At 31.7% G+C, this 57,671-nt stretch carries 55 protein-coding genes (2 of these 55 cut by a window edge); 38 read left to right on the plus strand and 17 right to left on the minus strand.

Annotation, left to right across the window (positions count from 1 at the left end):
• Together uvrC and C8N26_RS02940 are read left to right on the plus strand one after the other, a co-directional pair.
• A protein-coding gene (uvrC, locus tag C8N26_RS02935) for an excinuclease ABC subunit UvrC (protein WP_120185939.1) crosses the window boundary here: on the plus strand, positions 1 to 1,398 show its 3' portion. 399 nt of this gene lie to the left of the window's left edge; only the last 1,398 of its 1,797 coding nucleotides appear in the window; the start codon falls outside the window, past its left edge; it ends in the stop codon at positions 1,396 to 1,398.
• Positions 1,395 to 3,584 carry a patatin-like phospholipase family protein gene (locus C8N26_RS02940; RefSeq protein ID WP_120185940.1) on the plus strand — a complete coding sequence of 730 codons (2,190 nt, stop codon included), beginning with the start codon at positions 1,395 to 1,397 and terminating at the stop codon, positions 3,582 to 3,584. The genes uvrC and C8N26_RS02940 overlap by 4 nt, the downstream gene beginning before the upstream one ends.
• 55 nt (positions 3,585 to 3,639) lie before the next feature.
• On the opposite strand, the gene C8N26_RS02945 is transcribed toward C8N26_RS02940, so the two are convergent.
• Positions 3,640 to 5,184 (minus strand): Rne/Rng family ribonuclease, encoded by a 1,545-nt coding sequence (locus tag C8N26_RS02945; RefSeq protein WP_028891678.1) that lies wholly within the window; start codon positions 5,182 to 5,184, stop codon positions 3,640 to 3,642.
• Positions 5,185 to 5,479: 295 nt separating this feature from the next.
• Positions 5,480 to 5,770 carry an HU family DNA-binding protein gene (locus C8N26_RS02950; RefSeq protein ID WP_120185941.1) on the minus strand — a complete coding sequence of 97 codons (291 nt, stop codon included), beginning with the start codon at positions 5,768 to 5,770 and terminating at the stop codon, positions 5,480 to 5,482.
• A 132-nt stretch (positions 5,771 to 5,902) separates the two neighbouring features.
• Between C8N26_RS02950 and mutY the strand changes: the two genes are divergently transcribed.
• The 4 genes from mutY to gldD are packed head-to-tail and all read left to right on the plus strand — an operon-like array spanning position 5,903 to position 9,313.
• Positions 5,903 to 6,949, plus strand: coding sequence for an A/G-specific adenine glycosylase (mutY, locus tag C8N26_RS02955; protein ID WP_120185942.1), 1,047 nt, complete (start codon positions 5,903 to 5,905; stop codon positions 6,947 to 6,949).
• A gap of 37 nt (positions 6,950 to 6,986) precedes the next feature.
• Positions 6,987 to 7,418, plus strand: a complete 432-nt coding sequence (locus C8N26_RS02960) for a single-stranded DNA-binding protein (protein WP_120185943.1) — start codon at positions 6,987 to 6,989, stop codon at positions 7,416 to 7,418.
• Between the two features lie 19 nt (positions 7,419 to 7,437).
• Positions 7,438 to 8,766 (plus strand): gliding motility-associated protein GldE, encoded by a 1,329-nt coding sequence (gldE, locus tag C8N26_RS02965; RefSeq protein WP_170141622.1) that lies wholly within the window; start codon positions 7,438 to 7,440, stop codon positions 8,764 to 8,766.
• Positions 8,759 to 9,313, plus strand: a complete 555-nt coding sequence (gene gldD, locus C8N26_RS02970) for a gliding motility lipoprotein GldD (RefSeq protein ID WP_120185944.1) — start codon at positions 8,759 to 8,761, stop codon at positions 9,311 to 9,313. Before gldE ends, gldD begins: the two co-directional genes overlap by 8 nt.
• A 14-nt stretch (positions 9,314 to 9,327) precedes the next feature.
• Here gldD and C8N26_RS02975 read toward each other — a convergent pair whose 3' ends face one another.
• Positions 9,328 to 10,347 (minus strand): COX15/CtaA family protein, encoded by a 1,020-nt coding sequence (locus C8N26_RS02975; protein ID WP_120185945.1) that lies wholly within the window; start codon positions 10,345 to 10,347, stop codon positions 9,328 to 9,330.
• 85 nt (positions 10,348 to 10,432) lie between these two features.
• The gene (locus C8N26_RS02980) at positions 10,433 to 10,915 is read right to left on the minus strand and encodes a cation transporter (RefSeq protein ID WP_245962516.1); all 483 of its coding nucleotides are present in this window, start codon (positions 10,913 to 10,915) and stop codon (positions 10,433 to 10,435) included.
• A gap of 89 nt (positions 10,916 to 11,004) precedes the next feature.
• On the opposite strand from C8N26_RS02980, the gene C8N26_RS02985 reads away from it, so the two are divergent.
• The gene (locus tag C8N26_RS02985; protein WP_120185946.1) at positions 11,005 to 11,877 is read left to right on the plus strand and encodes a DMT family transporter; all 873 of its coding nucleotides are present in this window, start codon (positions 11,005 to 11,007) and stop codon (positions 11,875 to 11,877) included.
• Between the two features lie 70 nt (positions 11,878 to 11,947).
• Here the strand turns inward: C8N26_RS02985 and C8N26_RS02990 are convergent, their stop codons facing one another.
• Both C8N26_RS02990 and C8N26_RS02995 read right to left on the minus strand, forming a co-directional pair.
• Complete coding sequence (locus C8N26_RS02990; protein ID WP_120185947.1) at positions 11,948 to 14,002, minus strand: insulinase family protein; 2,055 nt, start codon at positions 14,000 to 14,002, stop codon at positions 11,948 to 11,950.
• Positions 14,003 to 14,023: 21 nt separating this feature from the next.
• Complete coding sequence (locus C8N26_RS02995) at positions 14,024 to 15,340, minus strand: M16 family metallopeptidase (RefSeq protein WP_120185948.1); 1,317 nt, start codon at positions 15,338 to 15,340, stop codon at positions 14,024 to 14,026.
• Positions 15,341 to 15,551: 211 nt separating this feature from the next.
• Between C8N26_RS02995 and rplU the strand changes: the two genes are divergently transcribed.
• From rplU to C8N26_RS03015, 4 genes are all read left to right on the plus strand, one after another.
• Positions 15,552 to 16,034: a 50S ribosomal protein L21 gene (gene rplU / locus C8N26_RS03000; RefSeq protein ID WP_028891689.1), complete on the plus strand. Its 483-nt coding sequence runs from the start codon at positions 15,552 to 15,554 to the stop codon at positions 16,032 to 16,034.
• Positions 16,035 to 16,056: 22 nt separating this feature from the next.
• A complete protein-coding gene (rpmA, locus tag C8N26_RS03005; RefSeq protein WP_028891690.1) occupies positions 16,057 to 16,317 on the plus strand; it encodes a 50S ribosomal protein L27 in 261 nt (86 codons plus the stop codon).
• 363 nt (positions 16,318 to 16,680) lie between these two features.
• On the plus strand, positions 16,681 to 17,415 hold the full coding sequence (locus tag C8N26_RS03010; RefSeq protein ID WP_120185949.1) for a LytR/AlgR family response regulator transcription factor: 735 nt from the start codon (positions 16,681 to 16,683) through the stop codon (positions 17,413 to 17,415).
• A gap of 6 nt (positions 17,416 to 17,421) precedes the next feature.
• Positions 17,422 to 19,344 carry a tetratricopeptide repeat-containing sensor histidine kinase gene (locus C8N26_RS03015; RefSeq protein WP_120185950.1) on the plus strand — a complete coding sequence of 641 codons (1,923 nt, stop codon included), beginning with the start codon at positions 17,422 to 17,424 and terminating at the stop codon, positions 19,342 to 19,344.
• Here C8N26_RS03015 and dinB read toward each other — a convergent pair.
• The 4 genes from dinB to trhO form a co-directional block, all read right to left on the minus strand.
• A complete protein-coding gene (gene dinB, locus C8N26_RS03020; protein ID WP_120185951.1) occupies positions 19,341 to 20,423 on the minus strand; it encodes a DNA polymerase IV in 1,083 nt (360 codons plus the stop codon). The genes C8N26_RS03015 and dinB overlap by 4 nt on opposite strands.
• A gap of 87 nt (positions 20,424 to 20,510) precedes the next feature.
• Positions 20,511 to 20,741: a ferredoxin gene (locus tag C8N26_RS03025; RefSeq protein ID WP_047787972.1), complete on the minus strand. Its 231-nt coding sequence runs from the start codon at positions 20,739 to 20,741 to the stop codon at positions 20,511 to 20,513.
• Complete coding sequence (locus tag C8N26_RS03030) at positions 20,741 to 21,988, minus strand: peptidase U32 family protein (RefSeq protein ID WP_120185952.1); 1,248 nt, start codon at positions 21,986 to 21,988, stop codon at positions 20,741 to 20,743. Before C8N26_RS03030 ends, C8N26_RS03025 begins: the two co-directional genes overlap by 1 nt.
• Positions 21,988 to 23,019, minus strand: a complete 1,032-nt coding sequence (gene trhO / locus C8N26_RS03035; RefSeq protein WP_028891695.1) for an oxygen-dependent tRNA uridine(34) hydroxylase TrhO — start codon at positions 23,017 to 23,019, stop codon at positions 21,988 to 21,990. Before trhO ends, C8N26_RS03030 begins: the two co-directional genes overlap by 1 nt.
• 225 nt (positions 23,020 to 23,244) lie before the next feature.
• Here trhO and C8N26_RS03040 point away from each other — a divergent pair, with 225 nt between their 5' ends.
• Together C8N26_RS03040 and C8N26_RS03045 are read left to right on the plus strand one after the other, a co-directional pair.
• Positions 23,245 to 24,252, plus strand: a complete 1,008-nt coding sequence (locus C8N26_RS03040) for an aspartate-semialdehyde dehydrogenase (protein WP_120185953.1) — start codon at positions 23,245 to 23,247, stop codon at positions 24,250 to 24,252.
• Positions 24,253 to 24,316: 64 nt separating this feature from the next.
• The gene (locus C8N26_RS03045; RefSeq protein WP_120185954.1) at positions 24,317 to 24,970 is read left to right on the plus strand and encodes an HD domain-containing protein; all 654 of its coding nucleotides are present in this window, start codon (positions 24,317 to 24,319) and stop codon (positions 24,968 to 24,970) included.
• Between the two features lie 192 nt (positions 24,971 to 25,162).
• Here the strand turns inward: C8N26_RS03045 and C8N26_RS03050 are convergent, their stop codons facing one another.
• The 4 genes from C8N26_RS03050 to C8N26_RS03065 are packed head-to-tail and all read right to left on the minus strand — an operon-like array spanning position 25,163 to position 29,080.
• Positions 25,163 to 25,945, minus strand: a complete 783-nt coding sequence (locus C8N26_RS03050; protein WP_120185955.1) for an enoyl-CoA hydratase/isomerase family protein — start codon at positions 25,943 to 25,945, stop codon at positions 25,163 to 25,165.
• Between the two features lie 8 nt (positions 25,946 to 25,953).
• Positions 25,954 to 27,366 (minus strand): ATP-binding protein, encoded by a 1,413-nt coding sequence (locus C8N26_RS03055; RefSeq protein WP_120185956.1) that lies wholly within the window; start codon positions 27,364 to 27,366, stop codon positions 25,954 to 25,956.
• A gap of 50 nt (positions 27,367 to 27,416) precedes the next feature.
• The gene (locus tag C8N26_RS03060) at positions 27,417 to 27,923 is read right to left on the minus strand and encodes a hypothetical protein (RefSeq protein ID WP_120185957.1); all 507 of its coding nucleotides are present in this window, start codon (positions 27,921 to 27,923) and stop codon (positions 27,417 to 27,419) included.
• A gap of 5 nt (positions 27,924 to 27,928) precedes the next feature.
• The gene (locus tag C8N26_RS03065; RefSeq protein WP_028891701.1) at positions 27,929 to 29,080 is read right to left on the minus strand and encodes a DNA polymerase III subunit; all 1,152 of its coding nucleotides are present in this window, start codon (positions 29,078 to 29,080) and stop codon (positions 27,929 to 27,931) included.
• 113 nt (positions 29,081 to 29,193) lie between these two features.
• Between C8N26_RS03065 and C8N26_RS03070 the strand changes: the two genes are divergently transcribed.
• The 3 genes from C8N26_RS03070 to C8N26_RS03085 all read left to right on the plus strand — a co-directional run bounded on the left by C8N26_RS03070 (position 29,194) and on the right by C8N26_RS03085 (position 32,255).
• Positions 29,194 to 29,427 (plus strand): FeoA family protein, encoded by a 234-nt coding sequence (locus C8N26_RS03070; RefSeq protein WP_038005584.1) that lies wholly within the window; start codon positions 29,194 to 29,196, stop codon positions 29,425 to 29,427.
• 3 nt (positions 29,428 to 29,430) lie between these two features.
• Positions 29,431 to 31,536 (plus strand): ferrous iron transport protein B, encoded by a 2,106-nt coding sequence (gene feoB / locus C8N26_RS03075; protein ID WP_120185958.1) that lies wholly within the window; start codon positions 29,431 to 29,433, stop codon positions 31,534 to 31,536.
• 215 nt (positions 31,537 to 31,751) lie between these two features.
• Positions 31,752 to 32,255 (plus strand): DUF3575 domain-containing protein, encoded by a 504-nt coding sequence (locus C8N26_RS03085; RefSeq protein WP_028891704.1) that lies wholly within the window; start codon positions 31,752 to 31,754, stop codon positions 32,253 to 32,255.
• A gap of 88 nt (positions 32,256 to 32,343) precedes the next feature.
• On the opposite strand, the gene brnQ is transcribed toward C8N26_RS03085, so the two are convergent.
• Entirely contained in the window at positions 32,344 to 33,618 is a 1,275-nt protein-coding gene (gene brnQ / locus C8N26_RS03090) for a branched-chain amino acid transport system II carrier protein (protein ID WP_120185960.1), read from the minus strand.
• Positions 33,619 to 33,657: 39 nt separating this feature from the next.
• On the opposite strand from brnQ, the gene C8N26_RS03095 reads away from it, so the two are divergent.
• Together C8N26_RS03095 and upp are read left to right on the plus strand one after the other, a co-directional pair.
• A complete protein-coding gene (locus C8N26_RS03095) occupies positions 33,658 to 34,431 on the plus strand; it encodes an alpha/beta fold hydrolase (RefSeq protein ID WP_120185961.1) in 774 nt (257 codons plus the stop codon).
• Between the two features lie 42 nt (positions 34,432 to 34,473).
• The gene (gene upp / locus C8N26_RS03100) at positions 34,474 to 35,127 is read left to right on the plus strand and encodes a uracil phosphoribosyltransferase (protein ID WP_120185962.1); all 654 of its coding nucleotides are present in this window, start codon (positions 34,474 to 34,476) and stop codon (positions 35,125 to 35,127) included.
• Between the two features lies 1 nt (position 35,128).
• Here the strand turns inward: upp and C8N26_RS03105 are convergent, their stop codons facing one another.
• Complete coding sequence (locus tag C8N26_RS03105; RefSeq protein ID WP_028891708.1) at positions 35,129 to 36,034, minus strand: DUF6427 family protein; 906 nt, start codon at positions 36,032 to 36,034, stop codon at positions 35,129 to 35,131.
• 42 nt (positions 36,035 to 36,076) lie between these two features.
• Between C8N26_RS03105 and C8N26_RS03110 the strand changes: the two genes are divergently transcribed.
• From C8N26_RS03110 to C8N26_RS03200, 19 genes are all read left to right on the plus strand, one after another.
• Positions 36,077 to 36,298: a DUF6341 family protein gene (locus C8N26_RS03110; protein ID WP_028891709.1), complete on the plus strand. Its 222-nt coding sequence runs from the start codon at positions 36,077 to 36,079 to the stop codon at positions 36,296 to 36,298.
• A 12-nt stretch (positions 36,299 to 36,310) separates the two neighbouring features.
• Positions 36,311 to 36,982 (plus strand): tRNA (guanosine(46)-N7)-methyltransferase TrmB, encoded by a 672-nt coding sequence (trmB, locus tag C8N26_RS03115; protein WP_028891710.1) that lies wholly within the window; start codon positions 36,311 to 36,313, stop codon positions 36,980 to 36,982.
• Positions 36,983 to 37,166: 184 nt separating this feature from the next.
• Positions 37,167 to 37,490, plus strand: a complete 324-nt coding sequence (locus tag C8N26_RS03120) for an MGMT family protein (protein WP_120185963.1) — start codon at positions 37,167 to 37,169, stop codon at positions 37,488 to 37,490.
• Complete coding sequence (locus tag C8N26_RS03125; protein WP_120185964.1) at positions 37,487 to 38,032, plus strand: DUF4269 domain-containing protein; 546 nt, start codon at positions 37,487 to 37,489, stop codon at positions 38,030 to 38,032. Before C8N26_RS03120 ends, C8N26_RS03125 begins: the two co-directional genes overlap by 4 nt.
• A 160-nt stretch (positions 38,033 to 38,192) precedes the next feature.
• Positions 38,193 to 39,323, plus strand: coding sequence for an Mrp/NBP35 family ATP-binding protein (locus C8N26_RS03130; protein ID WP_120185965.1), 1,131 nt, complete (start codon positions 38,193 to 38,195; stop codon positions 39,321 to 39,323).
• Positions 39,324 to 39,328: 5 nt separating this feature from the next.
• Positions 39,329 to 39,565, plus strand: coding sequence for a NifU family protein (locus C8N26_RS03135; RefSeq protein ID WP_028891714.1), 237 nt, complete (start codon positions 39,329 to 39,331; stop codon positions 39,563 to 39,565).
• Positions 39,566 to 39,758: 193 nt separating this feature from the next.
• Positions 39,759 to 40,814: an NAD(P)/FAD-dependent oxidoreductase gene (locus C8N26_RS03140; RefSeq protein ID WP_120185966.1), complete on the plus strand. Its 1,056-nt coding sequence runs from the start codon at positions 39,759 to 39,761 to the stop codon at positions 40,812 to 40,814.
• A gap of 2 nt (positions 40,815 to 40,816) precedes the next feature.
• Positions 40,817 to 41,713 carry a sterol desaturase family protein gene (locus tag C8N26_RS03145; RefSeq protein WP_051435861.1) on the plus strand — a complete coding sequence of 299 codons (897 nt, stop codon included), beginning with the start codon at positions 40,817 to 40,819 and terminating at the stop codon, positions 41,711 to 41,713.
• Position 41,714: 1 nt separating this feature from the next.
• Positions 41,715 to 42,047, plus strand: a complete 333-nt coding sequence (locus tag C8N26_RS03150; RefSeq protein WP_120185967.1) for a 2Fe-2S iron-sulfur cluster-binding family protein — start codon at positions 41,715 to 41,717, stop codon at positions 42,045 to 42,047.
• Between the two features lie 204 nt (positions 42,048 to 42,251).
• On the plus strand, positions 42,252 to 43,409 hold the full coding sequence (locus C8N26_RS03155; protein WP_120185968.1) for a homogentisate 1,2-dioxygenase: 1,158 nt from the start codon (positions 42,252 to 42,254) through the stop codon (positions 43,407 to 43,409).
• 84 nt (positions 43,410 to 43,493) lie between these two features.
• Positions 43,494 to 44,654, plus strand: coding sequence for a 4-hydroxyphenylpyruvate dioxygenase (gene hppD / locus C8N26_RS03160; protein ID WP_028891719.1), 1,161 nt, complete (start codon positions 43,494 to 43,496; stop codon positions 44,652 to 44,654).
• 170 nt (positions 44,655 to 44,824) lie between these two features.
• Complete coding sequence (locus tag C8N26_RS03165) at positions 44,825 to 45,742, plus strand: tryptophan 2,3-dioxygenase family protein (RefSeq protein ID WP_028891720.1); 918 nt, start codon at positions 44,825 to 44,827, stop codon at positions 45,740 to 45,742.
• 101 nt (positions 45,743 to 45,843) lie between these two features.
• Positions 45,844 to 46,620 carry a DUF3108 domain-containing protein gene (locus C8N26_RS03170; protein ID WP_120185969.1) on the plus strand — a complete coding sequence of 259 codons (777 nt, stop codon included), beginning with the start codon at positions 45,844 to 45,846 and terminating at the stop codon, positions 46,618 to 46,620.
• A 97-nt stretch (positions 46,621 to 46,717) separates the two neighbouring features.
• Complete coding sequence (locus C8N26_RS03175; protein WP_211327780.1) at positions 46,718 to 47,998, plus strand: peptidoglycan DD-metalloendopeptidase family protein; 1,281 nt, start codon at positions 46,718 to 46,720, stop codon at positions 47,996 to 47,998.
• A gap of 2 nt (positions 47,999 to 48,000) precedes the next feature.
• The gene (gene pgi / locus C8N26_RS03180) at positions 48,001 to 49,572 is read left to right on the plus strand and encodes a glucose-6-phosphate isomerase (RefSeq protein ID WP_120185970.1); all 1,572 of its coding nucleotides are present in this window, start codon (positions 48,001 to 48,003) and stop codon (positions 49,570 to 49,572) included.
• 217 nt (positions 49,573 to 49,789) lie between these two features.
• A complete protein-coding gene (locus tag C8N26_RS03185) occupies positions 49,790 to 52,564 on the plus strand; it encodes a TonB-dependent receptor (protein WP_120185971.1) in 2,775 nt (924 codons plus the stop codon).
• A gap of 100 nt (positions 52,565 to 52,664) precedes the next feature.
• Positions 52,665 to 53,087, plus strand: a complete 423-nt coding sequence (locus C8N26_RS03190) for a hypothetical protein (protein WP_120186089.1) — start codon at positions 52,665 to 52,667, stop codon at positions 53,085 to 53,087.
• Positions 53,088 to 53,227: 140 nt separating this feature from the next.
• Positions 53,228 to 53,956 carry a lysophospholipid acyltransferase family protein gene (locus C8N26_RS03195; RefSeq protein WP_120185972.1) on the plus strand — a complete coding sequence of 243 codons (729 nt, stop codon included), beginning with the start codon at positions 53,228 to 53,230 and terminating at the stop codon, positions 53,954 to 53,956.
• A gap of 36 nt (positions 53,957 to 53,992) precedes the next feature.
• Positions 53,993 to 54,973: an acyl-ACP desaturase gene (locus C8N26_RS03200; protein ID WP_120185973.1), complete on the plus strand. Its 981-nt coding sequence runs from the start codon at positions 53,993 to 53,995 to the stop codon at positions 54,971 to 54,973.
• Positions 54,974 to 55,004: 31 nt separating this feature from the next.
• Here C8N26_RS03200 and C8N26_RS03205 read toward each other — a convergent pair whose 3' ends face one another.
• On the minus strand, positions 55,005 to 55,790 hold the full coding sequence (locus tag C8N26_RS03205; RefSeq protein ID WP_120185974.1) for an amidohydrolase: 786 nt from the start codon (positions 55,788 to 55,790) through the stop codon (positions 55,005 to 55,007).
• Between the two features lie 68 nt (positions 55,791 to 55,858).
• Here C8N26_RS03205 and C8N26_RS03210 point away from each other — a divergent pair, with 68 nt between their 5' ends.
• Positions 55,859 to 57,671, plus strand: partial view of a PD-(D/E)XK nuclease family protein gene (locus C8N26_RS03210; RefSeq protein ID WP_120185975.1) — the 5' portion only. 944 nt of this gene lie beyond the right edge of the window; 1,813 of the gene's 2,757 nt are visible here — the first part of the coding sequence; it begins with the start codon at positions 55,859 to 55,861; its stop codon lies beyond the right edge, outside the window.

The following is a 57,671-nucleotide window of genomic DNA, read 5'->3' on the forward strand; positions in this document are numbered from 1 at the left end:
CGAACGGTACATGCTTTGTTAGATTTGATTAAAGAATTGTATCCGTTAAGAACTTGTAATTACGATTTAAGTCAAGAAAAGATTGATGCAGATAAATACAAAGTTTGTTTAGAATACCATTTAGGAAATTGTAAAGGTCCTTGTGAAGGGTATCAATCTGAAGAAGATTATCAAGAAGATATAAGAGCAATTCGAAATATCATAAAAGGTAACTTTAAAGAGAGTTTACAACAATTTGAAAAGTTAATGCTTGATTTTGCTGCTAATATGAGGTTTGAAGAAGCACAAAAAATTAAAGAAAAATTGGCGTCTTTACAGAATTATCAAGCAAAATCAACGATTGTGAATCCGTCTATTAATAATGTAGATGTATTTTCTATCATTTCAGATGAATCGCATGGTTATGCTAACTTTTTTAAGGTGATGAATGGTTCGATTGTACAGTCGTATACTACAGAGATTAAGAAAAAACTAGAAGAAACTGATAAAGAACTTTTAGAGTTATTTATTATTGAAACCCGTCAACGCTTTAATTCATTATCAAGAGAAATATTTGTGCCTTTCAAGGTGAATGTAGGTAAGGATATTAAGGTTGCCGTTCCTAAGTTAGGAGATAAAAAACGTATTGTTGAATTGTCGGAACGCAATGCGAAGTTTTATCGTCAAGAGCAGTTTAAGCAAATAAAAATTGTAGACCCTGATCGTCATGTAAAAAGAATTATGGCACAAATGCAAAAGGATTTACGATTAGGAAAAGAACCCCGTCATATTGAATGTTTTGATAATTCTAACATTCAAGGAACGAATCCCGTAGCTGCTTGTGTGGTTTTTAAAGATGGAAAACCTAGTAAAAAGGATTATCGACATTTTAACATCAAAACTGTTGAAGGACCAGATGATTTTGCTTCGATGGAAGAAGTAGTATACAGAAGATATAAACGATTGTTAGAAGAAGAACAACCGTTGCCTCAATTAATAGTTATTGATGGAGGAAAAGGACAGTTATCTTCGGCATTAAAAAGTTTAGACGCATTAGGTTTAAGAGGAAAAATAGCGATTATAGGTATTGCAAAACGCTTGGAGGAAATTTATTATCCTGGAGATTCTGTTCCGTTGTATTTAGATAAAAAATCAGAAACACTAAAAATAATTCAGTATTTACGTAATGAAGCACATCGCTTTGGAATTACTTTTCATAGAAATAAACGAAGTAAAAGTGCTATACAATCAGAATTAGAACAAATTCCTAACATTGGTAAACAAACAATCACTAATTTATTGCGTAAATTTAAGTCAGCAAAACGTGTTAAAACTGCTAGTTTAGAGGAATTGAAAGAAGTTGTTGGAAACTCAAGAGCTCAAAAAATATATCAATATTATCAAAAAAAAGAAGAATGAAAAAGTTACTAATTTTATTATTGTTTCCTGCATTGATGTTGGCACAAGAACAACCTAAGATAGGTCTGGTGCTTAGTGGAGGTGGAGCAAAAGGGATTGCTCATATTGGAATACTAAAAGAGCTTGAAAAAGCAGGTGTTCAGGTAGATTATATTGGAGGTACAAGTATGGGGGCAATTGTAGGAGGACTTTATGCAGCTGGTTATACAGCAGATCAGATAGAAGAAGCTGTTTTTGAAACAGACTTTATGAATTTACTACAAGATAAAGTTCCAAGAAAAGAGAAACCTTTTTTTAGCAAACTCCATGGTGAAAAATATGCTGTATCACTTCCTATCAAGAAAGGAAATTTAGGGTTGCCTTTAGGTTTGTCTAAAGGTCAAAATGTATTAAATTTTTTAACTGAATTACTTGCGCCAGTTGATGAGGTTAGTGATTTTTCTAAATTACCAATACCTTTTTATTGTATAGGTACTAATATAGAAACAGGTGAAGAGGAAGTTTTAGAAACTGGTTCGTTACCGTTAGCACTTAGAGCAAGTGCGGCTTTTCCATCTTTGTTAAACCCTGTAGATATAGAAGGAAAATTATTGGTAGATGGTGGAGTTGTAAATAACTTTCCTGTTGACGTTATGAAAAAAAAGGGAGTTGACATCATAATAGGGGTTAGTGTTCAAGGAGAATTATTAAAAAGAGATGAGCTGGTTTCTGTAGCATCTTTATTATTACAGATTATCAATTTTCAAATGTATAAGAAATCTGATGAACAAGTTGAGTTACTAAATGTTTATATACGACCAAACGTTATAGATTATAGCGTGATATCTTTTGATGAAAAGAAAGAAATTTTAGAAGAAGGAACAAAAGCAGCTAAGCAGTATAAAGTTGTTTTTGATAGCATAGCAAAAATGCAGCCTCAAAAGAGAAAAATACCTAAAGTTGAGCTAAAAGAGAAAAAGTTTATAGTAGATAGAATCATTATTAAAGGAAATAAGAATTACACGAATAACTATATTTTAGGAAAGTTACAGTTGCGTGAGGGAGATAGTGTTTCTTACAAAGAAATATCTAAGAAAATTAACACGTTAACCGCTACCAAAAACTTTACCAGAATTGATTATCATTTCGATAAGTCTTTTCAAGGAAAAAAATTAGAGTTAACAGTAAAAGAAGAAAAAATTCAGTCATATTTACGACTTGGCTTACATTATGATTTATTGTACAAGTCGGCAGTTCTGTTAAACTACAATCATAAAAAACTACTTTTTCAAAATGATGAGCTCTCTGTTGATGTTGGTATTGGTGATAAAATTAGATACAATCTAGAGTATTTTGTAGATAACGGGTTTTTAACAAGTTATGGTTTTAGTACAAGGTATAACTCCTTCAATAGTGATTTTATATATGACACAGGACTTATAAACGGAAAGTATTCAGACTTTTCAACTTCATTGTATTTTCAAACAACCTTTGATAAAAAATTTGCGATTGGTATAGGAACAGAGCATAAAAACATAGACGCAAGTACTATGAATATATCATCTGATGGAAAAGAAGACTTTTTTGATCGAAGCAATTATATAAATGCTTATTCATACTTAAAATTAGACACCTATAATAAAGAAATGTTTCCAACAAGGGGGTTTTATGCTAATATAGGTTTTAAATGGTTTTTGTGGTCTGATAGAAATAGTAGATTAGACGGGCTATTGCCAAATAGTGAGCCATTTCATCAATTTTCGCAATTAGGAGGAACTATAGGGTTTGCTACTACTTTTTACGACAAGTTAACCTTTCAATATACGTCACAAGCAGGATATACCTTAGGGAAAAAGTCATTTGAAATTTTTGACTATCATTTAGGAGGATACAATCAAAATTATATTAATAATTTTATTCCAATGTATGGGTATGATACAGGAGGTTTAAACAACCAGTCTTACTTAAGATCAGAATTCAATCTGCGATATGAGGTTTTAAAAAATCATTATGCAATGTTTATTGCAAATTATGCTCGTGTAGAAGAAAATGTTTTTGAGAATGGAGATTTATTTAAGAACACAAAATCAGGTTATGCATTAGGGTACAGCGTGGAAACTTTTATGGGACCTGTTGAATTAAAATATTCATGGTCACCAGATCACTCTGAACATTATTGGTTATTTAATTTAGGGTTTTGGTTTTAAACATAAAAAAACCCGTATCGTCTGATACGGGTTTTTATTTCATAATAAGATTGCCTTACTTGCTTTTTTTCTTCTTTTTAAAATAGAATTTATATTGTAAGTATTGGTAAGCATCTCTTGGTAATACTTTAATCCACTTTTTGTGTTGCACAAACCATTTAAAACGGATAGAATTTACGCCTTTTGTTAAATAAGCAGCTATAAAAGGATGTACGTTTAAAGTAATATCCTTGTAATTTTTACCACTATTTATTAGGCGTTCTAGTTCAGCTTCTATTTTATCTAATAAGACAATAGGAGCTTCTACTTCTCCGTTTTTATTTGGATTTGGTTCACGCGTTTTTATCTCTAATTCAGGTCGTACACGTTGTCTTGTAATTTGCACTAAACCAAATTTACTCGGAGGTAAAATTTTATGTTTAGTACGATCTAAAGCCATCGCGTCTTTTAAGTGTTGATATAATTTCTGTCTGTTTTCAGCAGATTTCATATCGATAAAGTCAACAACTATAATTCCTCCCATATCTCGTAATTGTAATTGACGAGCAATTTCACTGGCAGCAATTAAATTAACTTCTAAAGCAGTTTCTTCTTGGTTTAAAGACTTATTAGAGCGGTTACCACTATTTACATCAATTACGTGTAAAGCTTCGGTATGCTCAATAACTAAATAAGCCCCTTTACTCATAGAAACTGTTTTACCAAACGATGTTTTAATTTGACGTTCTATACCATATTTTTCAAAAATAGGTACTTCAGACGCATGAAGTTTTACAATGTTTTCCTTTTCAGGATATATTTCTTGTAAATACTCTTTAATTTCAACTTTTAAAGTCTCATCGTTGGTTACAATGCTTGTAAAAGAATCGTTCATTACATCTCTTAGAATAGAAGATGCTCTGTTTAACTCGCTTAATATTTTGGTTGGGGTGTTATTATTAGCAATGCGTTTACACATTGTTTTCCAACGATCAAGTGAGTTTTGTAAATCTTTGTCAAGTTCTGCTACCTTTTTACCTTCGGCAACAGTACGTAAAATAAGTCCAAACCCTTTTGGTCTGATACTTTTTGCTAATTTTTTTAAACGCTCCTTTTCTTTCGGATCTGCTATTTTTTGTGATACCGATATACGGTTAGAAAAAGGAACTAAAACTAAAAATCTACCTGCTATTGAAAGTTCCGAACTAATACGCGGACCTTTGGTAGATATTGGTTCTTTTACAATTTGTACTAATAAATTTTGACCTGATTTTAGTACATCGTTAATACTTCCGTCTTTGTTGATGTCTTCTTCAAAACGAAAGTTTTTTAAAGTGAATTCTTTGTAATTACCTGTGCTTACTTTCTTAATGAATTTGTTTAAAGATTGTACTTGTGGACCTAAATCGTGGTAGTGTAAAAAACCATCTTTAGGATAACCAACATTTACAAAAGCAGCATTTAACCCAGTCATTACTTTTCCTATTTTAGCAAGAAAAATATCACCGACTGAAAAATTATGGTCGCTTGTTTCTTTGTTTAACTCAATAAGTTTACCATCTCTTAGTAAGGCGAAATCAATATCAGAAGAATTGGAACGAATTATTAATTCTGTTTTCATTCTGAATATGGTTTTATGCCGTCGTAATTGCTTACGAAGACGGATTAAAATTTGTAAACAGGTATAATTTATACCATTTTAAGGTGTTAAAACCTTAATGTCAATGAACGTAGCTTATAAAAGCAACGAAAAAGTAAGCTACTGCTTACTTTTTCTTCTTATGACGATTTGCTCTCGCTCTTTTCTTTCTTTTGTGTGTAGAGATCTTAGCTCTCTTTCTTTTTTTACCACTTGGCATAGTTCAAATGTTTTGTAAAACCTTTGTTAGTAAGGTTTTGGGTTAATACTTTTTTAATTATTTTACAGCTACTTTAGTTTTTACACCCTCAGTAAATACCTTAGAAGGCTTAAAAGCAGGTATGTTGTGTGCAGGAATCTTAATAGTAGTATTTTTAGAAATGTTTCTACCAGTTTTTTCTGCTCTAGTTTTAATAATAAAACTACCGAAACCTCTTAAATATACATTATCTCCACTCTCTAATGCATCTTTTACTTCGTCCATAAATGCTTCAACAGTCGCTAAAACATCTGCTTTTTCAATTCCACTTTTATCTGAAATTTTAGATACGATATCTGCTTTTGTCATTATAAATATATTTTGTTTTGTTTTCTTAAAAAATTGAGGGTGCAAATATATGATAATTAATCTATTCCGAAAAAAATAAGATTAAAAATATCTAAATAAAATATGTTAATTTTGCTGGCACAATTTACATAAATGTCTTTATCTAAACAATTAATTCACTGGTATTTACAGAATAAAAGAGAGCTTCCTTGGAGAAAAACAAAAGATCCGTATCGTGTTTGGTTAAGTGAAATTATGTTACAACAAACTCGCGTAGTACAAGGCTTGCCGTATTTTTTAAAATTTACAGAAGCTTTTCCAACAGTATTTGATTTAGCAAAAGCCGAAGAAAGCGAGGTGTTAAAATTATGGCAAGGTTTGGGGTATTATTCAAGAGCTAGAAACTTACATTTTACAGCTAAATATGTTGCAGAAGAATTGGGAGGAATATTTCCTAAATCGTATAAAGAATTATTACAATTAAAAGGAGTAGGTGATTATACCGCTTCAGCAATTGCTTCCATTTGTTATGATGAACCAGTTGCTGTGGTTGATGGTAATGTGTATAGAGTACTGTCTCGCTATTTTGGAATTGCTACACCTATTAATTCTACAAAAGGAATAAAAGAGTTTAAAGAGTTAGCCCAAACAGTAATTGATGCATCACAACCAGGAGTGTATAATCAAGCTATTATGGATTTTGGTGCTTTACATTGTAAACCTCAAAATCCGTTGTGTAGTGAGTGTCCGATAGCTAATAGTTGTGTGGCGTTGGTAAAAAATAGTACCAAAGAACTTCCTGTAAAGGAAAAGAAAATTAAAATTAAAAAACGATATTTTAATTATTTAGTGCCAGTTACTAATGATAATCAGACGGTTTTAGAAGAGCGAACAGGAAAAGGAATCTGGCAAGGGTTGTATCAGTTCCCTCTTTTGGAAGCCAAAAATGAAATTGACGAAAATGAACTAATTCAACACGAGCAGTTTATAAAGCTGTTTCCTGAAGAAACTACAATTTCATTGTTTAACAAAGAAGAGATTATTCATAAATTGTCGCATCAGCATTTAGTTACCAAGTTTTGGGTAGTAAAAACTACAAATGTTAGTGAGAATACAATGAGTTGGTCAAAAGTAAAAGAGCAACCTGTGCCAGTGTTGATAGATAAGTTTTTGGAGGAATATTTAAACGAGGACTCCTAATTTTTGTATATTTGATTTTACACTAAATTATAATGCTATGGCAGGAACAATTAATAAGGTTATTTTAATAGGACATTTAGGTGATGAGGTTAAAATGCACTATTTTGAAGGAGGAAACTCGATAGGACGTTTTCCATTAGCTACTAATGAGACTTATACTAACCGCCAAACTGGAGAAAAAGTAACCAATGTTGAATGGCATAATATTGTAGTGCGTAATAAATTGGCTGAAATTTGCGAAAAATATTTAACCAAAGGAGATCGTGTGTATTGCGAAGGTCGTATAAAAACACGTCAGTATGAAGTAGACGGTCAAAAACGATACGCTACTGAAATTCATGTGCAAGACATGACGTTTTTATCTACTAAAAAAGACCCAAATAGTCCGCAACCAAGTGCACAACCAATGCAAGGAAACCCTACACCACCAAGTGTAGCGCCAGAAGAAGATGACGATTTACCATTTTAGTATAATTAAATTTTAAAAATTGGATCCAGAACCCGAACCTTTATTTTTATTATTATCAAGTTTTGATTGGTTAACAACCGTTAACTTTTTGCTGTTACTGCTTTTGTTAATTTGCTCTGCACTAGTTTCAGGAACTGAAGTAGCATTTTTTTCAATCTCTCAAACTGAGTTAGATGAGTTGTCATCAAACTCGAAAGAAAAAAATACAGTAGTAAAACTATTAGATGACCCCAAAAAATTATTAGGTACAATTTTAATTACCAATAACTTTATTAATATTCTTATTGTGTTGTTGTTTGCAAACATTGGTAAGGTATTGTTTACAGGTTTAGATTATGAACTAGATTTTTATTTTTTCAATGTTTCTGTACTTTTTTTGATTGAAATTGTACTGATTACCTTTTTAATTTTGTTGTTTGGAGAAGTATTACCAAAAGTATATGCAAGCAGAAAATCATTACAGTTTGCTGAAATGATGGCAAAACCAATTCAGGTTTTAAACACTTTGTTAACTCCGTTAAGTTCTCCACTTATTAAGTTAACTAGTATTATTGAAAATAGATTAGGAAACAAAAACAACAATCTTTCGGTTGAGCGTTTATCGCAAGCGTTAGAGTTAACGTCAGATGATGCTACAACCAAAGAAGAACAAAAAATTTTAGAGGGAATTGTAAGTTTTGGAAATACCGAAACAGTGCAGATTATGAAGCCTCGAACCGATGTTTGTGCTATTTCAGAAGATGCAAGTTATGAAGAGGTGTTACAAATGATTTTAAAGAATGGTTATTCAAGAAACCCTGTATATCGCGAAAATATGGATACCATTGTTGGTGTGTTGTATGCAAAAGATTTATTGGAACATTTGAATAAGAAGACTTTTAAATGGCAAAACCTATTAAGAGAAGCGTTTTTTGTACCTGAAAACAAAAAGTTAGACGATTTATTAATTGAGTTTCAAGAAAAGAAAAAACACCTTGCTATTGTAGTTGATGAATATGGTGGAACAAGTGGAATTGTAACCTTAGAAGATGTTATTGAGGAAATAGTAGGTGATATTAATGATGAATTTGATGATGAAGATTTGATCTATTCGAAACTTGATGAAAATAATTATATTTTTGAAGGAAAAATAACCATCAAAGATTTTTGCCGCGTCTTAGATGATGAAGATGAAGAAAAGTTTGAAGAGGCTAAAGGAGAAAGTGAAACCTTAGCTGGCTTTATTTTAGAAGTTTCAGGAAAGTTTCCTAAAAAAGGCGAAAAAATAAACTTCAGTAATTATACGTTTACTATTGAAGCGTTGGCTAAAAAACGTATAAAACAAATAAAAGTTACCCGAAATGCGTAAATTCTTTTTGCTGGCATCAGCAATATTTTTGATAAGTTGTAATGAAGAAACCTTACCTAAACCTAAAGCATATTTAAGTTTAGAGTATCCTAGTAAAATGTATAGTAGAATGCCGTTTCAAAAACCATATTCGTTTGAAACAACTCAAATAACTCAATCTAAAAGCTTACCAAAAAACTGGATAAAAATTGAATATCCAACGTTAAAAGCATCGGTAGATATTACTTATCGTCCTATCGAAGGAAATTTAAGAGAGTTGTTAATGGAGTCGGAAAAACTAGTGTTTGAACATGCCATTAAAGCAGATCAAATTACCGCACCAGTGGAATATGTAAACCCTAATACAAAAGTTTACGGGAGTTTGTATCAAATTTTAGGAAATGCAGCTTCACAAGTGCAATTTCATGCAACCGATAGCTCTAAACACTTTTTAAAAGGGTCTTTATTCTTTTATACCAAACCAAATTACGATTCTATTTTACCAGCAGTTGAATACATTAAAAAAGATATGATTCATATGATGGAAACCTTGGAGTGGAAGGATTAATATTATTAAGTTATTTATTTTTTATTTCTTGATTGCAACCATAAATAAAACTGCAATCCGAACAAAACAGCACCTGATAATAAGTGTACAGCTTGGGTTCCTAATGGGAAGTCCGCATAATACATTAAAATACCCGTAATTGTTTCTAAAAAGATTAAGAATACAATCCAGTTTACCAGTTTATAGCCTAAATTTTTTACTTGATTTAAATAAAATAATCCAAGGTTAACCAATACAATTGCGATGGTAAACGAGCGATGAATGTAAAATTTAAGGTTAGGATCCATCAAACTATAGTGCTTGTTTTCAAATCCGTGTAGTTTTACTTGTTCATCAATAAATTGACGTACTTGTGTTCCTAAAGCAATTTGAATTAAAGAAAATACAGCTGAAATAATAACTAGTTTACTAAACAAAGAGTTGTATTTGTAAGATACTTTTTTACGATCAGAAACAATATAAAGGAGCCATAACAGTAAGGCAATAATTACCAAACCACCAACCATGTGAATGGTGATTATTGTAGGTTTTAAGTTAGAGTCTACAACGGTTTTACCAAGCCATGCTTCAAACAGCATTAAAAAGAAAGCTCCGAATGATAAAAGGGTGATTTGCTTATTCTCTTTCCAAAATTTAACCGAAACAAAAATTAAAAACAAAAACGGAATTCCAGCTAAAGCAGAACTTAATCGGTTAATATACTCTGTCCAAGTATGAAATTTATTAAACTTAGCGTAATCGTGTTTAGTGTACTTTTCCCAGTTGTTAGCATTAAATTCATCAGTGGTTTTAATATTATGACCAGCAACAAACAAAGCTTCGTCTTTTACGATAATCATTCCTTTTTTATACTCGTAATTAGGTTGCCAAGTGATTTCTTCTTCAGAAGTTGGCGGAATGTAATATCCGAAACACTTTGGCCAATCAGGACAACCCATTCCTGAACCTGTCATACGAACAACAGAACCAGCTAAAAAAATAACATATACAGCAATTAACGAGATTTTTACAATGAGAGGGAAATGTTTCTTCATGTTACGAAAAATTTTAGCAAAGATACTTAAAAGGCATAAAAAAAGCTCCTAATTTAGGAGCTTTCAATATTGTTTGAATTAACAATTATGCTTTTTTTGTTTCAGCACAACATGCCATAGTACAATCTTCTTTACAAGCTTTTTTTTCAGCTTCCGTTTTTGTACAGCATTCTTTTTTACAATCAGCATCACAAGATTTCTCATCAGCTTTTTTAGTAGTTTCAGAAGCTTTATACATATCACCGCTACCAATTCCTTCAACAAAAGCAATTAAATCTGCTTTGTTTGTTTTGTTTGCATCATACTTTATAGTTGCAATACTGTCGTTAAAAACAACGTTTGCTTCTAAAACACCTTCTTTCTTACTTAAGTCAGAAGATATTTTTCTAGCACAACCTATTTCACAAGTCATTCCTGAAATGTTTAATGAAAGTTCTTGTGGATTAGCTTCAGCTAAGGTTTCAGTTTTTTGTTCTTGAGCTTCTTCTTTTTTAGCTTCACTTTTACAAGCAATCATTGCTAAACTTACAAAAGCAGCAACAAAAAATATTTTTAAAAATTTCATCATTTTTATTTATTGGATTATTCAGCAAATTTATTAATAAAATCAAAATTTAAAACATAAATAAACGACTTTTGTTACTAAAATACTTGATAATGAATAAGCAACAGCAAAAATGGTTGTTTTTAATTGTGCTTTCGCTGGTTTGGGGAAGTTCTTTTATTTTGATGAAAAAGGCTCTGATTGGTTTAACGCCCGTGCAAGTAGGAGCTTTACGAATGATAATTTCAGCAGTTTTTTTATTGTTAATAGGGTTTAGAAGTATACGAAAAATTGAAAAAAGGCATTGGAAGTATATTGCTATAACTGCAGCTTTAGGAACTTTTTTTCCGGTGTTTTTGTTTGCTTTTGCTATTAACGGAATTGATAGTTCTATCGCAGCTATTTTAAACTCCTTAACACCTTTTAACACCTTTGTATTTGGAGCATTGGTGTTTGGTTTTGCTTTTAAAAAGAAACAACTTATTGGGATTTTAGTTGGATTAATAGGTACCTTGGTTTTGATTTTAAAAGGAGCAGAATTAAACCCGAATCAGAATTATTGGTACGCTTTGTTGGTAATTATAGCTTCGATAGGGTATGCTTTTAACGTAAATATGATTAAGAAATATTTATCAGATTTAGACGCTTTAGCAATTACTACAGGACATTTTATATTATTATCGATTCCTGCGTTATTAGTGTTGGTTTTTTCTGGTTTTTTCTCAACGTTTGAAGTAACGACAACAACAACTAATGCCTTAGGTTATGTAGCTGTTTTAGCCATTTTTGGAACAGGAATAGCTAAGGTGTTATTTAATAAATTAATACATATTTCTTCGCCTGTGTTTTCTTCTTCTGTAACTTATGTGATACCTGTTGTAGCGGTTATGTGGGGAGTTATTGATGGTGAGAAATTGAGTTTTATACAATTCTTTGCTGGCGGAATAATTTTATTAGGTGTTTGGTTGGTGAATAAGGCGAAGTAGTTGTTTTCAATACAAAAAGAGCCAAAACTTTATGTTTTGACTCTTTTATCTTTTTTTAAAAGTTTAATTATTATTCGAAATCAGCGTCAGAAACTCCTTCGTTAATTTTGATTTCTTTTACAATAAACTCTAAAGTCATTGGACCATTTTTTTGAATGATTTTATGAGGGAATTTAATTCCATTAACCTCTTTGTAATCTGAAAATACCATAGGTATTTTTACTTCTCCTTGTGGTCCTTGAGCAGTTTTTACTTCTTTAACTTTTAAACCTGATTTTACATCATAAAAAACTTCTTTTTTACCATGTTTAATTACATAAGCATTGTTTCCGTCAATAGGTTCAATTCTGTCTAAACTACCAGTTTTATAATTTTTATCAGCAAATGGAGCAGCAGTATTTTTTATTTCTTCTAACTCATCTTTTGCCATTTCTTTTTTCTGACCATTAACTTCTTGATATCCTTTAGTTCCATCAAAAACTATTTTTTGCATCACATTCCCCATCATAGAAACAGTTACAGAAGATTTGTTAGGAGTTGCGTTTTTTTGTACTAAACTTAATTGCATTCCTTGAATTTTAGCTTCAGAAGAAGTTACTAAAGAGTTTACGTTAGCTATTTTATCTTTTCCACCAACTGCTTTTAAATAATCGTCTATAACACTAGAAGCCGTAACGCCTTTTGGGATAGGTAAGCTCATTGCTGGTTTTTCGGTAGGATTAGCATACGCGTCAAAATAATTGATCTTATACTCTGATGTTTTTTCTAGGTTTTTTAAAACATCAATTCCTTTACCTGTAATAATTACACGAGCTTTATCTCCTCTAAAATATTTAATTGCTGCATTTTGAATGTCATCTAAAGTAACAGAATTAATATTTTCTAAATATTTTTCATAAAAATTACTAGGTAAGTTATAACGAGCAATGTTCAACGCAAAATTAGCTGCTACAGATGGTTTTTGAACGTTACGCACAAAGTTTCCAATATACTCTGCTTTAGAGTTTTTTAATTCTTCTGGAGTTACTTTTTGGTAACGAATTTTATTAATTTCTTTTTGAATTTCTACCACAGCACTATCAGTAACCATGTTTCTTACAGCTGCACCTGCTCTAAAAATACCTGCGCTTTTATTTTTATTTTGAGAAATGCTTGAATACGCTCCGTAAGTATATCCTTTATCTTCACGTAAATTCATAAATAAACGAGCAGTACCGCCACCTCCTAAAATATTATTTGCTAATAAAGCTGCGTAATAATCTTTATCACCTAACGTTAAATCAACAATATTAATTACAGCTACTTGAGATTGTACTGCATTTGGCATGTTGATAAAGTTTATTTCAGTGGTGTTTACATTAGTTGGTACGTTGTAACTAACAGGAGGGATAGCTCCTTTTTTCCAGTCGTTGAATAAATTTTTAACTAATGTTTTTGTTTCTGAAGGGTTAATATCTCCAACTATTACAAGATATGAGTTGTTTGGTTTGTAATAAGTATTGTAATTGTTTTTAACATCTTGTAGTGCAATGTTTTTAATACTTTCTTTAGTAATAAATTCACCGTATGGGTGATTCTTACCATACACTAAAGCATTTTCAACTCTACTAGCAACAGCTTCTACACTTTTTTCACTCGATTTAATTCCCTCTAAAGTACGTTCAATTACTTTATCGAATTCTTCTTGTGTAAACTTAGGGTTTTTAACACCATCAGCCATTAAGCCTAAAACTTCTTCAAAATATTTCGTTAATGACCTTACTGATGCACCATTACTTCTAAACGAAACATTAGCTCCAAGAAAATCAACTCTTTCGTTAAATTCATCTTTAGGTAAATTGGTTGTACCGTTACCTAACATGTCTCCCATAACTTGAGAAACACCTGTTTTATCACCTTCTAAATATATAGGATTATCAATTGTTAATGAAGCAGAAACTCTTGGTAGTTTATGATTTTCAACCATAATTACCTGTAGCCCATTGCTTAACTTGAATTTTTCGGCTTTTCCTAATTTAATTTGAGGAGCTGGTCCTGGTTTCGGTTGTACACTTCTGTCTATTTGAGCATTTACAGTAAAAGACATGCTTACAACTGCTAATACTGCTATTATTATTTTTTTCATATTGAATGTCTTAAAACTGAATTATTTTTTTGATTCTGGTAAATATTCCATAACCAAACGTTGGTTAGTGTTTAGGTATTTTTTAGCTACCTCTCTAATTTCTTCACGAGTAATTGATCTGTAAATATCAATCTCAGTATTTATTAAGTTAGTATCACCATATAATACATTATAGCGAGCTAATGAATTAGCAATACCTTCAACGCTTGAGTTAGCATTCACAAAATTATTTTCAAACTTATTTTGTAATTTTTGATAATTTTTTTCTGAAATTAAATTTGTTTGAAGCTTAACCACTTCTTCATCAATTTCTTTTACTAAGCTTTGCAAAGAATTGTCTCCTAAAGGTAGTGCAAATAAAATGTAGGTACCGTAATCTTCTTGACTTAAGTTTATTGCACCAGCCTGTAAAGCCATTTTTTTAGTGTCAACTAGTTTTTTATAAAGAACAGAGCTTTTACCACCACTTAAATAAGTAGAAATCATATCTAACACGCGAGCGTCTCTAGTTTTCATAGAAGGAGTTCTATAAGCAGCCATAATCGCTGGTATTTGAATATTTGGGTCGTAAGCTTTTGCAAAGAATTCTTTAGTTATTGGGTCTTCTTTAGGAAAACTTCTAACAATATCTTTACCACGAGGAATTGGCTCAAAGTAAGATTTTATAAGACGTTTTGCTTCTTTAACTTCAAAATCTCCAGCAACAACCAAAGTAGCATTGTTAGGAACGTAGTATTTTTTGTTAAATGCTAAAAACTCTTCTAAAGTAGCGGCATCTAAATGTTCCATTTTACCTATGGTAGTTCCTTTGTAAGGGTGTTTTTTAAACATGTTTTTCTTAACATTCTCTAAAAAACGAGAGTAAGGTTGGTTGTCTACTCGTAAACGCTTTTCTTCCTTTACAACTTCATTTTGAGTGTCTACACCTTCTTGACCAATAATAGGATGCAATAAACGTTCAGACTCCATCCATAAGCCTAGTTCTAAATTATTAGATGGAAAAACTTCATAATAATAGGTTCTATCATCGGTGGTGTTAGCATTATTGGTTCCTCCATTAGAAGAAACTATTTTAAACCATTCACCTTTTTTAATGTTTTTGGTACCTTCAAATAACAAATGCTCAAAAAAGTGAGCCATTCCCGTTCTATTTGGTTGCTCATCTTTGGCACCTACATGGTACATGACAGAGGTTGTTACTACTGGAGCAGAATTGTCTTGATGCAAAATAACGTGCATTCCATTGTTTAAATTGTACTCTTCAAACTCAACTTTTTGTGCATTAGCAGAAAGCCCTACTAATAAAGCCGAAGCTAGAGTGATAACTCTTTTTCTCATTGATTGAAATTTAATTTTGGATTGTTTTAATTAGCATATGTGACGTTAAGTTATTTGTTTTGTTACAGAATTGGGTATAGAAATGAGAAAAAAAATGTTAAGAGAGTAATTTTCTGATGAATAGATTGTTTCTTGAAGTAAAAAACGTATATTTGCACCCGCATTTTCAACAAGAAAGTGTGAATAAAAGTATAAACGCAAAACAAATAGTATGTACGCAATCGTAGAGATAGCAGGGCAACAGTTTAAAGTAGCTAAAGACCAAAAAGTATACGTACACCGTTTACAAGAGGCAGAAGGATCAAAAGTAACTTTTGATAAAGTAATGCTTGTTGAAGATAACGGAAACGTTACAATTGGCGCCCCAGCTATAGAAGGTGCAGGAGTAACTGCAAAGATTTTAGGTCACTTAAAAGGTGATAAAGTAATCGTTTTCAAAAAGAAAAGAAGAAAAGGTTACAAGAAGAAAAATGGACACAGACAGTATTTAACTGAAATCCAAATTGAAGGAATTGCTACTTCTGGTGTTAAGGCAGCTGCTAAAAAAGAAGCTCCTAAAGCAGAAGCAAAGACTGAATCTAACGATTTAAGTTCTATGACTGTTGCAGAATTAAAAGCTTTAGCTAAAGAACAAGGTATTTCAGGATACACTTCTTTAAAGAAAGCAGAATTAATTGAAGCATTAAGTAAATAATTAACTTTAAAAACTTACAAAGATGGCTCATAAGAAAGGTGTCGGTAGTTCGAAGAACGGTCGTGAATCGGAATCGAAACGATTAGGAGTAAAGATTTTTGGAGGACAAGCTGCTATTGCAGGTAATATAATTGTTCGTCAAAGAGGAACTCAACACAATCCAGGTGAAAATGTTTACATGGGTAAAGATCACACTTTACATGCTAAAGTTGATGGTGTTGTAAAATTCCAAAAGAAAAGAGATAACAAATCATACGTTTCTGTAACTCCATTTGAGGCTTAAGAAATTAACTGATTAGATAAGATAAAAGCTCAACTATTTTTAGTTGAGCTTTTTTTGTATATAAACCAAACATTAAAATTTATACAAAAAAAACACCGCTTTTTAAGCGGTGTTTCATAACTTAATATCATTATTGATTAATCCCCCAATTTATCAATATGATTCCCCTTGTGTATTACGCTACAAATATCAGCGTAAAAAAGCAGTTTTATGAGGGTAGATGTATAAATGGTTGTTTTTTTTGTGTAAATGGTAATTATTTTATGGATCTGTAAACGTTTGGTTATGCTTTTGTTTAAATCATGACCTATAGATTTTATTTTTAAGATATTATCTGTTACATTTGGTACAAATCTACATACAATGTTAAGAGCAGTAATAGTTGATGATGAACCAAAAGCGATACAGGGCCTTTCATGGGAATTATCAAATTTTAATGAAGATATTGAAGTTATCGAAACATTTACTGAGGCAGAAAAGGCAATTAAGTATATTAACGAAAACGATATTGATTGTCTTTTTTTAGATATAGAAATGCCTACGATGGATGGTTTTCAATTACTGGAAAAGTTAGATAATAAAGATTTTGCAATTATAATTACTACAGCTTATAATGAGTATGCTATTAAGGCATTAAAAAATCAAGCTATAGACTATCTTTTAAAACCAATTGATTCTGATGATTTAGAAGAAACTATAGGTAGAATTAAACTTCATCATAAGAAGTATAATAATACAGAGAAGGTTGAAAAAATATTATCTAGCTTCAATAAAAAATTCAACAGAAGAAAAATAACAATAAATACAGATGGGAAATTAGTTTTTTTATCTGAAGATGAAATTTTGTTTGTAGAATCTGACGGGAATTATTCAACAATACATACTTCTGGAAATAAAAAAATTGTAGTAACAAAAAAGCTAAAAGAAATTAATTCATTATTACCTGAAGATCATTTTTTTAGAATACACAATTCATACATTATTAACTTAAATAAAATCAAAGAATTTTTAAAGTCAGACGGATATGTTGTGTTAGAGAACAACCATAAAATTCCGGTATCTCGTCAAAGAAAATCTGATTTCTTGGAAAAATTTTAGTTTTAAATGAAACAGTTAGTAATAATCCCTTTTCTTTTTTTTATACTATTTTCTAGTTATGCTCAAAACCATCGAGAAAGTAAGGATAGTCTTATTCAGTTAGCAGTAAATAAAAAGATAGATAATTATTACGAGCTGTATCGTTTTTTTGAAAAAGGAAGGTTTGACAGAGAAGAAATAGACTTGCTTTTAGAAGAAAGTAAAAAAAACGAATACAAACTTGGTGAGGTTTATGCATACAATTTATTAGGAAGAAGTTATAGAAATAACTCTTTTTTTGATAAGTCTATAGAAAATCATTTAAAGGCTTTAGAGCTAGCAAGAGAAATGAATGATGTAAATGCTGAGATTGTTACTCTCAATCAAATAGGGGTAGTTTACAGACGCCAAGACAAGGTTAGAAGTGCTTTAAATTATCATCAAATGGCGTTAGAGCTAGCTGATAAAATAGAGAGACCAGATATAGATACCAAGATAAGTATAAGTATTTCAAACAATAGTATTGGTAATATTTACTTAGCTTTAAAACAATATCAATTAGCATTAGAAAAATTTAAAAAATCAATTTTAATACAAAGTAGAACAGGAGATAAACGAGGGCTAGCAATAAATCATCAGAATATAGGACTTGCTTTTCAAAACTTAGGAGAAATTGATGCAGCATTAGAGCACTACAATAAATCGTTAGAATATAATATTCAAAATAATTCAAGTATAGGAAAGGTTATTTGTCATACTAGTATTAGTAATGTTTTATTATTACAAGGAAAATATAATGAAGCTTATAAATATATAAATGAAGTAGTACCTCTTTCAGAAAAAATAGGGAATCAGTATTATATATCAGAGGTATTTGCAACTTTAGGATATATTCAATTAAAATTGGATAGTTTAGATAAGGCAAAGATAAACCTCGAAAAAGCATTAGCAATTGCGAAAAAACATGAAATTCCTTCAGGGATAAACAAGTCTAAGTTATATTTATCAGAATTTTATGAAGAAAAAGGAGACTTTAAAAATGCATATGATTTTTATAAAAAAGCAATAGAAGGTGAACGTAAAACATTTAACGATAAAAATATTTCATATGTAAATAACCTTATTAATAAATATGATAATGAGGTAAGCAGAAACAAAATAAAAAGTTTAGCAAAAGAAAATGAAATCGCTAAATTAAAACTACTTCGAAATAGAAACGTTTTAATTATAACCTTAGTTTCTATAGCAATGTTAGGAGTGCTATTATATTCTATGTATAGGCACCGTTTACTTAATAATGATAAGAAAATATTAATGCTAGAACAGGAGGCTTTGAGAATTCAAATGAATCCTCATTTTGTATTTAATGCATTAAACTCAATTAAGTTGTATGTAATAAATAATGAGCAGAAAAATGCAGTTTATTATTTAAATAAATTCTCAAAATTAATTCGGAGTATTTTAGAGTCTTCATCAGTAAAAGAAGTAACCTTGAGTGAAGAACTTAAAACAATGAGTTTATATATGAGTATAGAGAATATAAGATTATCTAACGAAGTAACTTATATAGAAAAAGTAGACCCAAATGTAAATATAGAAAGGATAAAAGTTCCTCCATTAATATTACAACCTTTTTTAGAAAACTCTATATGGCATGGTTTATCATCTAAAAAAGGTGAGAAGGAGGTAATTTTGTCTGTAAATAAAATATCTGATGAATTCATTCAAATTGATATTATTGATAATGGGATTGGAAGAGATGCAGCTATGAAAATTAGAAAAAATAAATCGCTCAATAGAAGGTCGATAGGAATTGATTTGACCAAAGAAAGATTGCGAAACTTTGCCAATGAATATAAAAACAATTTTTCATTAGATTATTCAGACTTAATTGACGAAAAAGGGAATACAAGTGGAACTAAAGTTACTTTAAAAATACCTATAATTTAAAAATCAAATCGTAACTGAACCCAAACGGGTTCTTTTTTTTCTGTATTTAAATTGCTAAAAGAAATACCTAGTAAACGGACAGAGTTGTTAAGGGTATCTTGATATAATAACTCTTTTACGATAGGATAGAACTCTTTTTTTAGTTGTAAGTAGTGGTTGGTGGTTTTACTACGAGTTTGTTGCGTAAAATCGCTGTATTTGATTTTGAGAGTTACCGTTTTTCCTTTTGTGTTCGACTTTTTCATTCGACGTTCCAATTCATCCGCAATTTTATCAAGTCGTTCCAACATAAAAACTTCAGAAGATAAATTTTCTCTAAAAGTTGTTTCAGCAGCAATAGATTTTCTAACGCGATTTGGCTTCACTTCCGAATTATGAATGCCTCGAACAATGTTGTAATAATGCAACCCCGATTTCCCAAATAATTTACTGAGTTCTTCTAATGATTTCTGTTTTAAATCTAACCCAGTAAATATGCCTAAGTTGTGCATTTTAGCAGCAGTGACTTTACCTACTCCATAAAATTTATTTACAGGAAGTTGTTCTAAAAATTCTATAACCTCTTCTGGATTGATAGTTTTTTGTCCGTTAGGCTTGTTAATGTCAGAAGCTACTTTTGCTATAAATTTGTTGATTGATATCCCTGCAGAAGCTCGTAACTCCAATTCCTCCCATATTCGCTGACGAATTTCCTGAGCAACCATGCTTGCAGAAGGATTTCCTTTTTTGTTTTCAGTAACATCTAAATAAGCCTCATCTAATGATAAAGGCTCAACCAAATCAGTGTAATCATAAAATATTTTTCTAATTTTTGAAGAAATTTCTTTGTAGCGATCAAACCTTGGAGGAACAAAAATAATATGCGGACATTTTTGTTTAGCTAAAACACCACTCATAGCAGAACGAACCCCAAACTTTCTAGCTTCATAGCTTGCCGCCGAAACGACACCACGTATTTCACTCCCCCCAACTGCAACAGGTTTTCCTTTTAATTCAGGATTATCCAATTGCTCTACTGATGCATAAAAGGCATCCATATCTACGTGAATAATTTTACGAAAAGGAGGTTGTAATTCCATTCTGTAAAAATAACAAAAGCCCTCGTAAGAGAGCTTTTGTTAGTCTTGATTCTTTTTTCTAACAGCGAAGCGGTCTTTTCTCTAAAACTATACTTGTTTTACTTCAATTATTTTAACAGGGCATGCCTTTTTAGCTTCATGAGAGGCTTCAAAAATACTGTCGTCGTGAGATTTTATGGTAAAGAAACCCTTTTTCTCAGTTGAATGCAGTAAAACTGATTTTCCGTCTTTTTTCGACATTTGAAATTGTGCCGGAGCTAACTCAACACAATAATTACAACCAATACATTTGTTTCTTTGTAAGGTAATTACAACCATTAGTTTTTAGCAAATTCAGTTTTTACAATTTTGTATAATTTGTCTGAAGGACGAATTCTGAAATCTAATTTCATCGTAACTTCATCACCTTTGGTAGCGGTTTGTGCTTCTTTGTCGTTCACAAACATACTTTTTAATTCCATTTCTTGAGCGCCCGTTGTTGGTCCTGTAATTAAAAGGGTATCGCCTACAGCTAAATCGTACGCTTCAATTTTAAATTCACCAATTTCAGCTTTAGGAAAATAATGCATTCCTTTTCCTAAATATACTTTCTTTTGAGTAGCATGTGAACCAGGTTCTTTACTCCACTCACCTAACTTTTGTCCTAAATAATATCCATTCCAAAAACCACGATTGTATACTTTTTCTAGTTCTTGCATCCAACTAATCACCTTCTCTTTATCGTAGGTCCCTTCATATAAACTATCAATAGCATCACGGTAACATTTAATTACTTTAGCTACATATTCAGGTGCACGACCACGACCTTCAATCTTCAATACTTTAATACCAGCATCAGCCACTTGGTCTAAGAAATCAATAGTACATAAATCTTTTGGAGACATGATATACTCATTGTCTAATTCCATTTCAAAACCAGATTCTTGATCAATTACCGTATATTTTTTACGACAATTTTGTTTGCAAGCTCCTCTGTTTGCTGATGAGTTGTGTGAATGTAAACTCATATAACATTTACCAGAAACTGCCATACATAGTGCTCCGTGACCAAAAATTTCAATTTCTAACAAACGACCAGAAGGACCTTTAATTTCTTCTTTTTCAATTTGTTCAGTAATCTTTTTTACCTGACGTAAACTCAATTCTCTACTCAACACCACAGTATCAGCAAACATTGCATAAAACTTAACTGTTTCGATGTTGGTAATATTAATTTGAGTAGAAATGTGAACTTCCATACCTTCTGCTCTAGCCATTGCAATTACAGCTTGATCCATTGCAATTACTGCGGTAATATTAGCTTCTTTAGCTCTTTTGATTAAGGTTTTTACGATAGATAAATCATGGTCGTATACAATAGTATTCAATGTTAAATATGTACGAACATTTTTTTCAGAACATCTGCGTGAGATTTCTTCTAAATCATCTAAGGTAAAATTGATAGATGCTCGAGCACGCATATTTAATTGCTCAACACCAAAGTATATAGAATCACATCCATTATCTAAAGCTGCTTGTAACGATTCAAAATTACCAGCAGGAGCCATTAACTCAATCTTTTGCATTACTTTTTAAATTTTAAAGCTTCTGAACGTCCTTTTTTAAATATTTTATTACTTGCGTGTTTTCCTTTACGCAATTCTTTTTGTTCTTCGTAAGGTAAATGAATGATTTCTTGACATTCAGGAGAACATGTGTTTTCCATTTTTTCAGCACATTCATCACACTGAATAAATAGTAAGTGACAACCTTCGTTAGCACAGTTAGTATGTGTATCGCAAGGTTTTCCGCATTGGTGGCAATTAGCAATTACATCATCAGAAATCTTTTCAGCTCTTCTATGGTCAAAAACAAAATTCTTTCCTAAAAATTTGTTTTCTAAGCCTTCTGATTTTACTTGACGTGTATATTCAATAATTCCTCCTTCAAGCTGAAAAACATTTTTAAAACCTTTATGTTTATAGTAAGCAGATGCTTTTTCACATCGAATACCACCTGTACAATACATTAATAAGTTTTTGTCTTCTTTATGGTCTTTTAAATCTTCTTCAATAAGATCTAAAGAATCTCTAAACGTATCAACATCTGGAGTTATAGCCCCATCGAAATGCCCAATTTCACTTTCGTAATGGTTACGCATATCTACACAAACAGTATTAGGGTTTGCTAGCATTTCATTAAACTCTTTTGCATTTAGGTGCACTCCTTTATCAGTAACATCAAAAGTATCGTCATTCAATCCGTCAGCAACAATCTTGTTACGAACTTTTACTTTTAGTTTTAAAAAGGATTTGTTGTCGTGTTCAATGGCCACATTTAAACGAATTCCTTTTAAAAAAGAAATACTGTCTAATTGATCTTTTAAAGCTAAAAAGTTTTCAGATGGTACAGATATTTGAGCATTGATTCCTTCGTAAGAAACATACGTTCTTCCTAAAACATCTAGCTCATTCCACTCAAGGAATAATTTATTTCTAAATAAAGTTGGATTTTCTATCTTGTGGTATTGATAGAATGAAATGGTAATACGGTCTTTACCCGCATCGTCTATTAATTTAGCGCGTTCTTCGGCGCTTAACTTGTTGTACAGTTGCATGCTATACTTTTTTAAGTTAAACAAATATGTTGTGATTTTAATAAAAAACCGGTGCAAATGTACTGATTTTTTGAGTTTTACTGTTTAAAACAACACTTTTTAATCAAAAGTGATATAATTTTAAACTTTAACGTATTTTTTTACATAAACGAGATACAACCAATTTAATTTTTTTAAACCTTTGTGGCATACAAACAATTAATTTTATACTCAAATAGTAAAAAGATGAGAGTAGCAGTAGTAGGCGCTACCGGTATGGTAGGTAATGTAATGTTACAAGTTTTAGCAGAACGTAATTTTCCGGTAACAGAGTTAATTCCTGTTGCTTCGGAGCGTTCGGTAGGAAATAAAATAGAATTTCAAGGAAAGAATTACTCAGTGGTTGGTTTAGAAACTGCTGTAGCAATGCAGCCAGATATTGCATTGTTTTCTGCGGGAGGAGATACTTCTTTAGAATGGGCTCCTAAGTTTGCTGAAGCAGGTACGACGGTAATAGATAATTCTTCAGCGTGGAGAATGGATCCAACAAAAAAACTAGTAGTTCCAGAAATTAATGGAGATGTATTAACAAGCGAAGATAAAATTATTGCAAATCCTAACTGTTCAACTATTCAGTTAGTAATGGCTTTGGCACCATTACATAAAGAATATCAAATGAAACGTGTAGTAATTTCAACTTATCAATCTGTTTCAGGAACTGGTGTAAAAGCTGTTCAACAATTAGATAATGAAGAAGCAGGAGTTGAAGGAGAAATGGCGTACCCACATCCAATTGGAAGAAATGCATTACCACATTGTGATGTGTTTTTAGAAAACGGATACACTAAGGAAGAAATGAAGTTAGTAAAAGAGCCTAAAAAGATTTTACGTGACGATTCCTTTGCTGTTACAGCAACAGCTGTAAGAATTCCAACAGCTGGTGGACATTCTGAGTCGGTTAATATTCAGTTTGAAAACGATTTTGAATTGGAAAAAGTACGAGAGTTACTTGATAAAACTGATGGTGTGGTTGTACAAGATGATGTACAAAATAATGTATACCCTATGCCTATTTTAGCAAATAACAAAGATGAGGTTTTTGTGGGTAGAATTAGAAGAGATGAATCTCAACCAAATACTTTAAATATGTGGATTGTTGCAGATAACCTTCGTAAAGGAGCTGCAACGAATACAGTTCAAATAGCAGAATATTTAGTAGCTAACAATTTGGTTAAACCATCGGTTACTGCATAAAATAATTTATAATAATACTTTTAAAATCCTGTGCTTATAAGTGCAGGATTTTTATTTTTGGATAATGAACAAAGAACAAATAATACAAAACACCATTGAGTTTGTAAAAGAAACTTTACAAGGAGCAGAAGGGGGACATGATTTTTTTCATATTGAACGAGTATATAAGAATGCATTGTTGATAGCAAAAGATGAAAATGTTGATGAGTTTGTGGTTTCTTTAGGAGCATTGTTACATGATATAGCTGATAGTAAATTTCATAATGGAGATGAAACAGTTGGCCCGAAAAAAGCTAGAGCGTTCCTTCTTAATCAACAGGTACCCGAAGAAGTAATTATTCACATAGAAAAGATAATAACGAATATTTCTTTTAAAGGAGGGAATTTCGAACAAAGGTTTTCTTCCCCTGAACTAGATGTTGTTCAAGATGCTGACCGTTTAGATGCTATTGGAGCTATTGGTATTGCTCGTTGTTTTAATTATGGTGGATTCAAAAATAGAGAACTCTATAATCCGGAGATTGCTCCAAATTTAAACATGACTAAAGAAGAATATAAAAAGTCTACTGCACCTACGATTAACCATTTTTATGAAAAATTATTGTTGTTAAAAGATAAGATGAATACTGATACAGGAAAAGTTATTGCAGAGCAAAGACATACTTATATGGAGGAGTTTTTAAAGCAGTTTTATAATGAATGGAATGGAAATATTTAGTTTGTATAAAACATTAATGTTAAAATATTGTTATTTTAATTAGAATCTTACGTTAAAACTTGGCTATTATTTAATTTGATATATATTTGCTTAATAGTTAATAATCCCCCTATTTATTAATGTAATCCCCTTATTGTAAAAAAAAAGCATCTAACCTAGGTTAGATGCTTTTTTTGTTTGTATGATTGGTTGTTATTTCCCAGGGAAACTTGGCTTGCGTTTTTCTAAAAATGCGGTGGTTCCTTCTTTGAAATCTTCGGTTCCAAAACAGTTTCCAAATTCAGTAATTTCTGTATCAAAACCATTTATTCCATCTTTAAAATTATCGTTAACAGCCTTAATTGCTGCGCTGATTGCAACAGAAGAGTTGCGCATAATTTTAGAGGCAATTTTTTCAGCTAAAGGAAGTAATTCTTCTTGTGATGTTACATGGTTAACCAAACCAGCGTCTTTTGCTTCATCAGCAGTAATCATACCTGCTGTCATGATTAACTCCATGGCTTTTCCTTTACCTACTAGTTGAGGTAAGCGTTGCGTTCCACCATACCCAGGAATAACTCCTAAAGATACTTCTGGTAAGCCCATTTTAGCATTATCAGAAGCGATTCTAAAATGACAAGCCATAGCTAATTCTAATCCTCCTCCTAAAGCAAAACCATTTACAGCGGCAATAATAGGGGTAGATAGGTTTTCAACAAAATCAAATAAAATTTCTTGTCCTTTTTTTGCTAACATTCCTCCTTCTTCAACAGAAAAATGAGCAAATTCAGAAATATCTGCACCAGCAACAAAAGCTTTTTCACCACTTCCTGTAATGATAATTACTTTAATTGCTGAATCATTCTCCAAAGCTTTAAAAGCATTGTGTAAATCTTCAATTGTTGCTTTGTTTAAAGCGTTTAATTTTTTTGGTCTGTTAATGGTAACAGTTGCTAATCCGTTGTCTTGTTCAACTAAAATATTTTTAAAATTCATGATACTATTTATGTTTTTGGTAAAATTACGGTAAAAACGGTTCCTACTCCTTTGGTTGAAGTCAAAGAAATAGATCCGTCATACGCTTCAATAATATTTTTTATAATCGATAAACCTAGCCCCATACCACTTGTTTTTGTGGTGAATTTAGGTTCGAAAACAAGTTCTTTGTTTTTTTCGCTAATTCCCTTACCGTTATCAGAAACCGTAATTTTAACACTGTTACCTTCTGAAGCTACTTTTACTTCTATTTTAGGATTTTTATCAGTTTCTTTTATTGCTTGTATAGAGTTTTTAACCAAGTTGGTAACAATTCGTATTAATTGTGTTTTATCAAGACTGGCGTAAAGCTCTTCTTCTTGAGGAAGGTATTCTATATAATCTTCGGTGAAGATATCTAATGAATGTTTAACAACATCAACAACATTTATTTTTTCACGACGCTGTGTTGGCATTTTAGCAAAGTCAGAAAAGGCAGAGGCAATAGAGCTCATTACATCAATTTGTTGAATAAGAGTTTCGCTATATTCAGACATCTTTTCTTTTATATTTGGATCGTTTGGATCAAATTTTCTTTCAAAACTTTGAACTGATAAACGCATTGGAGTAAGCGGATTTTTAATCTCGTGAGCCACCTGTTTTGCCATTTCTCTCCAAGCTTGTTCACGTTCACTTTTAGCAAGTCTAGCAGCACTGTCTTCTAACTGGTCTATCATGTTATTGTAGGCAGCTACTAATGAATTAATCTCTGAACTGGCTGAGTTCAACGTAATTTTTTCGTTGCGTTTATTTAAGCGTGTTTCTTTAATTTTTTCTGAAATTGTTTGAATAGAACGCGTAATATATGTTGATAAGAAATAAGCTAAAACAATAGCAATGATGAGCATTAATAAATACACTAATGACAAACGCGAAATAAATTCGCGAAGTTCGTTCTGTTGCTCTTCGTTGTCTTGAGCAATTTGTAGTTCTAGTATTCCAATTCGTTTAAAACGAGGATCATTAATATATGAGTACGAAGATTGGTAAGTAATTCCTTTTTCGGTTCTACTTTTTAAAATTTTATGATTAGAGTTATTAGCAAGATCCTTTATGGTTTCTTTGGGTAGATTTGAACCCTCTTTTTTGTCGAAATTATAAGGAATGGAAGACTTTAATAAATTACCCTCCATATCATACATCGAAACCGTAAGCTTATGTACATAGGCAATGTCATAAATTCTGTCTTGAAATATTTTAGATAAATTTTGAGTTGTTACAGGGTAAGTTGTTCTGCGTTTTAACTCTATTTCTATGTCTTGTTTTGTTGAGAACTCTTTACGTTCAAACCTTGATATATTATAATCTTTAGTTTGTTCGTCGTATTGATAAATTGTAACCAATACAATTAAAATAGAAGCCAATAATACTAAAAGTATCATTGACAAGAATATTCTAATTCGTAGCGATATGTTGTTGAAAATGGGCAAGCTTATAATTTAATTTTTTTAGTTTTCATTAATAGAGTATCGTCCTTTTCACCATCGTTATCCCAATCGTAAGTAGAGGTAGCTTCAAAGCCGTTTTTAGCTATTTTTATTGTGTACCAAGCTTGTACCTGATTTCCTAAATACAAATAATCTACAAATAAACTATCTCCCTTAGTTTCCCACTTCCCAACGGTTTCACCTACTTTTTTTCCATCAGGTTGTACGAACCAAGCAGCAAAGGTTCCATCATTTTTATAAGAAGATTGCGCTTTTCCTGATTCTGGTTTGCTAAAATCGTCTTCAAAAACAGAAGAGCTATCAGTTTCGTTAGCTGTTAAATATTCTATTTTTAAATAGGTAGTTTCCCAATTGCCAACCAAATAATTTTTCAGCAAAGGTTTTGTTGAAGTTATTTCGTTCACTTTTTCGTTGCTTTCTTTTTTTTCTTGTTTACACGTGGCAAAAAACATTCCGAAAATTAATGTTGCAATAAAATAATGTGTTCTCATAACTATTATGATTGAAGTTTTTCTTCCTTAGTGTGTAACAAACGTGTTAGTTTGATTGATAAATCTAATAAAATAATTTTAGCATTTCCATTTCTTTCAATATGATATTGTGCGTCACTTACTTCTTTTTCAATAGTCATGATATTACCACTGTGAACGAAAGGAGCAAATTTTGATAACTCGAAATTTGCTGATTGTGTTTCTAAAAACACTAAATCAGGGGTTCCGTAATTAAGTAATAAAGCTTGTCTAAAAAATTGTAAACAATACTGTAAAAACTGTTTTTGTGTTTCACGTCCTGTTTTTGAAATTTCTTCTGACCAACCAATTAAATCTTGAATAACAGCAGCGTTTCCTTTGGCTCTAAAGGCAGCGCGAATCCATGTGATAAACCATTGTTCGAAAACTAAATCGTTAGAATTGTTGTTTAATATATGTAATGCTTTATTATAATTTCCTTCGGATTGATGCGCAATTTTAATTGCTTCATTTTCTGAAATTCCTTTTTGCTGAACTAAAGTAGTTGCAATATCACTTTCACTTAATGCAGGAAAATGTAGAGCTTGACATCTAGATTTTATAGTATTTATAATTTGCTCTTCATCTTCAGTCACTAAAATAAATACTGTTTTACTAGGTGGTTCTTCTATGAGTTTTAATAATTTATTTGAAGCGGCAACATTCATTTTTTCCGCCATCCAAATAACCATTACTTTAAAACCACCTTCGTACGATTTTAGCTGTAGTTTTTTTACGATATCTTCTGCTTCGTCTACCCCAATTTGTCCTTGTTTGTTTTCTACGCCTATGTGTTGTAACCAATTAAACAAACTTCCGTAAGGTTGTTTTTCAATAAAAGATCTCCAATCATCTAAGAATAAATTACTAACGGGATGTTTTTTTACCGAATCGTTTGTAGTAACTGGAAAAGCAAAATGCAAATCAGGATGCTGTAATTTATTACACTTAATATTGCAAGCTTCAGCGTTATCTGAAAAATTACACAATAAATATTGAGCATAGGCTATTGCCATAGGTAATGTTCCGCTACCTTCTTTACCAATAAAGAGTTGTGCGTGCGGAATTCTATTGTTTTCAGCAGATTGCTGTAGGTGTTTTTTTATATGTTCTTGCCCAATAATATCGTTAAAAATCATACCACAAATATAAGATATCAAACATAGAGAACAACCGATTGTGAGCAAACAATATATTGTTTCAATATATTGTTTAGAATGATTCTATTTTAGTATATTTGCTAGCTTAAAATATGTGTTTTTTGAGTACAATTGCATCATTACAAATCGGAGAAAAAGGAATTATATCTGAAGAGTGTTTAGATAAGATTCCGTTAAAGTTGTTAGAAATGGGGTGTTTGCCTGGAACAGAAGTTGAATTGCTTCAAATAGCTCCGTTAAAAGATCCTATGTACATTTGTGTAAATGGGAGTCATTTAGCAATTAGAAAAGAAACCGCTTGTCAAATATCAATACTTAAATTATAGCCGATGAGCGATCGTATTAAAGTAGCATTAATTGGAAATCCCAATACAGGAAAAACATCATTATTCAATCAGCTTACAGGTCTAAATCAAAAGGTAGGAAACTATCCAGGGGTTACTGTTGATAAAAAACAAGGAGTCTCTAAACTACCAAATGGTAAAAGTGCTACAATTACAGATTTACCTGGTACGTATAGTATCAATCCAACTTCTTTAGATGAAAGTATCGTTTTAAAAACTTTAATGACAGCGCATCGAGAAGATAAGCCAGATATGATTGTTGTGGTTGCAGATATTGAAAACTTAAAGCGAAACTTATTGTTGTTTTCTCAAATTCAAGATTTAGAAATCCCAACGGTTTTAGCTTTAAACATGGCAGATCAGCTACAGCGTAAAGGAATTTCGATAGATATACCTGCTTTAGAAAAAGAATTGAACACTAAAGTAGTGTTAATGTCGGCAAGAAATAATGAAGGGGTAGATGATTTGAAAAGTGTAATTGCCAATTATGAATCGTTACAAGTTTATTCAAACTTTAATGAGCTAGCAGATAAAATAGATACCAATTATTTTAATAAACTATCTTCAGTAAGTACTGAGTTTTCAGCCTATGAAATATGGATGTTGCTTACTAAAAAGCGTACATCATTACTTTCTAACGAAGAAAAGGAAAAAATAAAGGAGTTTGAAGAAGAGGAAGCTGTACAGAAAAAACACCAGCATAAAGAAACAATCTACAGGTATCAAAAAATAAATAATATCTTAAAGAAAACCTATCAGGTAGATGTTTCAAAAGCTACAGATATGCGTAGTAAGCTTGATAGAGTTTTTACACATAAAATATTTGGGTATGTAATTTTCTTTGGGTTACTATTGCTGATCTTTCAATCAATTTTTGATTGGGCGTCTACCCCAATGGATTTTATAGATGGTTTATTTGCAGATATTGCAGAATTTACCAAAGCACAATTACCAGCAGGAATGTTTACCGACTTACTTACAGATGGTATTATTCCGGGTGTTGGTGGTGTAGTGATTTTTATTCCACAGATAGCCATTTTATTTCTGTTTATTTCTATTCTTGAAGAGACAGGTTATATGAGTAGAGTGGTGTTTTTAATGGATAAGATTATGCGTAAATTCGGAATGAGTGGTAAAAGTGTAATTCCTTTAATTTCAGGAACTGCATGTGCAATACCAGCAATAATGGCAACTCGTACTATTGGTAGTTGGAAAGAACGTTTAATTACCATTTTGGTAACGCCATTTACAACTTGTTCTGCACGATTACCAGTATATGCAATTCTAATCGCATTAATAATTCCTGATACTAAATTATTTGGTTTTTTAAGTTTACAAGGTTTTACTTTGTTAGCTCTGTATGTTTTAGGTTTTGCAGCGGCAATTATAGCGGCGTACGTATTGCATAAAACATTAAAAATTAAAAACAATTCGCTTTTTGTAGTTGAAATGCCTAATTACAAAGTACCATCAGTAAAAAATGTGTTTTTTGATGTGTTAGATAAAACCAAAGCATTTGTTTCTGGAGCAGGAAAAATCATTTTAGCAATCTCAATTGTATTATGGTTTTTAGCATCTCACGGACCGTCGGCTTTTGAAAATGCAGAAAAAAATGTAGTTGAAAATGTAGCAAATCAACAATTATTAGAAGAAGAATTGTCGAAGAAAATAGCTTCAGCTAAATTAGAAAATTCGTATATTGGAATAGCAGGAAAAACATTAGAGCCAGTGGTGAAACCATTAGGCTATGACTGGAAAATAGGAATCGGATTAATTAGTTCTTTTGCTGCTCGTGAAGTGTTTATTGGTACACTGGCTACTATTTATAGTGTTGAAGATGATGGTGAAGACTCAACTACGATTAAACAAAAAATGGAGTCAGAAATTAATCCAGATACTGGTGAAAAGCGATTCAATTTTGCTACAGGAATATCTTTATTGTTGTTTTACGCATTTGCAATGCAATGTATGGCAACCTTGGCAATCGTAAAACGTGAAACAAAAAGCTGGAAGTGGCCATTGGTTCAATTAGTAAGCATGGGTATTTTAGCTTACTTATCTGCTTTTGTAGCCTATCAAATCTTAAGCTAATGCAAGAAATTTTAACATATTTAGTTGTTTTAGGGGCAGTTGTTTTTTTAGTTAAAAAGTTTTTCTTCAAGACTAAAAAAGATAAATGTGATACCAATTGCGGTTGTTCTTAAAAACCTTTAACACTAACTTATTACTGCAGTTTTGGTAAAAGATGTAAGTTTGTGGTATTATACTTGATAAGTATTAAAAGGAAGTAATTAGTAAAATTTAATATGAAAAAAATACTTTTAGTAGCTGTAGTTTTTGTCAGCTCTTTTGCGCAAGCGCAACAAGAAATTAAAGCAGATTTATTTGATGCTTTAGCTTTTAAAACATTAGAATTATCGTATGAATATTATACAACAGAACGTTCGTCAATCGGTATTTCAGCATTGTTTAATTTTGAAAAAAGATCGGCTGACTTCAAATACAACGAAAAACAAATGTTTACTCCATTCTTCCGTCATTATTTTACCGATAGCAGTAATTGGAATTATTTTGGAGAAGTTTTTATGGGTATAAATACAGGTGAAAGAGAAGTTACGGTAGAAGGAACAACTCTTAAACAATATAAGGAATATACTGATGGAGCTTTGGGTATTGCATTCGGATCGAAATATGTGTCGTCAGGAGGTTTTGTACTTGATATCTATGGAGGTTTAGGTAGAAATTTATTTACTTCAGAATCTCGTGCAGTTGTACCTAGGGTAGGAATAAATTTAGGATATCGTTTTTAAAATATTCAACTTAAATAAAGAATAAAAAAAGCTCGCAATTGCGAGCTTTTTTTTAGTTTATGATTTATTCAGAAGTCTAATGAACTATTTAGTTAAGCTTTTTCTTTTGAATAAAATTAGCGATTACAAAACTTAAAATAGCTGGCAATACCCATCCTAAATTTTGGTTGGCAAACGGAATGGTGTTTTTAATTTCAGATAAATATTCAGTATCAATAATAAATCCTAAAAAGTCTGGAATGCTAAATAGAAAAGTAACAGCAACCACAATTTTAAATACAGTAGTAGAGGTGTATTTTTCAGGAAGTACATTTAATATAATTAAAATGATAGTTATCGGGTAAATAAACATCAATGCTGGTAATGCAATGTTTATAATATATTTTACATCGAACTGGCCTACAGCAATTCCTAATAAACAACCAATAATAGCAGTGATTATAAAAACTTTTTGAGAATTGTTGTTAATTCCCTTGAAATAATCAGCAGTACCTGTGATAATTCCAACAGCTGTTGTAAAACATGCTAAAGCAACTAAAACGCTTAAAAATACACTTCCAATATTTCCTAGTGTTTGGTAACTTAAAGAATTTAAAATTTCTGTTCTAGTAGCATCTTCTCCAAAAGTAGAACTAAACAGAACACCGTTGTAAATAAGACCCGCATAGATAATTAACAAACCGAAACCTGCAATTAATCCAGCTTTAGTAATTAATTCTTTTTTTTCTTCAAAGGAAGTATTGGTGTTAAAATTCATAGAAACGACTAAAACACCACCAACAACTATCGAAGCAATAGCATCAAAAGTTTGATATCCTTCTAACAAACCATCTACAAAAGGCATTTTAAAAGATGATGGATTTACAGCTTCAGGAGCGGTAAAAATTCCAACAAAAATAATAGCCAACAAAATAAAGATGATGAGCGGTGTTAAGAACTTTCCTAATAATTCTAATACTTTTGATCGGTTTATTGAAAATATAAAAACCAATCCGAAATAAATACTACTAGTAAGCAAAGAGCTACTGTCAAAATAAGGAGCAATAGCCATTTCATGCGTTACAGATGCAGTTCTAGGTGCAGGTAAGGCAAGACAAATAGCGTACATTATAAAGCAGTAAACAAGGCTAAATGAATGAGATACTTTTTTACCAAAATCATACATGGTGCCTTGTAATCGTGCATGTGCTAAAATTCCTAGCATAGGAATAAAGACTGCTGTAACAAAAAAACCAAGGGTAACCCAAATCCATAGGTTTCCTGCATTTTTTCCTAAAAGAGGGGGTAAAATTAAATTTCCAGCTCCAAAAAACATTGAAAATAAAGCAAACCCGTTTATAAATATCTCCTTAGTTTTGTGCATCGTTTAACAAATTAATAGACGAGCAATATACATTAAAAAATGATTGTAAAATTTAAGGAAACCACGGTTTTTTATACTGATACTGGTAAAGGAAATAGTGTTGTTTTATTACATGGATTTTTAGAAAATAATACCATGTGGAATACTGTTGTTGAGAAAATTTCTAAACGAAATCGTGTGATTTGTATTGATTTGTTAGGTCATGGAAAAACAGGGAGTATTGGATATATTCATTCGATGGAAGAAATGGCAGAAGCAGTAAAAACAGTGTTACAAGAATTAAAAATTCGTAGAGCTATTTTTATTGGGCATTCAATGGGAGGGTATGTTGCGCTTGCTTTTGCAGAAAAATATCTGAAGAATGTAAAAGGATTATGTTTGCTAAACTCTACTTCACAAGCAGACAGCGAAGAAAGAAAAAAGTTGCGCCTCAGAGCTAACGAGATGGCAAAAGAAAACTATGAAACCTTAGTGAAAATGTCGATAGGTAATTTATTTGCTGAACAAACCCGAGAACAATTTTCAGAAGTAATAGATAAAATAAGAATAGAAGCATTAAAAACTCCAGTAAGAGGATACATTGCAGCAAGTGAAGGAATGCGTTTACGTGAAAATAAAGAGGAAGTTTTGCAAACAATTGATAAACGATTAATGATTGCAGGAAAACAAGATTCGATATTAAGCTATGAATCTGTTGTAAAAGAATCGAATAGAACAAATACACCTTTAGTCGAATTACCTAACGGTCATATGAGTCATATTGAAGCAAAAGAAGAACTCTTAGAAGCGTTAACTAACTTTGTGAAATCCTAATAAATTTCTGTTACTTTTGTAAAGTTCTAAAAATATAAGTCAATGAAAGTTCATCATTTAGCAAAGCAAAACTCTATTCTTAATAAATTCTTAGCAGAACTTAGAGATGTTGTAGTTCAAAAAGATTCAATGCGTTTTCGTAGAAATATAGAACGAATAGGTGAAGTTTTAGGGTATGAACTAAGTAAAGATTTGAATTATAGTACTAAGGATATAACTACTCCTTTAGGTGTAAAACAAACAAACTTACCAACTGATAATATTGTGATTTGCTCAATTCTTAGAGCAGGATTACCGTTACATAACGGAATGTTGAATTATTTTGATGATGTTGAAAATGCCTTTATTTCAGCATATCGTCATCATCCAAATAACGATGAAGAGTTTGAAATAGTGGTAGAATACTTTGCAGCGCCTTCAATTGATGGAAAGACATTATTATTAGTAGATCCTATGTTGGCAACTGGGCGCTCAATGGTTGAGGTTTATGAAGGAATTAAAAAATATGGAACACCTAAAGAAATAATAATCGTATCAGTAATCGGTTCAGAAGAAGGGGTTGAATATGTGGGGAAACATTTTCCTAAAGGAACTACTTTATGGATTGGTGATATTGATGAAAAGTTAAATGATAAAGGATATATTGTTCCAGGTTTAGGCGACGCAGGAGATTTAGCTTACGGAGCAAAACTGTAGATTACATAATAGCACTTACAGCAAATGAAGCTATTAAGAATAAAATAATAATAGCATCAGCATACCATTTCTTCTGGAAAAACTCGATTCCGTTAGCTAAAATAACAGATACTGGGAAAAATACATATAAAAATTCAGTTCCAGAACCATCTTCTACTAAAAGGAAAATTATAGTTGAAATTACAAACTGTGTCAGAACTAAAATCCAATTTTTTCTAAATTTATTAGGGACAGAAAGAGCTCTAGGACTTTTTAAAAGTATAGAAGCAATTAAAAAGAAACTAATAAAAAGAATAGGGAACAATGACTTTTGATGTGAGTAAAAACTCAAATCAGGATACAAATTCCAGTTAAAAAGAGAGGTGAATTTTTCTACTTCATCATACCAAAAACAATAGGTAAAGTATAAAAAAACAGGCCCAAAAATTCCAATTATAGGAATCAACAAGGTTTGATATGTAAATCGTTGATGTAGAAAAATTGATAGATATAGTAGTATGATTAACAAAGCAGTGTAAGGTTCTATTAAAAATGAAATACCTAACCATAAACCACCATCAAACAATTTATGAAAAACATTTTTAGAAGACTGTAAGCTATATACTTTTCGCAAGAAGAGCAGTACAGTTAAATTCGCATAAAAAGTTTTGTTTATGTTAATAACATCAGGAAAAAAACCAATCAATATTACAAAAAACAGAAAGGCAAAAGAGTTATCGTAGGTTAGTAAGTTTTTGGCAATGATAAAATTATAAACAGAAAAAACGACTAAAAACCACCCTAATTCAGTAAGAAGGTTGAATGATAATTCTTTAGAAAAAATATTTAAAACAAAATACCCTAAAAAAAGTACAAACAGTACAATAAAATTTATAGGTTTAGATTTACCGAAAAAATTGGCTAACATTGTTTCTTTTTATATTTTTGCAGCTGTAAAGATACTTAAGATATGATAGCAGGCAATATTTTTGAATGGATTGGTAGTTTATTTACCGACTTTTTATTCGCTCCGTTTAATTGGTTACGTTTAACAATCGCTAAATCAGATGCAGGTTGGTGGACTTCTAACGCTGTAAACTGGTTCTTTTTATTAATCCTATTAGTGTTATTTGCTTACTGGATGAAAGAAGCAGCACGTTTCAAAAAAGAAGGAACTGAAGATAGAGCCTAATTTCTATACACTTTGGGAAGTAAAAACAAATTAAAACGTTTCAAAGAAAATGAAACGTTCGCTAATGTTATTCAGCCAACTCGTGAAGAAGTTGTAAACGACTTTCAACACAAAGGAAAGTGGAATGACTTCTTTAAAAACGACAATCCGATAGTTTTAGAATTGGGTTGTGGTAAGGGTGAATATACTATTGCGTTAGCAGAAAAAAATCCTGATAAAAACTTTATTGGTATTGATATTAAAGGAGCACGTTTTTGGCGAGGAGCTAAAACAGCCCTTGAAAACGACATGAACAATGTTGCATTTATCAGAACCCAAATAGAGTTGGTGGATTATATTTTTGCTGAAAACGAAGTTTCTGAAATTTGGATTACTTTTCCAGATCCACAAATTAAATATAAGCGTACAAAACACCGTATGACGAATTCTGAGTTTTTAAAGAAATACCATGGTATTTTAAATTCAGAAGGAACAGTCAACCTAAAAACCGATAGCGAATTTATGCACGGGTATACTTTAGGGTTGTTACATGGTGAAGGGCACGAAATTTTACACTCCAACCACGACGTGTATAAAAATGTGTATAGTCCTGAAGAAGTTACAGGTACGCAAACATTTTACGAAAAACAATATTTAGAAATCGGGAAGCCGATTACGTATATAAAATTCAAACTTAACTATTAATCCTGCTTTTTTGCAGGATTTTTTTGTTTTGGGCGTTTCCCTTTGGGTCGCGCTTTCCGCGTTACATGGTAACTTGCTGCAATCGCTAACGCGACTAGTATAGCAATTGTCATTTCGATTGCAACAAGAAGTATCATGTTCTTAAACCTCTTCTAGTATTGGTAAATTCTTATATTTACGTCATATGACAGATAAAAATTTCTTCGAAAAAGTATATGAAGTAGCTCGACTAATTCCTTATGGAAGAGTAACAAGTTACGGGGCTATCGCTACTTATTTAGGAGCAGCTCGTTCTGCACGAATGGTGGGGTGGGCAATGAATAACTCTTCAGAAAAAAAAGTACCAGCACATCGAGTAGTAAACAGAAAAGGACTGTTAACAGGAAAACACCATTTTGATGGGACAAACCTAATGCAACAATTGTTAGAAAGCGAAGGAATAGAAGTTATTGACAACCAAATTCAAGACTTTGAAAAGGTGTTTTGGAATCCGAGTGAAGAGTTGTGATAAACTTTAAAGATATAATATACTTAAAAGAAGGAACTGTCCGACAAAAAGAAGCTCATAAAGTATTATTAGAGTTAAATCTTTTTGAACTATTAAAAAACTTTAACCCTATTTTGGCAGGTACAATACCTATCAATATTGATGTAGAGTCAAGCGATTTAGACATTATTTGTCAAAGTGAAAATCATGAAGACATTGTAAAAGTTGTGCGTGAGAAACATGGAAAACTTCCTGGGTTTGAAGTAAAGACAATTCCATCATATAAAAACTTAAAAACAACAATTATTACACTTGAGTATAAAACCTTTCCAATAGAAATTTTTGTGCAAAATAAACCTTCAGAAGAGCAAGATTCGTATTTGCATATGCTCATCGAGTATCAAATCTTATTAAAAAACAACGAAGATTTTAAATCGGAAATTATTGCTTTAAAACAGCAAGGACTCAAAACTGAACCTGCTTTTGCAAAACTTTTAGGTTTAGAAGAAGACCCATATGAGGCGTTATTAAACTACGGGTATGAAAAAGGTTACATTTCTTAATCTTTAATAACATTATGTTCATAAAACAAGCTTATGAGGTCATAAATATTCACTATTTAAACACTTTATTTTCTGCGGTCTAAAATGTATCTTTGCAGTTAGGATTAAATATAAATAAGTAGAGGGTTTATTATTAGCTACTTAAAGCATATAGCATAACATGAGTTTTAAAAAACAAGATATATACAAAGCGTTAGAAACAATTACAGCACCTGGAGAAGGTAAAAGCTTAATTGAAAACGAGAATGTAACTAACGTTGTGAGTTTTGGTAATGAGGTAATTGTTGATGTAACAATTTCGAATCCATCATTACAAGCCAAAAAGAAAGTTGAAGTTGAGATCATGAAAGCGATTCATGAACACGTTGATCAGAAGATTGATGTAAAAGTGAATGTGAAGGTGGAAGTTCAACAAAAAGAAAACCCAAATCAAATTAGAGGAAAAGAAATTCCTAACATTCAAAACATTATTGCTATAGCTTCGGGAAAAGGTGGAGTAGGAAAATCTACCATTACCTCAAACATGGCTGTTTCATTAGCAAAAATGGGATTCAAAGTAGGAGTGTTAGATGCCGATGTTTATGGACCATCACAGCACTTAATGTTTGATGTAGAAAGAGAAAAGCCATTAGCGGTAAACGTAAATGGACGCTCAAAAATGAAGCCGATTGAAAGTTACGGAGTAAAATTATTATCACTAGGTTTCTTTACCGATCCAAGTCAGGCAGTAATTTGGCGTGGGCCAATGGCTTCAAAAGCATTAAATCAATTAATCTTTGATGCAGATTGGGGAGAGTTAGATTTTTTATTAATCGACTTACCTCCAGGAACAGGAGATGTACATTTATCAATAGTACAAGCAGTACCAATTAACGGGGCAGTTGTAGTAAGTACACCGCAAAACATTGCCTTAGCAGATGCTAAAAAAGGAGTAGCAATGTTTAAACAAGAAAGTATCAATGTACCTGTATTAGGTATCGTAGAAAATATGGCGTATTTTACACCAGCAGAACTTCCTAACAATAAATATTATATTTTTGGAGAAGGAGGTGCTAAAAATTTAGCCGAAGATATTGAAACAAGTTTCTTAGGAGAAATACCATTAGTACAAAGCATACGTGAAGCAGGAGATGTTGGACACCCAGTAGCTTTACAAGAAAATACACCACTAGCAGATGCTTTTACAGAAGTAACTAAAGAAATGGTTTCGCAACTATTAAAAAGAAATGCAAACTTACCACCAACAGAAGTAGTACGAATTACTACCATGAGTGGTTGTAGCACAAAATAAGTATTATGGCAACAGCAGACATAAGAAATAATGTAGAGAAAGCGTTGGAAGAAATTCGACCTTTTTTAGTAAGTGATGGAGGTAACATAAAGTTGTTATCAATTGAAGATGATACAGTAAAAGTACAGTTAGAAGGTGCTTGTAGTGGTTGTTCTGTTAACCAGATGACCTTAAAAAATGGAGTGGAAGCAACCATAAAAAAATACGCGCCAGAAATTAAAGAGGTAATAAACGTAGCTTAACTGATAAAAGTCAGGTTTTAAGCTGAATTTTTACTGTAATTTTGGGTGTTCGAATATACTTTCGTCATTAGCTTTTTGGTTTTAAAAAAGTGAGAGAGTTCAAACAAGTCACTCAATTACTAATACATAAAACATTCCTGTCTTAGATACCAAGGCAGGAATTGTCAATATAAAAAGACAATTTGTAACTAAAATGATACAAACAGACATATTAATTATTGGAGCAGGACCAACAGGATTATTCACGGTTTTTGAAGCAGGATTATTAAAATTACGTTGTCATTTAATTGATGCATTACCACAACCAGGTGGGCAGTGTTCAGAAATTTATCCAAAGAAACCTATTTACGATATCCCAGCATATCCAGAGATTTTAGCTGGTGACTTAACCGATAAATTGATGGAACAAATTAAACAATTTGAACCAGGATTTACTTTGGGTGAACGTGCAGATACTATTGAAAAGCAAGATGACGGAACGTTTATCGTAACCACCAATAAAGGAACAAAACACCAAGCACCAGTAGTAGCAATTGCGGGAGGCTTAGGAAGTTTTGAGCCTCGTAAACCACCGATTCCTAATATTGCTAATTATGAAGATAAGGGGGTAGAGTACATGATTAAAGAACCTGAGTTGTACCGTGATAAGGATGTGGTAATTGCTGGAGGTGGAGATTCTGCTTTAGATTGGTCTATCTTCTTAACCGATGTAGCAAAATCTGTAACTTTAATTCACAGAAGAAATGAGTTCCGTGGAGCTTTAGACTCTGTTGATAAAGTACAAGAATTAAAGAATGAAGGAAAACTAATGCTAATTACACCCGCAGAAGTAACAGGAATTGTTGGTGAAGGTAAGGTAGAAGGTGTTGTAGTGGAGCAAAAAGATAAAGAGCCATTTACTTTAGCATGTGATCATTTTATTCCATTGTTTGGATTATCTCCAAAATTAGGGCCAATAGCCAATTGGGGATTAGAAATAGAAAAAAATGCCATAAAAGTAAATAACGCTTTAGACTACCAAACAAATGTAGAAGGAATTTATGCAATAGGTGATGTGAATACATACCCTGGAAAATTAAAGTTAATTTTATGTGGATTTCATGAAGCAACCTTAATGTGTCAAAGTGCTTTTCAACGAATTCATCCAGACAAAAAATATGTAATGAAATATACTACAGTTGGTGGAGTTGATGGATTTGATGGTACTAGAAAAGAAGCGCCTAAAGCAGTGGTAAAAGCGATTAATTAAAATTGACACTAACAGAATACATACAACAGCTATCAGAAGACAAATTATTGTACTTTGCCTTACCTGTATTTTTCATTTCTATGTTCGTGGAATACCGAATAGCAAAAGAAAAATACCATGGTAAAGATACTGGAGTATCAATGTTGATGATGGTGTTTTCTGCAATTGTTGAATTTATCCCAAAAATTTTAGCTTTTGTAGCTTTTTTCTATTTATATGAAATCAGTCCGTTAAAAGGTGTTGTACAACGCCAATGGTGGGCGTGGATTTTATTATTACTTGCCGATGATTTTGCCTATTACTGGTTTCACCGATTAAATCATGAAGTACGTTTGTTCTGGGCAGGTCATGTACCACATCATTCATCGGTACATATGAATTTAGGAACAGCACTGCGTCAAGGCGTGGGTGAACGTATTCATAAATTTTTCTTTTGGATGTGGATTCCGTTATTAGGATTTGATCCTTTAATGATGTTTACCATGATGGGAATCAGTTTAATTTATCAGTTTTTTGTGCATACAGAATTGGTTGACAAGCTACCAAAACCAATTGAATTTATTTTTAATACACCATCACATCACCGAGTGCACCACGCATCTAATATTCGTTACTTAGATTGTAATCATGCAGGAATTTTAATTATTTGGGATCGTATGTTTGGTACTTTTTCTGAAGAATTAAAAGAAGTTGATAAACCTGTATATGGATTAACCGTAAACATTGAAACGTTTAATCCAGTAAAAGTGGCAACCCATGAATATGCCGCAATTTGGAATGATGTAAAAAGAGCAGATAAATGGAGTGATAAACTCAATTATATATTCAATTCACCAGGTTGGACACATGATGGAGAAGATAAAAGAGCAAAAACACTTCGAAAAAAAATGAACTTGTAAAATGGAACAAGATATTACGATAAAAATTACCGACCGTGATGGAGTAACGCACGAGGTACAAGCACCAACAGATATGGCTATGAACTTAATGGAAGTAGTTCGCTCGTACGAATTAGCTCCTGAAGGAACCATTGGTATTTGTGGAGGAATGGCAATGTGTGCATCATGTCAATGCTATGTAAAATCAGATCACGAATTGCCAGAAATGGGAGATGATGAAGAAGCAATGTTAGCAGAGGCTTTTTATGTAGAAGACAATAGCCGATTGGGTTGTCAAATACAAATGACACCAGATTTAGATGGTTTAGAAGTAGAATTAGCTCCTGAGAGTTAGTATTTCAGCCTTACTTTTCTTATATTTGTTGGGCAACAACTAAATCTCTAAAAATAAATGTATTGGCTAGGTCTTTTAGCTCATTTAAAGTTTATGATAAAGCGCAATCCAGAGTGATTGTTTTAATGTAATTATTACACAATTGCTGAATGCGACAATTTATTAGTTGTTGCGTTATTACATTAACCTATTAAATTAGAACATATGCCTTTTTATCATAAATTAGGAAAAATTCCACATAAACGACATATACAGTTTCGTAAGGAAGACGGAAGTTTATATTACGAACAATTATTTGGTACGATTGGTTTTGACGGAATGTCTACCAACAGTTATCATGAATACAGACCAACAATGGTCAAAGAAATTCGCAAGCAATACTCTATTGCGCCTAAAGTAGCAAAAGAAAACAATATTCAATCGTATCGCTTCAGAGGATTTCAAGTTCCACCAGAAAATGACTACTTAAAAAGTAGAAAAGTAGTTCTTACCAATTCTGATTGTAATATCATTTTATCGGCCCCAAAAGAATCTACTAAAGATTATTTTTATAAGAATACTGATGCTGATGAGGTAATTTTCATCCATAAAGGAACGGGGAAATTACGTACAATGTTAGGTAATTTAGATTTCAAATACGGAGATTACTTAGTAATTCCTCGTGGAGTAATTTATAAATTGGATTTTGATACAGAAGATAACAGGTTATTTATCGTTGAATCTTATCGTCCGGTATATACTCCAAAAAGATACCGTAACTGGTTTGGTCAATTATTAGAACATTCACCATTTTGTGAGCGTGATATTCGCAGACCAGAAGAGTTAGAAACTCATAACGAAAAAGGCGATTTTGTTATCAATGTAAAAAAACAAGATGAAATTATTGAAATGGTATATGCAACACATCCTTTTGATGTTGTTGGATACGATGGATATAACTACCCATATGCATTTTCAATTCATGATTTTGAACCAATAACAGGACGTATACACCAACCGCCACCAGTACATCAAACGTTTGAAACAGATGCTTTTGTAATTTGTAGTTTTGTGCCAAGGTTATACGATTATCATCCACAAGCTATTCCAGCACCATACAACCACAGTAATATTGATTCTGATGAAGTGTTATATTATGTTGATGGAGACTTTATGAGTAGAAACGATATTGCTCCAGGACACATTTCGTTACACCCAGCAGGAATTCCTCACGGACCACATCCAGGAGCTGCTGAAAGAAGTATAGGTGAAACTGTAACTGAAGAACTAGCAGTAATGGTTGACACTTTTAAGCCATTAAAAGTAACCGAAGAAGCTATGAAAATAGCAGATGAAGATTATTACAAATCTTGGTTAGAATAGTTCAAAGTATCAATGTGATAATTTGAAAATGTGTTTATTCAATTTTCAAATTAACTAATTATTAATTTTTCAAAATAGAGAAACATGTCAAAAGAAATAAAATCAGTAAACTACGGTTTAGAAAAAATATTTGAAGGAGCACAAGACTTCTTACCACTTTTAGGAACAGATTATGTAGAGTTTTATGTAGGAAATGCAAAACAAGCAGCACATTTTTATAAAACAGCATTCGGATTTCAATCGTTGGCGTATAAAGGACTTGAAACCGGTTCAAAAGAAGAAGTAAGTTATGTATTAGTACAGGATAAAATCCGATTAGTACTAACTACACCTTTAAACAGTAAGTCACCAATTAATGAGCATATTGTAAAACATGGTGATGGAGTTAAAGTAGTAGCGCTTTGGGTTGAAGATGCAAGAAAAGCTTACGAAGAAACAACTTCAAGAGGAGCAAAATCATATATGGAACCAACTGTTGAAACAGATGAGCACGGAGAAGTTGTAAGAGCGGGAATTTACACTTATGGAGAAACAGTTCATATGTTTGTAGAGCGTAAAAATTACAACGGAACATTTTTACCAGGTTTCCAAAAATGGGAATCAGATTATAATCCACCAACAGCAGGATTAAAATATATCGATCATATGGTTGGTAATGTAGGTTGGAATCAAATGGATGTTTGGGTAAAATGGTATGAAGATGTAATGGGATTTGAAAACTTTTTATCATTTGATGATAAACAAATTCATACTGAATATTCTGCTTTAATGAGTAAAGTTATGTCTAACGGAAACGGAAGGATCAAATTCCCAATTAACGAGCCAGCTGAAGGAAAAAAACGTTCTCAAATTGAAGAATATTTAGATTTTTATGAAGGAGCAGGAGTGCAACACATTGCTGTTGCTACTGATGATATTATAAAAACAGTAAGTCAATTAAGATCTCAAGGAGTAGAATTTTTATCAACTCCACCAGAAGAATATTACAAAGCAGTTCCTGGAAGATTGGAAGAGTTTAGTCATGAATTAAGAGAAGATATAGAAAAGCTAAAATCATTAGGAATTATGATTGATGCTGATGAAGAAGGGTACTTATTACAAATTTTTACAAAACCAGTAGAAGATCGTCCTACGTTGTTCTTTGAAATTATTCAACGTATGGGAGCTCGTGGTTTCGGAGCAGGAAACTTTAAAGCGTTGTTCGAATCAATCGAAAGAGAGCAAGAATTAAGAGGAACGTTATAAAATAGTAGTTATAAGAAAAGCAAATTAAAAACCGAGATTCAAGACAATTAATGCCTTGTTTCTTGGTTTTGTTTTATACGATGGACAGGTATTTACATATAAAATCTCCTTTCTCATAAGTTTACTTTGTTGTAAAGTGAATTTAAATTAATTATAAAAGAATATCCAAAATGAGTAAAGAAGAAATATTAAAAGCAATAGAAGAAAAATACGATAAGTTAGGTGTTCCTGTTGAAGCAATGCTAGAAGGATTACTTTGGAGTGAACCAATAACTTATTGGGATTATATACAAACAGATGCATTATTAGGACTACAAATTCCAAGAACAACATTACCTGATGAAATGGTTTTTATCATGTATCATCAAGTAAATGAATTGTTGTTTAAAATGATTTTGTGGGAAATTGACCAAGTGGCAAAAACAGAAGAAATTACAGCAGAAAAGTTTTCAAAACACTTAATGCGTATCAGTCGTTATTTCGATATGTTATGTAGTTCGTTTACGGTTATGGGTGATGGTATGGATGTAGAACAATACTTAAAGTTCCGAAATACGCTAACACCTGCAAGTGGTTTTCAAAGTGCACAATATCGTAAGATCGAATTTGCTTCTACTGATCTTATCAATTTGATAGATGCTCGTTATAGAGACACGATTGATAGAAATTCATCATTTAAAAATGCTTATGATCACTTGTATTGGCAAGCAGCAGGAAAGAACTATACAACAGGTCAAAAAACAACTTTATTAAATTTGTTTGAGAAAAAGTATATGGGTGAATTTATAGATTTTATGGAAGACTATAATGATTGTAACCTTTCAAAAAAATTCAAACAACTACCTGATGATGTTCAAGAAAATGAAGAGCTAATCAAAGCAATGCGTCATTACGATTATACCGTAAATGTAAAATGGGTAATGGCTCATTACAATGCAGCCGGTAAATATCTTGGAGGTGAAGAGGGTGATGTAGAAGCTACTGGTGGTAGTAACTGGCGTAAATATTTACATCCTAAATATCAGAGAAGAATTTTTTTCCCATACCTATGGAGTGAAGAAGAATTAAAAAACTGGGGTACTTTTTAACCAGAATAACAATAAAATAAAAGCTGTTTAATGTTCTATTAAACAGCTTTTTTGATTTTTGGAATAGTAATTGTTTATCAAATTTCATAAGTTTGAACATTATGAGAAAAAGAATATTATTTTTTACGTTTTTGATTATCGCACAAAGTTTTTTTGCGCAAGAAAACCCAACAGCATATAAAAGTGGTGAATGGCTTAGATTTGATATGAGTTATAGTGGGTTTTTAAAAGCAGGAACAGCTGTTTTACAATTAAAAGAGAAGAACTTAAACAATAAAAAGGTGCTTCATGCTGTAGGAACAGGTAAAACAACGGGCGTTATTAGTTGGTTTTTTAAGGTGGAAGACAAGTATGAAAGTTATTTTGGAATTGATAAAGTTCAACCTTATTTATTTAAAAGAAAAATAGATGAAGGAGGGCATAAAAAGAATCGTCATATAACTTTTAATCACAAAAAAAATACGGCTTACGTTCAAGATTTTTTGAAACAAAAAGATACATTGATTTCAGTAAAATCTCCTCAAGATATGATATCTACCTTTTATTTCTTAAGAAGTCATAATACAGAAAATATGAAAAAAGGAGAAGAAATTAAGCTTGATATGTTTTTTGATAATAAAAGCTATCCATTCAAATTACGATTTTTAGGGCACGAAACAGTTAAAACAAAGTTTGGTAAAGTAAAAACCCAAAAGTTCAGACCCTTAGTTCAGGCAGGTAGAGTATTTAAAGAAAAAGAGAGTGTAACTATATGGATTTCAGCAGACGATAATAAAATACCTATAAAAATGAGGGCTTCCTTAGCTGTTGGATCTTTACGTGCTGATTTAGATGCTTATAAAGGTTTGGCAAACCCTTTTGAAATTGTTGTAGATTAAAAAAGTAATATATGCTGTTTATGAATTGTTAAAGTGTAAGAAAAAATACTATTTATTTGTACTTTTGCGCATAAACTCAAATTTAAAGCAGCTTTTTTTGAAAAAAATAATCATTCCATTTATTATCACGCTTCTTCTATTTTCTTGTAAAGAAGAAAAGAAAGTCGTTATACCAGAACCAGTTGAAATAAAAGAACCAGAACCAGTTATAGCTTATGGTTTTAATTTAGATAATTTTACTGTTATTAACGATACGATTAAGGAAGGTGAGAGTTTTGGAGTAATTATGGATAGACATCGTGTGATTTATCCGAAGATAAATGAAATAGCTACAAAAATTAAAGATACTTTTGATGTAAGACGAGTTCGATCAGGAAGAGCATACACAATTTTAGCATCTAAAGATACCTTAGAACAAGCCAAAGTTTTTATTTATAAACACAACAGAGTAGAAGCTACAATCATTGATTTTAAAGATTCTATAATTTCTGCATATAAATACAGAAAGAAAATTAAAACAGTTGAGAAAGAAATAGCAGGTGAAATTTATTCAAATCTTTCGGTTACGATGGATAGTTTACAATTAAAACCAACACTTACGAATACGGTTGCAGATATTTATGCATGGACATTAGACTTCTATCGATTACAAAGAGGAGATAAGTTCAAATTGATTTATGAAGAAAAATTTATAAATGATACTGTTTTTGTAGGTTATGGAGAAGTAAAAGCAGCTGTTTTTAGTCATGGAGGAGAGGATTTGTATGCCTATAAGTTTATAGCAGATTCAATTAAGAAAATCCCTGAGTATTATGATCAAGATGGAAATATGTTGCGTCGAGCTTTTTTAAAATCTCCAATTAAATTTCAATACCGAATTTCTTCACGTTATAATTTAAGAAGAAGAATTAAGTTATATGGTAATAAAGTAAGAGCTCACAAAGGAACTGATTTTGCAGCTAGATATGGAACAGAAATTATGACCACAGCTAGTGGAACAGTTGTAGAGTCTGCTAGGAGAGGGGGTAATGGAAACTATGTTAAAATAAAACATAATAGTACCTATACAACGCAATATTTGCACATGAAAAGACGTAATGTGCGCGTTGGAGATTACGTAAAACAAGGAGATATAATAGGTTGGGTAGGTATGACAGGAAATACGAGTGGCCCGCATGTATGTTATCGTTTCTGGAAAAATGGTAGACAAGTAGATCCGTTTAGGGAAAAGCTTCCTTCGGCTGAACCTTTAGCCGCAGAGATAAAACCTACTTATTTTGAGTTTATAAAACCACTGAAGAGACAATTAGACAGTATACAATTTCCTCAACCAGAACCTCTTTCATTTAAAGAAAAAGAAATATTAGCTACGAATTAACTATGCCTTTACTAAATATAAAGCCAACTGAAACTGTTGCTTGGGAAAAACTAACAAAACATTTTCAGCAAGCAAAAGAGTATGAGTTGAAAGAATTGTTTCTTAAAAACAAGGACAGAAAAGAAGAGTTTTCTATTTCTATAGATGAATTGCAAGTTGATTTTTCTAAAAATAGAATTACTAAGGAAACGATAGAATTATTGGTTTCATTGGCTAAAGAAGTAGAGTTAAAAGATGCCATAGAAAAATATTTTTCAGGAGATAAAATTAACGTTACTGAAAATAGAGCGGTGTTACATACAGCTTTAAGAAGTAGTTCTGATACTCCAGTTTTAGTAGAAGAAAAAGATGTAAAGCCTAAAATACAAACGGCTTTACGTAAAATGAAAGCCTTTAGTAATAAGGTTATTTCAGGAAAATGGAAAGGTTTTACAGGAAAACCTATTACAGATATTGTTAATATTGGTGTTGGTGGTTCTGATTTAGGACCTAACATGGTGGTAGATGCACTTCAATTTTATAAAAATAGGTTAAACACACACTTTGTATCTAATATTGATGGTGATCATGTAGCAGAAGTTTTAAAAAAAGTAAATCCTGAAACTACTTTATTTATAGTTGTTTCAAAAAGTTTTACAACTCAAGAAACTATAAATAATGCAAATACAATACGAGATTGGTTTTTAAAATCAGCCACAGTTTTTGATATTTCTAAACACTTTGTAGCTGTATCATGTAATATGAAAGCTGTTGATAGTTTTGGAATAGACAAGAAAAATGTATTTCCGATGTGGGATTGGGTTGGAGGTAGATTTTCTCTGTGGTCTGCTGTAGGTTTGTCAATTTGCTTATCTATTGGTTTTGATAATTTTAAAGAATTATTAAAAGGAGCAGAAACCGTAGACGAACATTTTAGAATAACTGATTTTGATAAAAATATTCCAGTTTTACTAGCTTTGCTAAGTATTTGGTATAATAATTTTTTTGACGCTGAAACAGAATTAGTACTTCCTTATAGTCAATATTTAGTAAAATTTCCAGAGCACTTGCAACAAGCTATAATGGAAAGCAATGGTAAAAATGTTGACAGAAATGGAGAAGAGGTTGATTACCAAACAGGAACTATTATTTGGGGAGGAACAGGAGTAAATTCTCAACATGCGTTCATGCAGTTACTACATCATGGTACGAAATTAATTCCAGCAGACTTTATAGGTTTTAGAGAACCATTATATGATTTAGAAGATCATCATGAGAAATTGATGGCAAATTATTTTGCTCAACAAGATGCGTTAGCATTCGGAAGAACAAAAGAAGAAGCTCATTTAGAGTTGAAATTAAATAATCAAACAAATCAAATAAATAAGCTTTTACCATATAAAGTTTTTAAAGGAAACCACCCAAGTAACTCTATTTTATTCAATAAGTTATCTCCGTATACTTTGGGAATGTTATTAGCTATTTATGAACATAAAATTTTTACTCAAGGAGTAATATGGAATATCTTTTCATATGATCAGTTTGGAGTGGAATTAGGAAAAGAATTAGCTCAAAAGAACCTAACCAACGATTAAACTTCAATCAATCGTATTCGTTTTTATTTCTTTAACTTATAGTTAGATTTTGTTAACAACTCTTTTAAGGTGTAATTAACTGTTAATCAGTTTCGTTTTGTGTTTTTATTAAATTGTAATGTCTTAATTTCTTGTTAAAACTTAACATTAAGTTAATACTAGACATGTGTAAAAGCAGGATATTTGCACCTGCATTTAATAACAATTAGATTAAAAAATGAAAACATTTAAAAATGTATTACTTGTAGCACTGTTTTTTGCAACAGCTACGGTTTTAGGTCAAACAAAACTTACTGGTAAAGTAGTTGACGAAATGGGGGAACCATTACCAGGGGCTAACGTTGTAGTTAAAGGAACTACAAACGGATCAGCTACTGATTTTGATGGAAAATTTATACTAAACGCTAGCTCAAACACAGGAGCAGTAGTAGTATCGTTTGTTGGGTATACTAACAAAGAAGTATCTTTTTCTGGAACTTCTGATTTAGGAACTATTGCTTTACAGCCATCTAATACTTTAGATGAAATTGTAATTGTTGGTAAAGGAGTTATTGATTTAGTACAAGAAAGAAAAACGCCTGTAGCTGCGTCCACTATTAGAGCTTCAGAAATTCAAGCAAAATTAGGAAATCAAGAATTTCCAGAAATTTTAAATACTACACCTTCTGTTTATGCAACAAAAACTGGAGGAGGTTATGGAGATGGAACATTAAGAGTACGAGGTTTTGGTCAAGTAAATACAGCTGTAATAATTAATGGTCAGCCAGTAAACGATATGGAAAACGGTAGTGTTTATTGGTCAAATTGGCAAGGTTTATCAGATGTAGCTTCAGGGATTCAAATTCAAAGAGGTTTAGGAGCTTCTAAATTAGCTGTTCCTTCTGTTGGAGGTACTATGACAATTGTAACAAAATCAACAGATAATAATGAAGGAGGAGCTTTAGCTTCTAGCTTTGGAAATGACGGATATTATAAAACAACTTTATCATACAACACAGGTGTTAATGAAAAAGGTTGGGCTACTAGCGTTTTAATAGGAAGGTGGCAAGGAGACGGATATGTTGATGGAACAGAAGGAGAAGGATATACATATTTATTTTCTTTAGGTTACAAGCCATCTGAACAACATGCTTTTAATTTTACTTTTACAGGAGCTGCTCAATGGCATAATCAAAGATCAACAAGTTTATCCATAAGAGATTTTATGAATTATGGAGGAAAAGATTTTAGAAGGTTTAATGCAGATTGGGGTACTTTGAATGGTGAAGAGTATTCTTTCAGAAGAAATTTTTATAACAAACCAATAGCTACTTTAAACTGGGATTGGAATATTAATGATAATTTATCGTTATCAACTTCTGTTTATGGTTCTTGGGGACGTGGTGGAGGAACTGGATCAAGAGGTTCAAACTTTGGAATTAACCCATTTAGAAAAGACCTAACAGAAGCAATTGCTGATGGTAACTTACCATATAGAAAAACTGATGGGACTATTGATTTTGACGCTGTTGTTGCTAATAACAGAGCAGGTAATCCATATACTGGTGATACAGGAAGAGGAGCGTACCAAGGATTAATTATAGGTTCAAATGGTTATAGTGAAGATGGAGTAAATAGTAATGTTGCTATTAGAAGAGCTTCGATGAACTCTCATAACTGGTACGGAGCAATATCTAATTTAAAATACGAATTAAATGACTGGACTTTTGGTTTAGGTGTTGATGTAAGATCATATGAAGGATTCCATTATAGAGTATTGAATGACTTATTAGGATTAGATGGTTACTATAGTACAGGAAATAAAAACTTAGATACAGGGGTTATTCAAACAGAAACTATTAAAGCTTCACCATTTAATGACTCTGGTTTGGGAGGAGCTAAAATTGATTATTACAACGTAGGAGAAGTGAATTGGTATGGAGCTAATGGTTTAGTAGAGTATGATAATAATGATAACTTATCTGCCGTAGTACAATTTGGTTTATCAAAACAAACTTATACACGAATTGATTATTTTGATCAAATTAATAATGTAGTAAGTGATACAGAATCTAAAACAGGAGGATATGTAAAAGGAGGTTTAAACTATAACATTAATGATGCTCATAACGTATTTTTTAATTCAGGTTTAATTAAAAGACAACCTTTCTTTGATGCTGTTTTTCCTAATTTTTCTAACAATATTAACGAAGATGCAGAAAACGAGACTATCACTTCTTTTGAGTTAGGTTACGGCTTTAAATCTGAGTTTATTGATGTTAATTTAAACTTATATAACACTACTTGGGCAGATCGTTTTATCTCGAGAACAATTAGAGGAACAGATGCAGTAGATGATGGAACAGCAACTTTTAGCGGGCTTAAACAAGTTCATTCTGGTATAGAGTTAGAGTATACTATTAGACCTTTTGATAGAATGAGATTAAAAGGTATGGTTAGTGTGGGTAATTGGGAATATAAAGATGATGTAACGGCTAGTGTGTTTGATAGTAGTCAAACATTAGTAGACTCAGCTACTTTATATATAGACGGGACAAAAGTTGGAGATGCAGCACAAACAACAGCTACATTAGGTTTAAATTATGATATTACGAGTAATTTTGATTTTAGTGCAGACTGGAGATACGCAGCACAATTGTACTCTGACTTCTCTTTTCAATTAGACACAAGAAATTGGGCTAACGATGCAGCATTTTTATCACCAAATAATAGAGGCGCTTTAGAGTTACCTAGTTATAACTTATTTGATATAGGTGCAGGTTATAAACTAAACTTTGATAATGATAGTAGTTTAAGTTTTAGAGTTAATGTTAATAATTTATTTGATACAGAGTATATAGCGGAAGCTAGTTCAAGTATTTATACAGATGATACAGATCCACAAGTAAATCCAGTAACAACTGTGAGTACTTATAAAGGGATTGATACTAGAAACCAAGTTTGGTTTGGTTTTGGTAGAACTTGGAACTTATCATTAAAGTATCAGTTCTAAATTACAAATTAAAAATAATTTTAAAAACCACCTCATTAGAGGTGGTTTTTTTATGCAGAAAATTCAGTATTTTTACACAGACAAAACTTAAAAAATCATGATGAAAACATTACACTCTTATTGGGCATACGTTGTATTAGCAGTTTTAATATTTACGGTTGTAAATGCTATTATAGGATTAGTACAAAAAAAAGAATTTACCCATAAAGAGTTTCGATTAGGGTTATTCACGTTAATAACAGCTCATATTCAATTATTAATTGGTTTAGGATGGTATTTTATGTCTCCTTGGTATAAAGCTTTAAAAGCTAATGGAGGCGAAGTAATGAAAGAGTCAGCGGCAAGATTACTAGCTGTGGAGCATCCATTAATGATGATTATTGCTATTGTGTTAATTACAATTGGATGGTCTAAACACAAAAAACAAGTAAAAAGTGAAGCTAAGTTTAAAACCTTTGCTATCTTTTACGGATTAGCTTTACTACTAATTCTCTCAAGAATTCCTTGGAGCAACTGGTTTTAAGATAAAATTATAGTCCCGCTTCCGCGGGATTTTCTATTTTTGCGCACTAGTAAAGTTTTAAGAATGAAATCGGTATGTTTTCTAAATAACATTTTACTCTTAAAAAACAAAACTAGCAAACAACAAAACAACTAAATAGAATGAAGATTTTAAGTTATATCCTCTCATCAATCTTTGCATTGGTGTTTTTTTCTTTATTATTAATTTTCCATCCAATACAATGGATCGGATTAAAACTTTTTGGTCAAGAAGGGCACCAAAACGTAGTAAATTTCATGAATTGGTTTCTTGTTAAATCATTATTGATTTTAGGAATTCGAGTTCAATTTGAAAACAAACACAACTTACCAGAAAATACAACCTTAATTTTTGTAGCAAATCATCAAAGTACATTTGATATTCCGCCAATTATTTGGTATCTTAGAAGACACTACCCAAAATTTGTATCAAAAAAAGAGTTAGGAAAAGGAATTCCTAGCATTTCCTTCAATTTAAAATACGGAGGAGCTGCTTTAATTGATAGAAAAGACCCAAAACAAGCCTTATCTGAATTAGGAAAGTTTGCTAAGAGAATTAATGAAAATAACTGGTCTGCAGCTATTTTTCCAGAAGGAACTAGAAGTAGAACAGGAAAACCAAAGGCATTCTCTGTAAACGGGCTTAAAATGATTGTCAAATACAATCCAGAAGCTTATGTGGTACCTTTATCAATTAATAATTCTTGGAAAGTATTTAAATACGGAAAATTTCCGTTAGGAATAGGAAGTCCTATAAAGATCCAAACTCACGAACCTATAAAAGTAAATAGTTTACCGTTTGATGAGTTAATAGCAAAAACAGAAGCAGCTGTAAAGTCTGCCATATACTAAACAAAACAAACAACAATAAATATAAACCCTTAAATTATGTCGATACAAAACATTAGAAAGGAAGTAATGCAAACGCTGGAAAAAAACATTGACAGTTTTGTAGACAAATTCTTAATGCCAATTGAAAAAATTTGGCAACCAACCGATTTTTTACCCAATTCACAACAAGATTCTTTTATTGATGAAGTAAAAGAAATTCAAGAACTTTCAAAAGAACTTGATGATGACTTTTGGGTGGTTTTAGTAGGAGATACTATTACCGAAGAAGCTTTACCAACGTATGAGTCATGGTTATTAGACTTAGATGGAGTAACACAACAACCAGATAATGGTTGGGCAAAATGGGTTCGTGCTTGGACTGCGGAAGAAAACCGCCACGGAGATGTGTTAAACAAATACTTATATCTTTCAGGAAGGGTAAATATGCGCGAGGTAGAAGTATCTACACAGCATTTAATAGCTGACGGATTTGACATAGGTACCGCTACCGATCCGTATAAAAACTTTATATACACAAGTTTTCAGGAGTTAGCAACGTATATTTCACACAATAACGTAGCTAAAATTGCAAAAAAACAAGGGCACAAAGCGTTGGCTAAAATGTCTAAAATCATTGCTGGAGATGAAATGCGTCATCACATGGCATATACAGAATTTGTCAAAGAAATTTTTAAGATTGATCCAAGTGAAATGATGTTGGCTTTTCAACACATGATGAAACACAAAATAGTAATGCCTGCAATGCATTTAAGAGAATCTTTTGGTGAAAAAGGAAGCCTGTTTGATGATTTTTCAACAGTAGCACAAAGAGTAGGAGTATATACTGGTTTTGATTATGTAGATATTTTGAAAAAATTAAATACGACATGGGAAATTGATAAGATTACCAATTTAACTCCAGAAGCAGAAAAAGCACGTGATTACTTAATGAAATTACCAGACAGGATGTATCGAATTACTGAACGTATCGTAGTACCTGATACGAAGTTCAATTTTAAATGGATGATTCCTGCATAAAAGTGAAAAAGCAACCTATTAGGTTGCTTTTTTATTTTAATATAAATGTGTCTCTATCATCCAAAAATTGAAAACGATTACGAGCTCTTATTTGTTCATCTTTATCTAATTCAACAATCAATATTTCTTCAGTTCCTTGGTTGTTTTTGACCAAACAATTTCCTAAGGTATCGTAACAAACCGTATTTCCTGTATACTCGTATTCATTAGCATCTACACCTACTCTATTTGCACCAATTGTATAGCTCATATTTTCAATAGCACGCGCTTTTAATAAACTATCCCAAGCTTCAATACGCGGTTTAGGCCAACTCGCCACATATAGCAATAAATCATAGTTTTCAGTATTTCTAGCCCATATAGGAAAGCGCAAATCATAACAAATTAATGGGCAAATTTTCCATCCTTTATAGTCAATTACAATTCTTTCAGTTCCTGCAGAAAAAACCTCATGTTCACCCGCTAGTGTAAACGTATGTTTTTTATCGTACGAGTCTATTTTTCCTGAAGGATGCACAAATAACAAACGATTGTAAAAATGGTCATTTTCACAAACAACAATGCTACCAGTAATAGCTGTAGATTTTTTTTGAGCTAAATTTTGTAGCCATTGCACTGTTTCACCTTCCATAGTTTCGGCAACAGCTGAAGCATTCATAGTAAAGCCAGTGGTAAACATTTCAGGTAAAACAATTACATCGATATCCTCAGCTAAGGAGTTGATTTTCGCTTCAAATTGATTCCTGTTTGCTGTCGGATTTTCCCAAACTAAATCCGATTGAATCATAGCTACTTTTAAAGTATTCGTTGTATTCATGAATATACGCTGTTTGTACTCTCAAAAATAGGATAAAAATTGTACTTTGCTTACTAGAAAACTAAGGTATGCAGTCTTTTATTTCAGAAACGTTAGATACTATTTTACAAAACACTAAATCATTTGAGAATGTAGTGTTTATACTACCCTCACAAAGAGCAGGAGTTTTTGTAAAAGAAACGTTTAAGAACAAAATTTCAGCAGGTTTTTTACCTGAGATTATCAATATTGGTGATTTTGTTGAAGAAATTTCTGAAATGAAAAAGATAGATGTTGTTCAACTCCTTTTCCATTTTTATACCATTTACAAAGAGCAAGAAGAAAACCCAGATTCGTTTGATGTGTTTTCATCGTGGGCATTCACGCTTTTGCAGGATTATAATGAAATCGACCAGCATTTAATCAACTCGCGGGAGATTTTTGTGTATTTAAGAGATATCCACCGCTTACGAAAATGGTCTGTAAAAGGGGAGTTTAAAGAAACTGAATTGATGAAAGATCATTTTGCTTTCATGGAAAAGCTGAACAAATATTACGATGCTTTTTATCAGTTTTTGCTCGAAAATAATATTGGATATCAGGGAGTTTTATATCGAGAGTCAACTAAAAAAGTAGCAGATTTCATTAGTAAAAATCAACAAAAGAAATACTTTTTTATAGGATTTAATGCGTTAAATGCTGCGGAGGAATTGCTGTTTGAACAGTTCTTATTGAATGGAAATGCAGAAGCTTATTGGGATATTGATCAAACATTTTATGAAAGTCAACATCAAGCAGGGAGTTTTTTAAGGAAATATAAAACCCAATGGAAATACTATCAGCAGTATCCAATTCAAACCATTAAAGAATATTTTTCAAAAGAGAAACATATTGAAGTAATTGGAGCCTCAAAAAATATTACGCAGATAAAGTATGCTGGAGAAATTTTAGAAAAACTTCCCAATTATAATAATACAGCGTTGGTTTTGGCAGATGAAACATTATTGCCAATTACTTTGAACTCGTTACCTAAAAATGTAAATGCTATTAATATTACAATGGGATATCCGTTAAAAGATGTTCCAACAACGAGTTTGATTTTTGCCATTTTTCAGTTATTTCTAAATCAAGAAAAGTTAGAAAAAACAGAAAGCAATCTTTTTTATCATAAAGATGTAGTTCGGTTAGTAAAAGATGCTACTATTTATAGATTATTACAGGTTGATGAACAAACTAATATATCAGATGTACTTTCTGAAACAGTGGCTAAAGAGAACAATACCTTTATTAATCAAGAAGAAATAAAAACATTTCTTTCGCCAGTTAGTGAGGTGGTTAAAGAAAGAATAGCTGTTGTTTTCAATCCATTTTCGTCGATTAGTGAGTTTTTAAACAGAATTATAGAGTTAATCAACTTGTTGAAAGAGAATGCTAACGAGTTAGAAAAGGAATACTTATTCCGTTTTTATACGGCATTTACCCAGTTACAAAATTTACATAACGAGTTTGGTTATGTACAAGATTTAAAAACCTTACATCAATTTTTTAGGCAGTTAATACAGTCGGAAAGTTTATCATTTCAAGGAGAACCTTTACAGGGATTACAGCTGATGGGAGTGTTAGAAACCCGTGTGTTAGATTTTGAAAATGTAATCATCACTTCAGTAAATGAAGGCGTTTTACCAGGAAATCATCAACAAAACACATTCATCCCTTTTGATGTAAAAATAGAGTTTGGATTGCCAACCTATAGAGAAAAAGATGCACTTTTCTCGTACCACTTTTTTAGATTACTACAACGTGCAAAAAATATTTACATTTTGTATAATACAGAGCATGATGTGTTTGGAAGTGGAGAGAAAAGCCGTTTTGTAACGCAGTTAGAAATGATGCGAGATAATA

It is taken from the genome of Tenacibaculum lutimaris (genome assembly GCF_003610735.1).
Classification (GTDB): domain Bacteria; phylum Bacteroidota; class Bacteroidia; order Flavobacteriales; family Flavobacteriaceae; genus Polaribacter; species Polaribacter lutimaris.

Coding starts and splice junctions, on each gene's coding strand:
- C8N26_RS02940 (WP_120185940.1), top strand. CDS start 1,395: ATGAAAAAGTTACTAATTTTATTATTGTTTCCTGCATTGATGTTGGCA.
- C8N26_RS02945 (WP_028891678.1), bottom strand. CDS start 5,184: ATGAAAACAGAATTAATAATTCGTTCCAATTCTTCTGATATTGATTTC.
- C8N26_RS02950 (WP_120185941.1), bottom strand. CDS start 5,770: ATGACAAAAGCAGATATCGTATCTAAAATTTCAGATAAAAGTGGAATT.
- mutY (WP_120185942.1), top strand. CDS start 5,903: ATGTCTTTATCTAAACAATTAATTCACTGGTATTTACAGAATAAAAGA.
- C8N26_RS02960 (WP_120185943.1), top strand. CDS start 6,987: ATGGCAGGAACAATTAATAAGGTTATTTTAATAGGACATTTAGGTGAT.
- gldD (WP_120185944.1), top strand. CDS start 8,759: ATGCGTAAATTCTTTTTGCTGGCATCAGCAATATTTTTGATAAGTTGT.
- C8N26_RS02975 (WP_120185945.1), bottom strand. CDS start 10,347: ATGAAGAAACATTTCCCTCTCATTGTAAAAATCTCGTTAATTGCTGTA.
- C8N26_RS02980 (WP_245962516.1), bottom strand. CDS start 10,915: ATGATGAAATTTTTAAAAATATTTTTTGTTGCTGCTTTTGTAAGTTTA.
- C8N26_RS02985 (WP_120185946.1), top strand. CDS start 11,005: ATGAATAAGCAACAGCAAAAATGGTTGTTTTTAATTGTGCTTTCGCTG.
- C8N26_RS02990 (WP_120185947.1), bottom strand. CDS start 14,002: ATGAAAAAAATAATAATAGCAGTATTAGCAGTTGTAAGCATGTCTTTT.
- C8N26_RS02995 (WP_120185948.1), bottom strand. CDS start 15,340: ATGAGAAAAAGAGTTATCACTCTAGCTTCGGCTTTATTAGTAGGGCTT.
- rplU (WP_028891689.1), top strand. CDS start 15,552: ATGTACGCAATCGTAGAGATAGCAGGGCAACAGTTTAAAGTAGCTAAA.
- rpmA (WP_028891690.1), top strand. CDS start 16,057: ATGGCTCATAAGAAAGGTGTCGGTAGTTCGAAGAACGGTCGTGAATCG.
- C8N26_RS03010 (WP_120185949.1), top strand. CDS start 16,681: ATGTTAAGAGCAGTAATAGTTGATGATGAACCAAAAGCGATACAGGGC.
- C8N26_RS03015 (WP_120185950.1), top strand. CDS start 17,422: ATGAAACAGTTAGTAATAATCCCTTTTCTTTTTTTTATACTATTTTCT.
- dinB (WP_120185951.1), bottom strand. CDS start 20,423: ATGGAATTACAACCTCCTTTTCGTAAAATTATTCACGTAGATATGGAT.
- C8N26_RS03025 (WP_047787972.1), bottom strand. CDS start 20,741: ATGGTTGTAATTACCTTACAAAGAAACAAATGTATTGGTTGTAATTAT.
- C8N26_RS03030 (WP_120185952.1), bottom strand. CDS start 21,988: ATGCAAAAGATTGAGTTAATGGCTCCTGCTGGTAATTTTGAATCGTTA.
- trhO (WP_028891695.1), bottom strand. CDS start 23,019: ATGCAACTGTACAACAAGTTAAGCGCCGAAGAACGCGCTAAATTAATA.
- C8N26_RS03040 (WP_120185953.1), top strand. CDS start 23,245: ATGAGAGTAGCAGTAGTAGGCGCTACCGGTATGGTAGGTAATGTAATG.
- C8N26_RS03045 (WP_120185954.1), top strand. CDS start 24,317: ATGAACAAAGAACAAATAATACAAAACACCATTGAGTTTGTAAAAGAA.
- C8N26_RS03050 (WP_120185955.1), bottom strand. CDS start 25,945: ATGAATTTTAAAAATATTTTAGTTGAACAAGACAACGGATTAGCAACT.
- C8N26_RS03055 (WP_120185956.1), bottom strand. CDS start 27,366: ATGATACTTTTAGTATTATTGGCTTCTATTTTAATTGTATTGGTTACA.
- C8N26_RS03060 (WP_120185957.1), bottom strand. CDS start 27,923: ATGAGAACACATTATTTTATTGCAACATTAATTTTCGGAATGTTTTTT.
- C8N26_RS03065 (WP_028891701.1), bottom strand. CDS start 29,080: ATGATTTTTAACGATATTATTGGGCAAGAACATATAAAAAAACACCTA.
- C8N26_RS03070 (WP_038005584.1), top strand. CDS start 29,194: ATGTGTTTTTTGAGTACAATTGCATCATTACAAATCGGAGAAAAAGGA.
- feoB (WP_120185958.1), top strand. CDS start 29,431: ATGAGCGATCGTATTAAAGTAGCATTAATTGGAAATCCCAATACAGGA.
- C8N26_RS03085 (WP_028891704.1), top strand. CDS start 31,752: ATGAAAAAAATACTTTTAGTAGCTGTAGTTTTTGTCAGCTCTTTTGCG.
- brnQ (WP_120185960.1), bottom strand. CDS start 33,618: ATGCACAAAACTAAGGAGATATTTATAAACGGGTTTGCTTTATTTTCA.
- C8N26_RS03095 (WP_120185961.1), top strand. CDS start 33,658: ATGATTGTAAAATTTAAGGAAACCACGGTTTTTTATACTGATACTGGT.
- upp (WP_120185962.1), top strand. CDS start 34,474: ATGAAAGTTCATCATTTAGCAAAGCAAAACTCTATTCTTAATAAATTC.
- C8N26_RS03105 (WP_028891708.1), bottom strand. CDS start 36,034: ATGTTAGCCAATTTTTTCGGTAAATCTAAACCTATAAATTTTATTGTA.
- C8N26_RS03110 (WP_028891709.1), top strand. CDS start 36,077: ATGATAGCAGGCAATATTTTTGAATGGATTGGTAGTTTATTTACCGAC.
- C8N26_RS03120 (WP_120185963.1), top strand. CDS start 37,167: ATGACAGATAAAAATTTCTTCGAAAAAGTATATGAAGTAGCTCGACTA.
- C8N26_RS03130 (WP_120185965.1), top strand. CDS start 38,193: ATGAGTTTTAAAAAACAAGATATATACAAAGCGTTAGAAACAATTACA.
- C8N26_RS03135 (WP_028891714.1), top strand. CDS start 39,329: ATGGCAACAGCAGACATAAGAAATAATGTAGAGAAAGCGTTGGAAGAA.
- C8N26_RS03140 (WP_120185966.1), top strand. CDS start 39,759: ATGATACAAACAGACATATTAATTATTGGAGCAGGACCAACAGGATTA.
- C8N26_RS03150 (WP_120185967.1), top strand. CDS start 41,715: ATGGAACAAGATATTACGATAAAAATTACCGACCGTGATGGAGTAACG.
- C8N26_RS03155 (WP_120185968.1), top strand. CDS start 42,252: ATGCCTTTTTATCATAAATTAGGAAAAATTCCACATAAACGACATATA.
- hppD (WP_028891719.1), top strand. CDS start 43,494: ATGTCAAAAGAAATAAAATCAGTAAACTACGGTTTAGAAAAAATATTT.
- C8N26_RS03165 (WP_028891720.1), top strand. CDS start 44,825: ATGAGTAAAGAAGAAATATTAAAAGCAATAGAAGAAAAATACGATAAG.
- C8N26_RS03170 (WP_120185969.1), top strand. CDS start 45,844: ATGAGAAAAAGAATATTATTTTTTACGTTTTTGATTATCGCACAAAGT.
- pgi (WP_120185970.1), top strand. CDS start 48,001: ATGCCTTTACTAAATATAAAGCCAACTGAAACTGTTGCTTGGGAAAAA.
- C8N26_RS03185 (WP_120185971.1), top strand. CDS start 49,790: ATGAAAACATTTAAAAATGTATTACTTGTAGCACTGTTTTTTGCAACA.
- C8N26_RS03190 (WP_120186089.1), top strand. CDS start 52,665: ATGAAAACATTACACTCTTATTGGGCATACGTTGTATTAGCAGTTTTA.
- C8N26_RS03195 (WP_120185972.1), top strand. CDS start 53,228: ATGAAGATTTTAAGTTATATCCTCTCATCAATCTTTGCATTGGTGTTT.
- C8N26_RS03200 (WP_120185973.1), top strand. CDS start 53,993: ATGTCGATACAAAACATTAGAAAGGAAGTAATGCAAACGCTGGAAAAA.
- C8N26_RS03205 (WP_120185974.1), bottom strand. CDS start 55,790: ATGAATACAACGAATACTTTAAAAGTAGCTATGATTCAATCGGATTTA.